Annotated in this window: 49 protein-coding genes and 1 tRNA gene (2 of these 50 only partly in view); 16 read left to right on the top strand and 34 right to left on the bottom strand. The window is 65.0% G+C overall.

Annotated elements, in window-relative coordinates:
• From L21SP4_RS00535 to L21SP4_RS00465, 15 genes are all read right to left on the bottom strand, one after another.
• Positions 1–184, bottom strand: the start of a protein-coding gene (locus L21SP4_RS00535; RefSeq protein ID WP_052880831.1) for a YraN family protein. It extends 224 nt beyond the left edge of the window; only the first 184 of its 408 coding nucleotides appear in the window; it begins with the start codon at positions 182–184; its stop codon lies off the left edge, out of view.
• A gap of 70 nt (positions 185–254) precedes the next feature.
• The gene (locus L21SP4_RS00530) at positions 255–914 is read right to left on the bottom strand and encodes a ribonuclease HII (protein ID WP_052880830.1); all 660 of its coding nucleotides are present in this window, start codon (positions 912–914) and stop codon (positions 255–257) included.
• Between the two features lie 14 nt (positions 915–928).
• Positions 929–1,273, bottom strand: coding sequence for a 50S ribosomal protein L19 (gene rplS / locus L21SP4_RS00525; protein ID WP_052882917.1), 345 nt, complete (start codon positions 1,271–1,273; stop codon positions 929–931).
• Between the two features lie 98 nt (positions 1,274–1,371).
• On the bottom strand, positions 1,372–2,073 hold the full coding sequence (trmD, locus tag L21SP4_RS00520; RefSeq protein WP_052880829.1) for a tRNA (guanosine(37)-N1)-methyltransferase TrmD: 702 nt from the start codon (positions 2,071–2,073) through the stop codon (positions 1,372–1,374).
• Between the two features lie 117 nt (positions 2,074–2,190).
• Positions 2,191–2,421: a KH domain-containing protein gene (locus L21SP4_RS00515; RefSeq protein ID WP_052880828.1), complete on the bottom strand. Its 231-nt coding sequence runs from the start codon at positions 2,419–2,421 to the stop codon at positions 2,191–2,193.
• Positions 2,421–2,789, bottom strand: coding sequence for a 30S ribosomal protein S16 (gene rpsP / locus L21SP4_RS12205; RefSeq protein WP_074041312.1), 369 nt, complete (start codon positions 2,787–2,789; stop codon positions 2,421–2,423). The genes L21SP4_RS00515 and rpsP overlap by 1 nt, the downstream gene beginning before the upstream one ends.
• A 72-nt stretch (positions 2,790–2,861) precedes the next feature.
• On the bottom strand, positions 2,862–4,196 hold the full coding sequence (gene ffh, locus L21SP4_RS00505; protein WP_052880827.1) for a signal recognition particle protein: 1,335 nt from the start codon (positions 4,194–4,196) through the stop codon (positions 2,862–2,864).
• Between the two features lie 137 nt (positions 4,197–4,333).
• A complete protein-coding gene (locus tag L21SP4_RS00500) occupies positions 4,334–4,945 on the bottom strand; it encodes a hypothetical protein (protein ID WP_052880826.1) in 612 nt (203 codons plus the stop codon).
• A 44-nt stretch (positions 4,946–4,989) separates the two neighbouring features.
• Positions 4,990–8,268 carry a DUF4175 family protein gene (locus tag L21SP4_RS00495; protein WP_052880825.1) on the bottom strand — a complete coding sequence of 1,093 codons (3,279 nt, stop codon included), beginning with the start codon at positions 8,266–8,268 and terminating at the stop codon, positions 4,990–4,992.
• Entirely contained in the window at positions 8,261–9,319 is a 1,059-nt protein-coding gene (locus L21SP4_RS00490; protein WP_052880824.1) for a hypothetical protein, read from the bottom strand. The genes L21SP4_RS00495 and L21SP4_RS00490 overlap by 8 nt, the downstream gene beginning before the upstream one ends.
• Positions 9,320–9,335: 16 nt before the next feature.
• On the bottom strand, positions 9,336–11,522 hold the full coding sequence (locus L21SP4_RS00485) for a glutamine amidotransferase (protein ID WP_052880823.1): 2,187 nt from the start codon (positions 11,520–11,522) through the stop codon (positions 9,336–9,338).
• Entirely contained in the window at positions 11,519–13,570 is a 2,052-nt protein-coding gene (locus tag L21SP4_RS00480) for a BatA domain-containing protein (RefSeq protein WP_052880822.1), read from the bottom strand. Before L21SP4_RS00480 ends, L21SP4_RS00485 begins: the two co-directional genes overlap by 4 nt.
• Positions 13,567–14,487 carry a DUF58 domain-containing protein gene (locus tag L21SP4_RS00475; protein ID WP_160300596.1) on the bottom strand — a complete coding sequence of 307 codons (921 nt, stop codon included), beginning with the start codon at positions 14,485–14,487 and terminating at the stop codon, positions 13,567–13,569. Before L21SP4_RS00475 ends, L21SP4_RS00480 begins: the two co-directional genes overlap by 4 nt.
• 50 nt (positions 14,488–14,537) lie before the next feature.
• Complete coding sequence (locus tag L21SP4_RS00470) at positions 14,538–15,527, bottom strand: AAA family ATPase (protein WP_052880820.1); 990 nt, start codon at positions 15,525–15,527, stop codon at positions 14,538–14,540.
• 15 nt (positions 15,528–15,542) lie between these two features.
• Entirely contained in the window at positions 15,543–17,054 is a 1,512-nt protein-coding gene (locus tag L21SP4_RS00465; RefSeq protein WP_052880819.1) for a DUF4159 domain-containing protein, read from the bottom strand.
• 456 nt (positions 17,055–17,510) lie between these two features.
• On the opposite strand from L21SP4_RS00465, the gene L21SP4_RS00460 reads away from it, so the two are divergent.
• Complete coding sequence (locus tag L21SP4_RS00460; RefSeq protein ID WP_052880818.1) at positions 17,511–19,058, top strand: PAS domain S-box protein; 1,548 nt, start codon at positions 17,511–17,513, stop codon at positions 19,056–19,058.
• Positions 19,022–20,122: an ATP-binding protein gene (locus L21SP4_RS00455; protein WP_052880817.1), complete on the top strand. Its 1,101-nt coding sequence runs from the start codon at positions 19,022–19,024 to the stop codon at positions 20,120–20,122. The genes L21SP4_RS00460 and L21SP4_RS00455 overlap by 37 nt, the downstream gene beginning before the upstream one ends.
• A gap of 19 nt (positions 20,123–20,141) precedes the next feature.
• Here L21SP4_RS00455 and L21SP4_RS00450 read toward each other — a convergent pair whose 3' ends face one another.
• Positions 20,142–20,888, bottom strand: a complete 747-nt coding sequence (locus L21SP4_RS00450; RefSeq protein ID WP_052880816.1) for a polyprenol monophosphomannose synthase — start codon at positions 20,886–20,888, stop codon at positions 20,142–20,144.
• Complete coding sequence (locus tag L21SP4_RS00445) at positions 20,885–21,898, bottom strand: UDP-3-O-acyl-N-acetylglucosamine deacetylase (RefSeq protein ID WP_144413698.1); 1,014 nt, start codon at positions 21,896–21,898, stop codon at positions 20,885–20,887. Before L21SP4_RS00445 ends, L21SP4_RS00450 begins: the two co-directional genes overlap by 4 nt.
• A gap of 190 nt (positions 21,899–22,088) precedes the next feature.
• Here L21SP4_RS00445 and L21SP4_RS00440 point away from each other — a divergent pair, with 190 nt between their 5' ends.
• A complete protein-coding gene (locus tag L21SP4_RS00440) occupies positions 22,089–23,258 on the top strand; it encodes an MFS transporter (protein ID WP_052880814.1) in 1,170 nt (389 codons plus the stop codon).
• 160 nt (positions 23,259–23,418) lie between these two features.
• Here L21SP4_RS00440 and L21SP4_RS00435 read toward each other — a convergent pair whose 3' ends face one another.
• The 5 genes from L21SP4_RS00435 to L21SP4_RS00415 form a co-directional block, all read right to left on the bottom strand.
• Positions 23,419–24,051 (bottom strand): four helix bundle suffix domain-containing protein, encoded by a 633-nt coding sequence (locus tag L21SP4_RS00435; protein WP_417999901.1) that lies wholly within the window; start codon positions 24,049–24,051, stop codon positions 23,419–23,421.
• 64 nt (positions 24,052–24,115) lie between these two features.
• Positions 24,116–24,191 (bottom strand) — tRNA-Phe (locus L21SP4_RS00430).
• 65 nt (positions 24,192–24,256) lie between these two features.
• Positions 24,257–24,820, bottom strand: a complete 564-nt coding sequence (thpR, locus tag L21SP4_RS00425; protein WP_074041309.1) for an RNA 2',3'-cyclic phosphodiesterase — start codon at positions 24,818–24,820, stop codon at positions 24,257–24,259.
• Between the two features lie 33 nt (positions 24,821–24,853).
• Positions 24,854–25,597 carry a competence/damage-inducible protein A gene (locus tag L21SP4_RS00420; RefSeq protein WP_052880812.1) on the bottom strand — a complete coding sequence of 248 codons (744 nt, stop codon included), beginning with the start codon at positions 25,595–25,597 and terminating at the stop codon, positions 24,854–24,856.
• Complete coding sequence (locus L21SP4_RS00415) at positions 25,594–26,145, bottom strand: hypothetical protein (protein ID WP_144413697.1); 552 nt, start codon at positions 26,143–26,145, stop codon at positions 25,594–25,596. Before L21SP4_RS00415 ends, L21SP4_RS00420 begins: the two co-directional genes overlap by 4 nt.
• 163 nt (positions 26,146–26,308) lie before the next feature.
• Between L21SP4_RS00415 and L21SP4_RS00410 the strand changes: the two genes are divergently transcribed.
• The 8 genes from L21SP4_RS00410 (at position 26,309) to L21SP4_RS00375 (ending at position 33,862) form a co-directional block, all read left to right on the top strand.
• Positions 26,309–28,675, top strand: a complete 2,367-nt coding sequence (locus tag L21SP4_RS00410; RefSeq protein ID WP_052880810.1) for a tetratricopeptide repeat protein — start codon at positions 26,309–26,311, stop codon at positions 28,673–28,675.
• Positions 28,672–29,340 (top strand): hypothetical protein, encoded by a 669-nt coding sequence (locus L21SP4_RS00405; RefSeq protein WP_052880809.1) that lies wholly within the window; start codon positions 28,672–28,674, stop codon positions 29,338–29,340. The genes L21SP4_RS00410 and L21SP4_RS00405 overlap by 4 nt, the downstream gene beginning before the upstream one ends.
• Positions 29,337–30,020, top strand: a complete 684-nt coding sequence (locus L21SP4_RS00400) for a MotA/TolQ/ExbB proton channel family protein (protein WP_052880808.1) — start codon at positions 29,337–29,339, stop codon at positions 30,018–30,020. The genes L21SP4_RS00405 and L21SP4_RS00400 overlap by 4 nt, the downstream gene beginning before the upstream one ends.
• Complete coding sequence (locus L21SP4_RS00395; protein WP_052880807.1) at positions 30,007–30,432, top strand: ExbD/TolR family protein; 426 nt, start codon at positions 30,007–30,009, stop codon at positions 30,430–30,432. Before L21SP4_RS00400 ends, L21SP4_RS00395 begins: the two co-directional genes overlap by 14 nt.
• Before the next feature lie 20 nt (positions 30,433–30,452).
• Positions 30,453–30,881, top strand: a complete 429-nt coding sequence (locus L21SP4_RS00390; protein ID WP_052880806.1) for an ExbD/TolR family protein — start codon at positions 30,453–30,455, stop codon at positions 30,879–30,881.
• Positions 30,882–30,900: 19 nt separating this feature from the next.
• Positions 30,901–32,415: a prenyltransferase/squalene oxidase repeat-containing protein gene (locus L21SP4_RS00385; RefSeq protein WP_052880805.1), complete on the top strand. Its 1,515-nt coding sequence runs from the start codon at positions 30,901–30,903 to the stop codon at positions 32,413–32,415.
• Positions 32,416–32,519: 104 nt separating this feature from the next.
• Complete coding sequence (locus L21SP4_RS00380) at positions 32,520–32,780, top strand: hypothetical protein (protein ID WP_144413696.1); 261 nt, start codon at positions 32,520–32,522, stop codon at positions 32,778–32,780.
• A 143-nt stretch (positions 32,781–32,923) separates the two neighbouring features.
• A complete protein-coding gene (locus L21SP4_RS00375) occupies positions 32,924–33,862 on the top strand; it encodes a sulfatase family protein (protein ID WP_052880803.1) in 939 nt (312 codons plus the stop codon).
• A gap of 723 nt (positions 33,863–34,585) precedes the next feature.
• On the opposite strand, the gene ltrA is transcribed toward L21SP4_RS00375, so the two are convergent.
• The gene (gene ltrA / locus L21SP4_RS00370) at positions 34,586–35,917 is read right to left on the bottom strand and encodes a group II intron reverse transcriptase/maturase (protein WP_052880802.1); all 1,332 of its coding nucleotides are present in this window, start codon (positions 35,915–35,917) and stop codon (positions 34,586–34,588) included.
• A gap of 530 nt (positions 35,918–36,447) precedes the next feature.
• Between ltrA and L21SP4_RS00365 the strand changes: the two genes are divergently transcribed.
• Entirely contained in the window at positions 36,448–37,476 is a 1,029-nt protein-coding gene (locus tag L21SP4_RS00365; protein ID WP_052880801.1) for an IS110 family RNA-guided transposase, read from the top strand.
• Positions 37,477–38,137: 661 nt separating this feature from the next.
• On the opposite strand, the gene L21SP4_RS00360 is transcribed toward L21SP4_RS00365, so the two are convergent.
• Positions 38,138–39,613, bottom strand: a complete 1,476-nt coding sequence (locus L21SP4_RS00360) for a cellulase family glycosylhydrolase (protein ID WP_082116404.1) — start codon at positions 39,611–39,613, stop codon at positions 38,138–38,140.
• A gap of 210 nt (positions 39,614–39,823) precedes the next feature.
• Between L21SP4_RS00360 and pgmB the strand changes: the two genes are divergently transcribed.
• Positions 39,824–42,733 (top strand): beta-phosphoglucomutase, encoded by a 2,910-nt coding sequence (gene pgmB, locus L21SP4_RS00355; protein WP_052880799.1) that lies wholly within the window; start codon positions 39,824–39,826, stop codon positions 42,731–42,733.
• Positions 42,734–42,921: 188 nt separating this feature from the next.
• Positions 42,922–43,605: an HAD family hydrolase gene (locus L21SP4_RS00350; protein WP_052880798.1), complete on the top strand. Its 684-nt coding sequence runs from the start codon at positions 42,922–42,924 to the stop codon at positions 43,603–43,605.
• Positions 43,606–43,924: 319 nt separating this feature from the next.
• Here L21SP4_RS00350 and L21SP4_RS00345 read toward each other — a convergent pair whose 3' ends face one another.
• Entirely contained in the window at positions 43,925–45,541 is a 1,617-nt protein-coding gene (locus tag L21SP4_RS00345) for a CTP synthase (RefSeq protein WP_052880797.1), read from the bottom strand.
• Positions 45,542–45,944: 403 nt separating this feature from the next.
• Between L21SP4_RS00345 and L21SP4_RS00340 the strand changes: the two genes are divergently transcribed.
• Positions 45,945–46,976: a sodium:calcium antiporter gene (locus L21SP4_RS00340; RefSeq protein WP_201774645.1), complete on the top strand. Its 1,032-nt coding sequence runs from the start codon at positions 45,945–45,947 to the stop codon at positions 46,974–46,976.
• Positions 46,977–47,007: 31 nt separating this feature from the next.
• Here the strand turns inward: L21SP4_RS00340 and L21SP4_RS00335 are convergent, their stop codons facing one another.
• The 9 genes from L21SP4_RS00335 to L21SP4_RS00295 form a co-directional block, all read right to left on the bottom strand.
• Positions 47,008–49,431: an AAA family ATPase gene (locus L21SP4_RS00335; RefSeq protein ID WP_052880796.1), complete on the bottom strand. Its 2,424-nt coding sequence runs from the start codon at positions 49,429–49,431 to the stop codon at positions 47,008–47,010.
• Positions 49,432–49,505: 74 nt separating this feature from the next.
• The gene (gene ribF / locus L21SP4_RS00330) at positions 49,506–50,429 is read right to left on the bottom strand and encodes a riboflavin biosynthesis protein RibF (RefSeq protein WP_052880795.1); all 924 of its coding nucleotides are present in this window, start codon (positions 50,427–50,429) and stop codon (positions 49,506–49,508) included.
• Positions 50,423–51,184, bottom strand: a complete 762-nt coding sequence (gene truB, locus L21SP4_RS00325; RefSeq protein WP_052880794.1) for a tRNA pseudouridine(55) synthase TruB — start codon at positions 51,182–51,184, stop codon at positions 50,423–50,425. Before truB ends, ribF begins: the two co-directional genes overlap by 7 nt.
• Complete coding sequence (rbfA, locus tag L21SP4_RS00320; RefSeq protein WP_082116403.1) at positions 51,181–51,597, bottom strand: 30S ribosome-binding factor RbfA; 417 nt, start codon at positions 51,595–51,597, stop codon at positions 51,181–51,183. The genes truB and rbfA overlap by 4 nt, the downstream gene beginning before the upstream one ends.
• A 35-nt stretch (positions 51,598–51,632) precedes the next feature.
• On the bottom strand, positions 51,633–53,777 hold the full coding sequence (gene infB / locus L21SP4_RS00315; RefSeq protein WP_052880792.1) for a translation initiation factor IF-2: 2,145 nt from the start codon (positions 53,775–53,777) through the stop codon (positions 51,633–51,635).
• Positions 53,778–53,781: 4 nt separating this feature from the next.
• On the bottom strand, positions 53,782–55,059 hold the full coding sequence (nusA, locus tag L21SP4_RS00310) for a transcription termination factor NusA (RefSeq protein WP_052880791.1): 1,278 nt from the start codon (positions 55,057–55,059) through the stop codon (positions 53,782–53,784).
• 241 nt (positions 55,060–55,300) lie between these two features.
• Complete coding sequence (locus L21SP4_RS13030) at positions 55,301–56,038, bottom strand: energy transducer TonB (RefSeq protein WP_052880790.1); 738 nt, start codon at positions 56,036–56,038, stop codon at positions 55,301–55,303.
• Entirely contained in the window at positions 56,035–56,451 is a 417-nt protein-coding gene (locus L21SP4_RS00300) for an ExbD/TolR family protein (RefSeq protein WP_074041302.1), read from the bottom strand. Before L21SP4_RS00300 ends, L21SP4_RS13030 begins: the two co-directional genes overlap by 4 nt.
• 12 nt (positions 56,452–56,463) lie before the next feature.
• Positions 56,464–57,207: a MotA/TolQ/ExbB proton channel family protein gene (locus tag L21SP4_RS00295; protein ID WP_052880789.1), complete on the bottom strand. Its 744-nt coding sequence runs from the start codon at positions 57,205–57,207 to the stop codon at positions 56,464–56,466.
• Positions 57,208–57,378: 171 nt separating this feature from the next.
• Between L21SP4_RS00295 and L21SP4_RS00290 the strand changes: the two genes are divergently transcribed.
• Positions 57,379–57,671 carry the 5' end (the start) of a sulfotransferase family protein gene (locus L21SP4_RS00290; RefSeq protein WP_052880788.1) on the top strand. Its footprint extends 502 nt past the window's final position, so 293 of the gene's 795 nt are visible here — the first part of the coding sequence; the start codon lies at positions 57,379–57,381; its stop codon lies off the right edge, out of view.

Here is a 57,671-nt window from a genome sequence, read left to right as displayed (position 1 = left end):
GGGTTTTGACCTCGACGAACACCAGCGTCTCGCCGTCGCGGGCGACGATATCGAGTTCGCCGCGCCGTCCGGCGCGCACGCGCCGCCCGCATATCCGGTATCCGCGCCGGCGCAGCCATTTCGCCGCGCGACGCTCGCCCCAGCGACCGGTGCGAAGATGCTCCGGTTCGCGGCGCGCGAACACCGTGCGCAGACGGTGGAGTCCGCGTTCGAGTTGAAAGAGCGGGTTCAGGGGGTTCTTCCGGGCTGGAGGATTAATCCCCCGGTTCGAATCCGAGCTGTCGTTCGCTGACCGGCCGGAACGATCTCCGGTGGCAGGGCGAGGGCCCGAGCCGTGCGAGGGCTTCAAGGTGCGCCGCCGTCCCGTAGCCCTTGTGCGCCGCAAACCCGTATCCCGGATACTGCGCGTCCAGCTCCGTCATCATGCGGTCGCGGGTGACCTTGGCGATCACGCTGGCGGCGGAGATCGAGAGGCTGAGGCGGTCCCCTTTGACAATGGACCGGGAGGGAACGGCCAGTCCGCGGACCTCGTTTCCGTCCACCAGTGCGAAATCACCCGGCGGCCGCAGGTCGAGGACCGCGCGCGCCATCGCGAGATGGGTTGCGCGGAGGATATTCATCGTGTCGATTTCCTCCGGCGTGGCGGATCCGACGCCGATGGATGCGGCCTTCATCGCCCGCAGGGTGGCGTAGAAATCGTTGCGGCGGCCTTCCGACAGGGCCTTGGAATCGGTCAGGCCCTCGAGGACGGGACGGGAATGGTTGCACAGAAACGCGGGGGTAAAACACACCGCCGCCGCGACGACGGGTCCCGCCAGCGGCCCGCGGCCGGCTTCGTCGATTCCGGCCACGCGCCCGTAGCCTGCGGTCCATGCCTCCCGTTCGAACTGAATCAGATCGTAGAACGAGGGCATGGATCGACCCGGATTCAGCGGCGTTCGCGGATGCGGGCTTTCTTACCGGAGAGTTCGCGCATATAGTAGAGCTTCGCGCGGCGTACCTTGCCCCGGCGTTTGATTTCTATTCTGGCGACCGAGGGACTGTGCAGGGGAAACGTACGTTCCACGCCCTCTCCGTAAGAGCGGCGCCGGACGGTGAACGTCTCCGTGGCCCCGGAACCCTTGCGTGCAATGACATCGCCGGTGAACACCTGGATGCGTTCCTTGCCGCCCTCGCTGACGCGAACATGTACGGCGACGCGGTCACCCACGGAAAACTCGGGCCGTCCGTCCGTCTTAATCTGTTCGCTGTCGATTTTCTGTAGAATATTCATGCTGTCGGTCTCCCGCCCTGCGGTTACGAAAGGACGCATGGTACTCCGGCGCGTCCCGCGGTCAAGGATCTTCCGGAATAAAAAAGGGCCTCAGACGCTCATTCCCGTCCGTCGCGGCGGAGCCGATCATACCGTTCCCACAGGTCGGGACGCCGCTCGCGCGTGCGCGCTTCCGCTTGTTCACGCCGCCAGCGCGCGATGCGGCCGTGGTCGCCCGAGCTGAGAACTTCGGGCACCTTCATGCCGCGGAATTCGGGGGGGCGGGTGTAGTGAGGATATTCGAGCAGGCCCTCCCCGAACGATTCCTCGTCGGTGGCGCCCTCCCCGCCCAGCACCCCCGGGATCAGGCGCACCACGGCATCGGCGATGACGGCGGCCGGAAGCACGCCGTTCGTGAGCACGTAGTCGCCGATCGAGAACTCCCGGTCCACCAGCGCCTCGCGCACGCGCTCGTCCACGCCTTCGTAGTGACCGCAGATAAAGACCAGGTGTGAATGTCCGGTCAGCTCTCCCGCGGCGGGCTGCGAGAACCGCTCGCCCTGGGGGGTGGTCAGGATCACGGTGGTATTGTCGCCGCGCAGCGACTCCACCGCCTCGAAGATCGGTTCCGGTTTCATGACCATGCCCGGCCCGCCGCCGTAGGGACGGTCGTCCGTCGTGCGGTGCGTGTCGTGGGTGAAGTCGCGCAGGTTGACCACCCGGAAATTCACCTGCCCCGATTCGGCCGCGCGCTTCATGATGCTCTCGCCGAGGATGGCGCCCACCATATCCGGGAAAATCGTGATGATATCGATATTCATGGCCGCGCCCCGGAACGGGGTTGTCGCTCCGTCTGCATTACGGGCGGGCGAGGGCGGAGGAGGAGCGGACGCAACCGGCCTTTCGCCGTCTGCCACCCCGCCTCCGGTCGCGCGGGCTTACTCGACCACTTCAAGCATCACGCGGCGTCCTTTTTTGGCCGCCAGCGTGCTCAGGAGCGTGCGCATCGCCCCGACGGTTTTTCCGTTGCGCCCGATAAGTTTGCCGATGTCTTCCTTGTTACAGCGGAGTTCGTAGATCACGGTCTTCTCGCCGTCGATCTCCGTCAGCGAGACATCGTCGGGGTGGTCGACCAGCGCCCGCGCAAGGTTCTCGATAAGGTCCTTCATCAGGTGTCGTCCTTATCGGGTTCGTCCGCCGCGTCGCCATCCCCGGCGGTTTCGGCCGGCGCGGCGTCACCGGCCGGCGCGGCTTCCTCCGCCACAGCCGGCGCCTCGTCCGCGGACGGGGCTGCCTGCGTCTTCCTGGCCTTACGGATCAGGCTTTTGGCCGTCTCCGACGCCTCCGCGCCCTGTTCGAGCCAGTAATCGACACGGTTCAGTTTGAGCTCGCAGCCTCCGTCCTCCCGCTTGGGATCGTACCAGCCGAGCACTTCGAGAAACCGGCCTTTCGTATAGTACCGGGAATCCGTCGCCACGAGGCGATAGAAGGGCTTCTTGTTGGTGCCCATCCTGCGAAGTCTGATTTTTACCGCCATTGGTTTTCCCCTTTACGCGTAGTGTTCCTGCATGGGTCGAATATTCGTTTCTGGCGCAGCCGCAAAAGGTTCTTATGTAGGGAAGTTCGGGATTCCGGGCAATCTTTTTCGCATCTTTTTCATCTGTCTGGTCATTTTACGGGTGCGGTCGAAGTTCTTCAACAGCTCGTTGACCTCGCTCATCCGAACGCCGCTGCCGCGCGCGATCCGGCGACGGCGGGAGGCGTTGATGATCGAGGGCTTGTGCCGCTCTTTCGGGGTCATGGAGCGAATGATCGCTTCCTGGCGTTTCATGTTGTCGCCCGCGCCGCCGAGCTGACTCTTGACCTGTTCCGGCAGTTCGCCCGCCCCCGGAAGCATCTTGAGGATGTTCTCCATCGGCCCCATCTTCTTCATCTGCTGCATCTGGTCGTGGAAGTCCTGCAGGTCGAAGGTGTTTTTCGCCAGCTTCTCCTGCATGCGCCGCGCGTCGTCCTCGTCGATGTTCTGCTGGGCCTTCTCCACCAGCGAAACCACGTCGCCCATGCCGAGGATGCGCGAGGCCATGCGTTCCGGGTAGAACGGTTCGAGGTCTTCCGGGCGCTCGCCCGTACCGGTCATCAGGATCGGACACCCGGTCATCGAATGGACCGAAAGCGCCGCGCCGCCGCGCGCGTCGCCGTCCAGCTTGGTAAGAATGAGCCCCGTCAGCCCCACGGCCTCGTGGAATCTGCGGGCCACTTCGACCGATTCCTGTCCGATCGCGGCGTCGAGCACGAGAACCGTGTCGGCGGGCTGCACCGCCTCCCGGATCTCCTCGAGTTCGTGTACGAGGTCTTCATCGATCTGAAACCGCCCGCCGGTGTCGTAGATCACGATATCGGCCTGCTGTTCCGAGGCCTCCCTGCGGGCGCGCGCCGCGACGTCCGGCACGGTATCTCCCTCGCGCGGCGCGACGCAGGCCGCGCCCTCCTGCTTCGCCAGTGTGGAGAGCTGTTCCACGGCGGCGGGTCTGCGGATATCGCAGGCGGCGAGCACCACCGATTTTCCGCTGCTCATCCAGTAGTGCGCGAGTTTGCCGGCCGTGGTGGTCTTTCCCGAGCCGTGGAGGCCCAGCAGCATTACGCCCGCCGGGCGGTCTTCAAGATTGAAGTCGGTATGCGCCCCGCCGAAGAGTTCGGTCATCTCCTCGTGCACGCGCTTCACGATCTGCTGGCCGGGCGTCACGCTCTCGAGCACATCCTGCCCGAGACAGCGGTCGCGGACCTGCTTCGTAAAGTCCTTGGCCACCCTGAAATGGACGTCCGCCTCGAGCAGCGCCATGCGCACCTCGCGAAGGGCGTCCTTCACGTTCTTCTCGTTCAGTTTCCCGTAACCGCGCAGGCTGCGGAAGACGTTCTGCAGGGAAGATGACAGCGATTCGAGCATGAGGTGCGGGAAATTAACGGATCATCGCCGCCGGGACAAGCGGGGAAGGTGGCGACCCGGTCCGATAAAATGTTTTTCCTGGCAACGGTGCAACAAACGCGCCCGGGATCGTGATTAATGAGAAACATCCCGTAGCGCTATTCAACTTCTTCGATCTCGACATTGTCGAACCAGTACTCGGCGGGCGGAAAGGTGGCGAAGAGCATGACCTTCATATCGATCAGATCTTTGCGGCACTTGGCGGGATGAAAGGTCTCTTCGAAGTGGTGCCATGACGTGTCTTTCACGCGACACCAGACCACGGTCTCGTAGAGCCGCCGCTTGCGACCGCGGAATTCACCGTAGGCCCGAACCCAGACCTTGCCCCCCTCGCCCGGACGCGTGGTGCGGTAGTCGAACGAAATCCTGTAGGTCCTGCCCGTATCGACGGGAACGGGGTCGGAGTAGAAGGAGAGCCCGTACGTGCGCGCGATGGGGTCGTCGACCGGCTTCGGGAAGATCCATTCGTCGAGCCCGGTCCGCTCCCACTGTGCGCACATCTCCTTTTCCGTCACCCGCGTATCGAGGCAGATCGCCTTCCCGTCACCGCCCTCCGGCGCTTCGGCCCAGCGTGCGCCGAGTCCGTCGGGTTTCTGCCAGTACTCCGGCCTTCCCCCCCGCCCGTGCTCGAAATCGCCGTTCGGGAGCAAAGCCTCCCCGACCGCCGCGGCCGCGACGGCCGCCGTAAGCATGCACACCCGTATTTTCATGGGCCCTCCTTCGCATCCCCCCGCTGCCGGGAGCGGGGGCAGTCTCATTCCGCGCCGGGTTCGTCCGCCCGCGTTCCCCCGGCAAGTACGCGGAAATACTCCGCGATCAGCGTCTCGTAACCGCGCGGAAGCGTCTCCCGATAACCGGAGAGGATCTCCTCGCGCATCCATTCGGGAAGATGTGTCTGTTCGCGCTGAAGCCCGGTCTCGGTGTTCAGCGATCGTTCTGCGCCGCGCAGGGAGTCCAGCGCGCGCGTGTGCGCCTGCCTCAGCGCCAGCCCCCGGCCGCGCTGCGCGGCGTCTTCCACCGCGCGCATGGCGCGGATCGACGATTCCAGGTCGCCGGAGGGCAGGTTATACCGCCGCAGCTTGAGCGCGAGCGCCTCCGCCTCCTGCCGGATCCGCGTCTGTTTGGAAATCAGGCGCGGAAGCTTGTCGGGCATGGTGTCCGGCGCCGGCCCCCGCAGACCTTCGGAGCCGTAGCCGGCGACTTTCCCGCCGCCCGTCGCGCCGCCGGGGTCCTCGGTCGACTGGTCGTCCACGCTCCCCTGCTCGAACGGACTCGGCGTCAGGCGCGTGGGCGTTTTGCGTCCGCCCTTGCCGACGGCGGTCTCCTCGACCATCTGGCCGTGACTGCGCCCGGTGCGTCCTTCCCCCGAGCGCCCGCCGATCTCGCTGGAGTTCGGGAGGAGGCTGCCGGTAATCCCCTTCGCGCCCATGCTGGAGATCGGGCCGTCCATGGCCGTCCAGCCCGCGCCCTTGTCGATCGACCCCGCCCACGCGCTGGAGATGTCCTCGATGTCTTCGGTCATCGATTCCTGGGTATCGAACAGCTCGCCGACGATATCCTCGAGTTCGGCGGGCAGTTCGGCGAGCGGGATGTCCGGCATCTCCGGCACGTCCTCCATGACCCATTTCATGTAATCGGGGGTATCCTGGAGCCACTTCTCCAGGTTGTGGACCAGTTCCTCGGCCTGCTCCGCGCCGGCCTGCTCGGTCGGCACGGCCAGCTCGATCTTCTTCTCGTACAGCTCGGCCGCGGCGAGTTTGACCTCGTGATAGATCTCGACCAGTTCCTGCGAGAGTGAGCTGTCGGCGAAGTCCTGCTCGGGAAGCTTGCTGAAATCGGTGAGCTTCTCATGGAAGAATTCCGCCCATTCGGCCTCCTCGCGCGCGAGCGCGCCGAGGATCTCCTCCTCTTCATCCGTCAGGTCTTCCGGGCCGCGGTCGGCTAGAGTGCGGGTCTGATCGATGATCCGTTCCTGGGCGTCGAGAAAATCGTCCAGGTCGTTCTTCAGGTCGCGCGCGGCGTCATCGAGCGCCATCGGCGCGAGAACCCCGTCTTCGGGACCTTCTTCCGACCGGACGAGGTCGCGGTCGGCGAGTTTACCGAGCAGGGCGATCAGTTCGGCGAGGATATACTGCTGGCGGTCTTCGATCCGCGCCGACCAGGTTCCGGCGGCCGCTATCCCCGATCCGGGCGGTTCGTCCAGCGCCTCCAGCACCCAGGCCATCTCGCCGTTGACGAGCGGACCGAGCCTGAGCGCATAGGCTTCGCCCTCTTTTTCCTGTTCGACGAAGAGTTCCAGCGCTTCCGCCCCCGAACTCCGCGCCGCCTGCTGCGGTCCGCGCACGGCCGCGCGATGCTCGTCGAGGTTGTCCTTTTCGACCGCTTCGTCCAGATGCAGCCGCAGGTTGCGGGTCAGCGCCAGTGATTTCTTCTGCGCGGCCAGCGTGTCGCGCAGCTTTTCGAATGCCGGCGCCAGCGGATCGTCCGGGTCGATCCGGTAGTCGTCCGGCGATTGGACCCGTACGACCACGGGTTTGGATACGGTCTCCTCTCCCGCGGGATTCCAGTCCCGCGCACGGGCCTCGAAGATATAGGCGCGGCCGAATTCAAACCGGCCGGGATCGAGGGTAACCGCCATCACCTCGCGCACCTCGCCCTCGCGCCCCGGCGGCCCGATATAGGTCCAGTCCTTCACCGTCGCCGTCGCATCCCCGTTTTCAGCGTCGCGTACCGTGACCGAGACCGAGCGCAGCCCGTAGTCATCCTCCGCCCGCACGGGCAGTTCCAGCTCCGCCCCGGGAGCGAGCAGCCGGTTGCGGTCGGAGGTATCGAACGCGGCCCGCGGCCGGCGGTCGCTCTCCGGTACGAATTCGCCTTCGGCGAGCACGATCGCGCGCTCCGTCCCTTCCTGCCGGGCCTCGATGCGGTAGAGCCCCCCGCCGCGCATGCCGGTTTCGATCGTCCATTCGCCTTCGTCCCGCTGCATGGCGTTGGTTTCGCCGCCGGCCATCCAGGATACCTCCCGCGCGGGGGGATCGCAGCGCAGGCCGACGCGGATTCCGGAGCCGGGCAGGGCGGTGATCGGCGCAGGCGGCCCGGGGATGCGGTACGGGTCGCGGCCGGTGTATCCGGGCGGCGAGATACCGGTCCACGACTCCGTGATCCGCGAGCGGCGGCGGACGCGGACGAGTACGGCGGGCGACCAGGTGCGTCCGGCGAAGACGCGGAATGAAAACGGCCGCGTCACGGAGGAGAAGGTATGGGTGAAGGTGTGGGTTGCGTCGGCAGACGCGGTCAGCATGACCTGTTCGCCGGCGTCCCGTTCCGGGGGCACGCGTTCCGTGCCCTCGCTCCAGACCGCGACGGGCGCGGAGCGCAGGCGACCGCCGGTCAGCCGGGCGGTGATCTCCAGCGGTTCGCCCTCGGGCACGGTCACCGTTCCGGAAGGGCGCACGTCGATCATCGCGGCCCCCGCCGGGGGACGGTCGGCCATGGGCCGCACATAGCGCGTGGCGGCGTTGAGCGCCTGCCGCGGATAGAGGGCCAGGTAGGCCGCCCAGCAGGCGAGCAGCAGCGCCCCCAGCCCGCCGCGGCGCCGGAGGCGGGCGCCGTCCCAGAGCTGCGCCAGGCGCAACGACGGCATCCGCCGCCTGCAGTCCCGGATCGTGCGCTTTGCGAAGGCGCGCTCCTGTTCGTCCATCGCGCGGTTTTCGAACTGAAGCGTATTGATCAGCACATTGTCCGGGATGCCGAAGACCCGCTCGAGGGCGACGGCGGTGTGTTCGCGCCCGTGGGGGCGCAGGCCGCGGAACAGGCGCGCCAGCAGGACCAGCGGTACGATGAATCCGGCCAGGGCGAGCGGAAGCCGCAGCCCGGCCGGAAGCCCGAGCAGGTGGTCCGCCCAGAGAAGCGCCAACCAGACGCCCAGCACGAGCGCCGCCCAGCCCGCGGAGCGGACGAGCACCGCGGCCCAGAAGATGCGCCGGGCGGCGCGGCGCACCAGACGATCGGGATGCGTGCCGGGATCACTCATTCGTGCCGTCCCCTCCTCCGCCGCCGGCCATCACCGCATGAAGCTCCGGCGAGAGGCGGACCTCGGGGCGTACGCCGCGCGTTTCGATTCCGCGGAAGAAGAACCCCCGGCCGGCGAGCATGATCCGGCCGTCTTCGCCGTCCTCCTTCCAGCGCCAGATTCCGACGCGCCAGGGGCGGTTCTTTTCGCGTTTGAGGGTGGTGGCGCCTTCGCGCGAGAGCAGGCAGAGCGCGTAGAGCGAATCTTCGCCGCCGCGGACCACTCCGAGCAGTTCGCGCCGGTCGAAGAAATCCTTCGCTTCCGCCAGCGCCGCGTTCATGCGCTCAAAGAGGGCCGGATCGCGGCGCTCCGGCCAGCCGACGGTCACCGTCCCGTCCCGGCGCACCGCGGCGAACAGCTTTTCTCCCGGCAGGGCGGTAACGCGCCAGGCATCGCCCTCGCGCCTGACCGGCAGGCGGGTCAGCGTGTCGCGCTGCAGCACCACCGGTTCCGCGCCCCGGAGCGGCTCCGGCAGCCGGAACGTGCGTTCCGCCGCTTCGGCAGCAACCTCCCGATCCGTGCGCACCGCGACGGGGTAGACCAGTTCGGCCAGCGTCTGACCCTCCTCGCCGCGCTGTTTGGCCGGCAGCACCACCTTTTCCGCGCCTTCGGGTCCGAGCACGTAAAGCGGGGTCGTGTACAGATGACCCTCGCGGCGCTGGCCTCCGGCGAGCAGCAGGTCGGCCTTGAGGTGACGGACCGGAAACGGCTCGCCCCAGCGCTCCTTCCGGGTCTGCCCCGCGGTGGGCATCATCCATTTGCGCTCCAGGCTCTCCCGTTCGGGTCTCAGTCGAATCCCGGCGATTTCGTCCGCAGGGATGCGGATGAGCTTTTTGCCGCGGTAGTGAAGTTTGACGTCCGCCGACGCGAACCGCACTTCGCCCGTGATCGCCGACCCGTCGGAGAACTCCACCACGCCCGCCTCAAGCGCGGCCGCGGAGAACAGCCCCGCCAGGAGAACGGCCGCGGTGGTCCGCAGCGGCGGAAGGCAAGGACTGGCTCTGTGGTTCATTGCACTCGTCTCCGGATCAGAACAGGTTTCTTCTGCGCCGGATGATCCATTCGATCACCAGCACCAGTAGAAAGGCGCCGACCGCATAGCGGCTCTCCATGAGCGGTTCCTCGATCGTCACGGTCCTGCGCCACATCCCGCGGGCGAATTTCTGCAGGAATTCATCCTGCCGCGACTCGTGTCCGTACGCCCCGCCGCCCTGCTGCGCGAGCCGCCGGAGAAAGGCCTCGTCGAGTTCCAGCCGCGCACCCTCGCCGACCTTCGGGAACACGGGCAGCCGCTTTTCGTACGTCTCCACGGTGCGCCCGTTTTCATTCGCGGTCAAGGTGAAGAGATAATGGCCGCGCCGGCGGAAACGCAGGCCGGCCCGCCACGTATCCTCCACCCCTTCGACCTCCCGGACGGAGACCTGTTCGAGTTCACCGTCGCGCTCAAGTACGGCGCTGAACTCGACGCGGCCGGACGACGATGCGCCGAGCGAGCGGATTTCGAGCTGCGCGCGGTCACCGGGTGCGTAGTGCTCACGGTCCCACCGATACGAAAAACGCGTGCCGCTCTCCTCCGCGCCCGCGAGCCAGCGTGCCGTCTGTCGCCAGAAGGTCCCGTAGGCCTCGCGGAGTGCCTCGTTCCTCCGCGACCACTTCCAGAAGGTGTTGGACTGAAAGGCGAGCACCTTGCCCCGCCCGAAGGCCTGCCACGCGACCAGCGGGATCCGGCCTTCGCCGGTCGACGCGTACAGGAGTGCCTCGGCGCCGGGTTTGAGCGTGCCGGCCGGACTGAGGCTTTCGACCGTCGCCGAAGTTTCCGCAAGCGCGTCGGCGAGCCCCCGCACGGCCGGATGCGAGCGGGTCTGCGGCGGAACGGTGACCGGAAACGCGCCGGTGAGCATTTCCGCATCGCCCGCGGCGATCCGCCAGGGCAGCAGGTCCTCGAGCGGGGTGCCGGGGTAGCCGCGCGCGCCGTACGATTCCGTTCCGGCCAGAAACACGGCCGTGCCGCCCTGTTCGACATAGGCGCGCAAGGCCTCGATCTGAGCCGGACTCCACTCGTCCGCCGGGAAGGCGCCGAGGATCACGGTGTCGTAACGGCGCAGGGCCTCGACGGATTCCGGGAAGCCTTTCTCCAGCGCGCCGGTCTCGTCGACGTCCTCGCCGACGACCGTGAAGCGCTCGCCGATGGTGCGGAACATCCCGGTGAACGCGATCCCGGGATCGCGGCCGAGTTCCCCGCGGACCATCTTGTAGGCCGTTCCGAGCCGGCGCGTGAAGTACAGCACCTGCGAAGACCGCGTGCGCACTTCGAGTGCGCCTTCGCGGGCGTTGTTCAGCGCGGAGATCTCGCCCTCGACCTCCGGCAGCACGGCCCGGTAGCGGTGGACGCCGCCGTCTCCGGCCTCGAGACGGAATCGCTCGCGAACGCTTCGTTCGCCGAGGTCGATGCTGCGTCTCTTCACGGCTTCCCACGACCCGTCGGGCGTCCGGCGCTCGAGACGCAGGGTGACGCGGCCGAGGCGGCGGGCGAAGGACAGCGAGCCGCTGGAGGCGGTCACATCGACGGTCGCTTCGAACCCGGTGCCCTCTTCGACGGTGCCGGGCAGGCGGAAGGCTTCGATGCGCACGTCGTTCCAGCGGCCGGTCACCGAACCGACCCCGAGCACGGAGAGCGGAACCGGCGGCAGCGCGGGATCCTCGATCACGGTATCGCCGCCGTCGGTGATCAGCAGCAGGGCCGCGCAGTCGGAGAGATCGCGTTTGCCGAGTTCGAGCAGGCATGCGCCGAGGTCGGTTCCGGCGTCTTCGTCCGGGCCGGCGGGATCGGGCAGGTCTTCATGGATACCCGTATCGAAGCTCTGCAGTTCCAGTCCGATGTCTGCGGGCAGCATGGCGCGGAGGCGTTCCGCGGTGGAGCGCGCGCGCCCGTAGCGCGACATCTCGCCGTCGGCCACCCGCATCGAACCGGACCGGTCGACCAGCACGAGCACGCGGTCGCTTCCCTCCTCGCGGCGCTCGCGCTGGATCACCGGTTCCAGCAGCGCGAGCACGAGAAAAGCGGCGGCGAGCACCTTGGGCAGGAACAGCGCGAAGGGGGCGCTCCCGCGCGGTCCGGCCTTGATGCGGAGGTAGAGCATCCACGCCGCCAGCGCCACGGCGAGCAGCACCACGCCGCACAGCAGGGGGTCGAGATGGGGGCGCCAGTCGATCATGGTTCCGCCCTCCCCGCGGCCCGCAACGGCGGGCGGTTCGCGAGCGCGCCTTCCGCGAACAGGACGGCGAGCGCGGCAAGGATGATCCACGGGAACGGGTCGAACGCCTCGCGGAACCGGCCGACGGCGTCGACCAGCTCACGGGGGGCGGCCAGCGGCGCGACCCGGTAGCGCCAGCCTTCCATCGCCGGCACGACCGAATCGTCCATATAGTCCTGCGCCCCTTCCGCGCCGTCGCCCTGCACGCCCGCATACCAGGTTTCGGATCCCGCGGCCAGTTTATACACCCCGGCGCGGCAGAGGACCGGACGCTCCGCGGGCGGTCCGCGCCACTGCAGGGGCGGGCCTTCGACGGCGGTCACGCTGAGCGCTTCGTCCTCCGCCGCCGCCGGGGCGGGCGGCGGCTCGCCGGCCACCCACTGGAAGGCGGGCTCTTCGCCGTCGCCGCTTTCGAGCGCGAGGTGCTGGGCGAGGACGACGAACGGGCCTTTAAGCGGCAGCGTAGTCCACCCGGGATCGAAGGCCGCACCCGAGGCATAGATCATGCCGCGCCCGAACCGCCGGTACGCGAGCACGGGCGAACCGGTCTCGATCCGCAGCAGCGTCGTCCAGCCCTCGCCGCCGCGGACCGGCATCACCCGCATGACCCTCGCCTCCCCGAGCGAGACCTCGCCGTCCGCGCCCCGCAGGCCGTCGAAAATCGCCGCGGCCGGTTCGGCCGCATGCAGGCGCATCCCCTCCTCCCAGCTCACGGGAGCGTCGAGGGCGAGATCGAGCCGGCCGGGCCGTTCCGCGACGCCGGGCCCGGTAACGGCCGGCAGCAGCAGGAGCCGCCCGCCCCGTTCCACGGTTTCGCTCAGCGACGCGGAACGGCGGATGAACTCCGCGTACGTGGCGACGTGAAGCGCGGTGCGCTCCGCGCCGTCCGCTCCCTCATCCCCGCCGGACTCGAAGTGCGTTTCGATTCCGGTCAGCTCGCCGCCGGCCGGGGAGAGGGCATGCGGAAGGGCGCCGTAGGCCGTCCGTGTTCCGGCGAAACGGACCTGCTGGCGCGGGAGGGTGCGAAAGGCGAGGCCCGCGTGGTTATCCGCGCTGAAGGCGTCGCCCTCGATCCACATCCGGCGCGCGTGCAGCCCCGGGGCCTCGGCCCTCAGCGCGATGGGGGTGCGGGCCTCCGCCCCCGGCATCAGGGTGAGTTCACGGCTCGCGGCCTCCGTTCCGCCGCCGGCCGTATTGAGCAGGATGTCCGCCGCCGCTCCGCCGTTGTTGGCGAGGACGGCCTCGGCGTAGAATGTGCGTCCCGCGGGAATCCGCATCGGCGGCAGCCGCAGTTCGCGGAAGTGGACATTGGCGTCCCGGTCGCGGACGGGTCTGAGCTGATGGACCCGGACGGTGGTGCCTTCGCGGAGGCCCGGCGGGCTCGCAGGGCGCCCCCATTCGTTGCGCTGGAGATCGGTGAATACGTGCACGGCCGCCGCGGGCGCCTCCGACTCGTCCAGGATCCGGCGCGCAGTGGTCAGCGCCTGCGCCGGACGCCCGGCGCACTCCACCGCCTCGAGATCGTCGAGCGCATCCAGCAGGCTGCCGGTATCGGCCGTGAGTCCGTCCGGCCGTTTCGCGGCGGGATCCGCCACCAGCAGCACGAGGGCGGCCGTATCGCCGGGACGCTGCTCCCGCAGCAACGCGCGGGCCGCCTCTGCGGCGCGTTCGATGAGGGGCATGCCTTCCGCGTCTTCGCGGGTCATCGACGCCGAATTGTCGAGTACGAGCACGGTGGCGAGCCGCCCTCCGCCCCCGGCGCGCTGCCAACGCGGGCGGGCGAGGGCGAGCAGGAGGAGCAGGATCAGGAGCGTGCGCAGAAGCAGAATCAGCCATTCGCGGATCTTTTTGCGCGAACTCAGGCGGGGGTCGATCCGCCGGAAAAACATCAGCGTGGGAAACGGATGGGGCTTTTTGCGCAGGCGGAGCAGGAAGTGGAAGATGACCGGCAGCGCGGCCAGCGGCAGGAGCTGAAGGAAGAGCGGGTTGGCGAAAAAGATGCCGCTCATGGCTGGGTGGCCCTCCTCCGCAGCACGTCGAACACCGAGCGCGAGGTATCCGCGAAGACGTAGTCGGCCACCCCTTCCGTGCAGCCGCGCTGGAGGCGGTCGAGATAGCGTTCGACCTCCCGGGTGTAGGCTTCGCGGATCTCCTCGGTGTCCACCGTCAGCCGTTCGCCGCTCTCCATCTCCCGGAACTCGGCGTTGCCGTGTACGGGAAGCCGGAGTTCGCCGCCGTCGAGGACGTGGAATACCGTGATGTCATGGCCGAAGTGCTGGAGGTGGCGAAGGCCGCGCAAAATCGAATCCGGGTCCTCGAGCAGGTCGGACAGGACGATCACCAGGCCCTTGGGCGGCAGCCGCTCCGCCGCCTCGTGCATGATCGCTTCGATGCCGCTTTCGCCGGCGGGGTCGAGATCCTCGAGGTGAAGCAGCATCGGGCGGAGGCGCTCGAACGCGCCGACCGGTTCGAAGTAGCGGTTCACGCCGGAGTCGAAGGTCATCAGACCCGCGGAATCGCCCTGGTTGATCAGGACGTACATCAATCCGGCGGCGAGGTAGGAGGCGTATTCGAGCTTCGTGTAGTCGCCCCGCGCGCGGTATCCCATGCTGGCCGAGGTGTCGAGCAGGAAGCAGGCGCGCAGGTTGGTCTCTTCGATAAACCTCCGGATGACGTAGCGGTCGGACCGGGCGTAAACCGCCCAGTCGATCAGACGGATCGGATCGCCGCGCACGTACTCGCGGTACTCCGCAAATTCCACGGAAGACCCCAGGTGCGGCGACCGGTGCAGCCCCTGCAGCGTACCCATGACCGGCTTCCGGACCGACAGGCCCATCGTCTTGAGCCGTTCCGCATAGCTGGGGGGCAGGTATGTATAGGCCGCTTCAGGCATCGGGGCAGTGACGGGAAGGGGTTCAGGTTTCAAACTCAGGTTTCAGGTTTCAGGTTTCAGGTTTCAAACTCAGGTCTCCGGTCTCACCCGTACTCCGGTTCCTTGACCGCTTCGATCAGCTTGTCGACGATGTCGTCCACCTCCACGCCCTCGCTGGCGGCGGAGAAATTGCAGAACATACGGTGGCGGAGCACGGGGTGCGCGAAGCGGCGGACGTCGGCGCAGGAGACGCTGCCGCGGTTTTCGAAGAGGGCGTTGACTTTCGCCGCCAGCAGCAGGTTCTGTCCCGCCCGCGGTCCGGAGCCCCAGCGGACCCAGCGGCGGATAAATTCGGGGGCATCTTTTTCCTGCGGGCGTGTCGCCCGCGCGAGCCGCGCCGCGTAGAGGGCCACGTGATCGCTCACCGGGACCTCGCGGACGAGCCGCTGGACCTCGATCACTTCCCCGGCGTCGAGGACCGGCTGCGCTTCCTGCATGACGTCGCGGGTGGTGTCCATCAGGATTTTCTGTTCCTCCGCCTCCGCGGGGTAGTCGACATGGATGCAGAACATGAACCGGTCGAGCTGCGCCTCGGGCAGGGGGTAGGTCCCCTCCTGCTCGATCGGATTCTGCGTGGCCATGACCATGAACGGTTCGGGCAGCGAGTAGGTTTCGCCGGAGGCGGTCACGCGCCGCTCCTGCATCGCCTCGAGCAGCGCGGCCTGCGTCTTGGGCGGCGTGCGGTTAATCTCGTCGGCGAGCAGCAGATTGGTGAAGATGGGGCCGCGCTCGAACCGGAAGGCGCGTCGTCCGGAGGCGTCCTCCTCCAGCAGATCCGTGCCGGTGATGTCGGAGGGCATCAGATCCGGCGTGAACTGGATGCGGCGTCCCTGGAGCCGCAGGCTGTCGGAGAGCGTGCGCACCATGAGCGTCTTCGCCAGTCCCGGCACGCCGATCATCAGGCAGTGCCCGCGGGAAAACAGGGCCACGAGGATTTCATGCAGCACGGCACGCTGGCCGATGATGACGCGACCGACGCTGTCGAGGATTTTCTCGCGGGCTGCCGCCAGTTGTTCGATCGCTTTATCCGACATGGGTTCCGTTCCTTTCTAGTGCGTCATGGCGTACATCGCAATATTGACGCCGAGCTGCATGGCCGACTGCGGTTCGAGTGCTTTCGCGAGAGGGTGGTCGCCGCCCTGCCAGCCCGCCTCGATATCGTAGGGGCTGTAGATGACCCGCAGGTCGCCGTGCAGCCGGACGCCGTAAAGCTTCGGCGCCGCCTCGCGGTCGGGAGTCGCCGCCGGGGTGTAGCGCACCGAGCGCACCGGGAAGACGGCGTGGTAGACCGGATGACCGGCGGGGATCTCGACCAGTTCCGCGCCCGGCAGGACCTTCTGCAGCTCGCGGCGGACGGCGCGGTCGAAGGTCGAGAGTCCGAGCCCGTTGTTGATCAGCAGCGTGCCGGAGGAATTCAGGAATCCGCGCAGGCGCGCCGCCTCCGTATCGCTCCACCGGAAATCGTCCAGACCGGTCAGGTAGAGGAAGGTATAGCCGGAGAGATCGTCTTTTCCGGGGTCGACGGCGACCCGTTTCAGGCTGACGCGCATCGAGGTATCCCGTTCCAGCCGGCGCAGCAGGGCCGCCGCCCCGCCGGGATGGACGTTCCAGGCGCCCTCATGGCGGAGCTGGGCGAAGACGAACTGGTCGGTCGGGTCCTGCTCGTCGAGCGATCCGAACCACTCCGGCTCCGCCTCGCGGCGCGCGGTTTCGGCGTATCCGACGGCGTAGGCGATAAGGTTGATCCCGATCTGACTCGCAGAGGGCACGTCGTAGAACACGGCCTCGTCGATGAACGGGACGTGGTGATTGTCCCAGCCGCAGCCGAGTCCGTATCGGGAGATCAGCACGCCGATGCGCGAGCCAACGTACATGCCCTCAAGGTAGGGTTCGTTCGACTCCCGGTTGCGCGGGTAATGTACGTGCCGGACTTCCGCGAGCATGTGGTAGACCGGGTGGTCGTCCGGAATCTCGCGGACGGCGAGTTCGGGAAACGCCTTGAGCATCGCTTCGCGGAACGACTGATAGAAAAAGGGCGAACCGGCGATGTTATCGGCCACGATCATGCCGCCGCGCAGGACATACGCGCGCAACTTGCGGAGCTGATCCTCGTCGAACCGGATCGAACGCGAACCGCTGAACAGCAGCAGGGGCGTACGGGCGGGGTCGCCGTGAAACGCCGCGATCGGGGCTGTCTCGTAGCCGTAGCGAACCTGCAACGGCCCGCGCGCCTTGTGCAGGATCGACTGCACGTCGGAGGGACACTGGTTCCAGTCGGCGACCTCCATGCTCTTGCCGTCCTCGAACTGGAACGAGGCGGTCTCGCCCCACATGACCTTGGTGACGAGCGTGGGCGGGCTGGGCTGCCGCTTCCGTTCGGTGCGTCGGAGCGGGGTGGCGGGTAGCGGGAGCGGCGGCAGGGATTCGCCGCCGGAAATGCGCCGCGGCGCCGCCTTGGGCGGCTGGCCGAGCGGCTTGAGCCAGGCGTCCTCGTCCTGGGCCGCGCCGCAGACACAAACCGCCGCAAACAGGGGAAACAGAATCCGGCCAAGCGTCTTCATCAATCCACCTCCCGGTGAGAATCAATTTCTACCCTCACCTCGGCCATTATATCGTTATGCCTCGGCCGGGCAACAAAGGATGTGACAGGGAAAGAGGGGGAGGGTGAGCGGGAAAGCTGAGACCTGAAACCTGAGTAAGACGCCATCGTAATCGGGCTCGGCTACAGGTCGGAAAAGCATGATTCGTACGCGTACTCGGAGCGTCGCAGGCGCGATCCCACTCCCCCGATTCTATGATCCCTGTGTCCTACTCAGGTTTCAGGTCTCTGCTGCCCCACTCACTCTTTCTCTTACTCTTACTCTGACTCTGATTCTGACTCTGATTCAGATTCTTACTCTGACTCTGATTCTGCCCCCCAATCGATGCTTGTCGCGGGGGTGCAAAAAAATAGACTTCGATCGGAGCCAGCCGCGGAGGGGTACGGCGGGGGCGGCGCTTTCGGGGGGAGCGGATTCATGAGCCGCAACACGAAAATATTCCGCACGGCTGCTCTGCTGATAATCGCTTACTGGCTTCTGGAAACGGCCGTAGACGCGTATTTCTTTCGGGAGGGCGGTGTCTTGCTGTGGCTGTTTCCGCGCGAACCGCACGAGCTATGGGTACGGGGGTTATTCATCGCGGTGATGATCGTCTTCTCCGTCTATGCCGATCGTGCCGTTCGCGAGCGCAGGCATCACCTCACCCGCATACAGTTTCTCAACGGCGTGCTGCGGGGCATACGCGACATCAACCAGATCATCACGCACAAACTCGACCGGGACACGCTGATCCAGCAGTCGTGCGATATTCTCACGGGAGAGTCGGGTTACGCGGGCGCGTGGATCGTGCTGACGGATGAAGAGGGAGGGCTTCTCACCGCGGCCCAGGCGGGAATCCATCCGGAGGCGTTTCGCGCTTTCTGCGAGGAGATCCGTCAGGGCACCCCGCCGTGTGTCGAGGAGGCCGCGCGTCGGGACGGCCCCGTGGTCAAGGAAGACCCGAGCAGGGAATGTTCCGGTTGTCCCGTACGCGAATATCACCGTGACCGCAGCGGCATCTGCATGCGGCTGCAGCGCGGCGACCGCCTCTACGGCTACATGGGAGCTTCCGTCCGCGGGCATTACGCCGGCGACCGCGAGGTACAGGCGCTGTTCGAGGAGGTCGCCAATGACTTCGCTTTCGCGCTGGAGCGTATGGAAGCGGACGAACAGCTGGAGCGGCAGGCGACCATTCTCGACGAGATCGGCGATCTGGTGACCCTTACCGACCTCGACGGCCGCATCCTGTATGTGAATGAAGCCCAGTCCCGCCTCTTCGGCGTGCCGCGCGAAGATCTCGTCGGCGGAACGGTTGAGGAGTACGGCGAGGACGAGGACCATATAAGCCAGCGGGAAATCGTTCGCAGCACGTGCGAAAACGGCGAATGGCGCGGCGAGGTGGTAAATATCGGGGCAGACGGTCACAAGGTGATTCTAGACTGTCATACCCAGCTGATCCGTGACCGGGAGGGGCGTCCGCAGTACCTGTGCGGCGTCGCGCGGGACATCACCGAACACCGGCGGGCGGAAGAGGAGCAGTCCCGCCTCTACTCCGCGGTCGAGCAGTCTGTCGAAGGCGTGCTCATGACGGATCCCGAGGGGAACATCGAGTACGTGAACCCCGCGTTCGTGTCGATGACCGGATACAGGCGCGAGGAGGTGCTGGGCCGGACGCCCGCTATCCTCAAGAGCGGGCGGCAGGATGAGGCCTTTTACAGAGACCTGTGGAACACGATCCGTTCGGGCGGCACGTGGAAGGGACGAATGATCAACCGGCGCGAGGACGGTACGGAGTTCACGGAGGACGCGACGATTTCCCCGGTGCGGAACATGCGGGGCGAGGTGAAGCATTACGTGAAGGTGGCGCGCGATATCACGGCGGAACTGGAAGTTCAGCACCAGCTCCAGCAGGCCCAGAAGATGGAGGCGTTCGGCCGGCTGGCGGAGGCGTGGCCCACGACTTCAACAATATCCTGCAGTCGATGATGGGCTACGCACAGCTCGCCGCGCAGGACGCGGCGGATCGCCCCGAACTGCACGAGGCGTTGAACGAGAGCTCGCACGGCGGCGAGCGGGCCGCGGCGCTAACGCGTCAGCTTCTCGCCTTCACGCGGCACCAGCGCATGGAGCCGAAAAATGTGAACCCCGACGAGCTGATCCGCTCCTTTTCCCGGATGCTGAACCTGGCGCTGGGCGAGCACATCGAGTACCGGTTTAAAGGCGCCGGCAGGGATGCGACGGTACGGGTCGATCCCTCGCAGATCGAACAGGTCCTGATGAATCTGTGTGTAAATGCCCGCGACGCCATGCCCGCGGGCGGGCGGCTGATGATCGAAACGGAAAACATGACGATCGACGGGCATTACTGCCGGGACCATACGGATGTCCGGCCGGGGCGCTATGTACGTATCAGCGTGACGGACACGGGCTGCGGGATGGATCGCGAGACGCTGGACCGCGTGTTCGAACCGTTTTTCACCACCAAGGAGGTGGGCAAGGGAACCGGGCTGGGCCTTTCCACGGTCTACGGAATCGTCAGCCAGCACGAAGGGGCCATCCATGTCTACAGCGAGCCGGGCCTGGGCACCACGTTCAGGATTTATTTCCCGGTCGTGGACGGCGAAGCCGAAAGGGGTTCGGGAAGGGAGATCGAGACATCGCGCGGCGGGACGGAAACGCTGCTGCTGGCCGAGGACGATGCGGGCGTTCGTGACTGGGCCGGAAACATTCTGCTTTCCGCGGGGTACCGGGTGATCACGGCGCGGGACGGCGAAGAGGCCCTGGCGGTCATTGCGGAGAAAGCATCGCAGATCCGGGCGGCGGTACTGGACGTGGTGATGCCGAGGCACGACGGCGCGGAGGTGGCGGACGCGCTGCGGAGGGCCGCCGCGCCGGATACGCCGATATTGTTCGTAAGCGGATACAGTGCCGACCTGATTACGGATAAAAGGAAGCACGACGCGCATGCCGCATTTCTCTCCAAGCCGTGCTCCTCCGCCGCACTGCTGCGAAAGGTGCGCGAACTGCTGGACGGCGCGGAAGAGGTGTGATCCCCGAGAGCGGCTGGGCTCAGGCGCGGGGCCGGCGCCGGAACCGGCTGTGGATTAGCAGGCGCCAGACCAGCAGGAAGGCCTCGCGGATGATCGCGGTGCTCATTTTCGATTCACCGGACCGGCGTTCGACGAAGGTGATCGGGACCTCCGTGACGCGAAAGCCGTCCATCCAGGCGCGGTAGGTCAGTTCAATCTGGAACCCGTAGCCGTTCGACTCGATACGATCGAGGTCGAAATGCTTCAGCAGCCGGCGGCGGAAACATTTGAAGCCCCCCGTGGGATCCGTGAAGGGCATGCCGGTGACGAGCTTGGTGTAGACGCCGGCGCTGCGGCTCAGGATCAGCCGGTTGAGCGGCCAGTTGATGATCCGGATGCCGCCGACGTAGCGGGAGCCGAGCGCGAGATCGGCGTCCTCCACCCCGCGCCGGAGTTCACCCAGTTCCTCCGGCGAATGCGAGAAATCGGCGTCCATTTCGAATACGAATTCATACGCCCGTTCCAGCGCCCATTTGAAGCCGGCGATGTAGGCGCGCCCTAGGCCGTTTTTGTCCGCGCGGTGGAGCACGTGTACGCGCTCGTCGTCGGCCGACATTTCATCCAGCAGCTCCCCGGTCCCGTCCGGCGAGCTGTCGTCGACGAAGAGAAGGTGCGCATCCGGGTAGTGGCGGAAGACCTCGGCCGCCAGCGGGCGGACGTTCTGGCGCTCGTTGAACGTCGGCACGACAATGACCGAGTCTTCAAGGGAGATGCCGAGGTCGTTCATGCGCCGCCCCCCGGGGTATACGGTGTCAGCAGATCCTGCAGGTAGAGGCGGGTGATCAGGGCCACGTCCAGGCGGTGGCCGGCCTTATAGGAGGTTACGTCGCCGACGAACAGGCCGTCCTCGATAAGCGAGAAAGCGGCCAGCAGGTCGAGGACGCCCCGGTGCCACGCCGCCTCGAGCGACTTGCCCTCGTGGACCAGGCGCGGTTCGTTGACGTAGCGGTTGCGTCCCGCGATCAGGATGTTTTCGCGGGTGTAGCCCAGGTTGCGGATGTTGGCAAAAATTTTACCGATACTCCGGCAGTACAGCATCCTGGCGAAGGTGGTGTTCGTGCGTGCCACGGCCCCGTGACGCACGTGGGGGCCGGTTACGGGAAACCGTATACGCTGATCGCCGATGGCATTGGGGAAGGCGAGGGCGCAATCGGCGTTGAACGCGGGCACCGAGCCCGTGCAGGGGGCGACATGGAGAAACTGGCCGTGACTTCCGACCACCGTTACCGGTTCTTTCACCGTCACGAAATTCCGCGGACGCGACTGTTCGCGGCGGCCTCCGGCGTCGAGGGCCTCGACGATATTCATACTGCCCTGGTTGAACAGCGGGGGGTCCCCGGAATCGATGCGGATCATCAGGTTGTCCACGCCCAGGCCGTAGCGCAGGGCAATGATGTGTTCAACCATGCGCACGTAATTGCTCGGCGGGCCGCTGCGCAGCACGATGTTGCTGACGATGGCGCCCGTCGTCCAGACGTTCCGGACCGAGACCCGCAGCGGCAGTGCGTCGGGGATATCGCTGCGGTTGAGCCACCAGCCCGGACCGTCCGTGGGTTCCAGGCGGACGGTGGTCGTGCCTTTGTGCGAAAACGTGCCCGGGCCGGAGAGGGTGACGGGTTCGTCGAGGGTGCACTGCGGGCCGGGGGCTGCCACCGGTTCATCCGAGCCGAGGTCGAGATCCACGGGTATCCGCACGAAACGTTCCGCGGACTCCCGCAGCAGCGCCCTGTCGCCCATCAATACTTTTCCGAACTCCAAAGAGGTCACGCGATGCCCCCGGCCAGCTTCCGATATGGAGGCCCATCAAACACGATCCCGCCGCCGTCTGTCCATCGCAATTGCCGGCCCTCCGAACCATTATGCTGGATTTGGCCGCGGAGGTCTGGTTGACTCCGCCGCAATATCAACCTTTCGGGAGGTGGACGGCATGGCGAAGAAATACCTGGTGCTGGTCGGATCGCTTATCATTCAGGCATGTCTCGGCGGGGTCTATGCGTGGAGCACGTTCGTGCCTCCGCTCATCGCGGATTACGGTCTTTCGCCGGTGCAGACGCAACTCATTTTCGGAACGACGATTATCGTGTTCACGGTGGCGATGATCTTCGCGGGCCGGGCACAGAGCCGGACGGGGCCGCGTCCGGTCGCCGCCGCCGGGGGCCTCATGTTCGGGGCCGGCTATGCCTACGCGGCGTTCTCCGGCGGAGGGTTCGCGCACATCCTCCTGGGCATCGGCGTCCTCAGCGGAATCGGTATCGGAATGGGGTATGTCTGCCCGCTCGCGACGTGCGTGAAGTGGTTCCCCGAGCACAAGGGGCTGGTGACGGGCGTTTCGGTGGCGGCGTTCGGCTGCGGGGCGATCGTGCTCTCCTCGATGGCGGAACACATTCTCGCGCGGGGGATCGACGTGCTGGCGGTTTTCGGCTGGATCGCGGCGCTCTACACGGTGCTGATCATCGCCGGCGCGATGCTGCTCGACGTGCCGGAATCGACCGGCGGGGCCGAGCAGCAAGCCATCCCGGCCGGGGTCTTCCGGAGCCGTCCGTTCTGGACGCTCTGCGCGGGGATGTTCTGCGGGACGTTTGCGGGCCTGATGGTGATCGGAAACCTGAAACCCATCGGCCTCTCGATCGGTATCGATCCGCTTCAGGCCACCATGGCGATCGGCGCATTCGCCATCGGCAACGGCCTCGGTCGGATTGTCTGGGGCTGGGTGCTCGACCGCGCCGGCGTGGTCGCGATTCCGCTCTCCCTGGCCGTACTCACGGTCGCGGTGATCGCGCTCAACCTGGTGCCGGGCATGAACGCCGGATTTGTCGCTGCCGCGTTCTGCATCGGTTTCGGATTCGGTTCCTGTTTCGTGGTGTACGCCGCACACCTCGGAACGCTGTACGGCCCCGAGGCCGTGGCCCGGGTCTACCCCTTGGTCTTCCTCGCCTACGGCTTTTCGGGGATTGCGGGACCGACCGCGGGCGGGATGCTCTTCGAACTGACGGGCCGTTACTTCGTTTCCATCGGCACCGCCGCGGCCGTCTCGTGCGCCGGCGCTGTCGTGCTCGCGATCTACGCCGCGGGACAGCGCAAAAAGAAAAGTGCCTGATGCCCAACGCTCGCTGCACCGTCAATGTGCTCTACCGGGCGTCAACCGGAATCGGTTGACGCCGCCTGAGCCCACGGTGTCGATCACGGACGTACAGGTCCTGTGTTGACCAGCCCCTGCTGTCGGCGAATGTATCTGCTATGCGGAAGCCCATGAATGGCTACGTGTTCCTTCTTCGTGTGCGGGTTCTGTAAAGGCGCTCGGTGAACCCGCCGTCCTCTTCGAAAGCCCTGGCCTGCGCCTTCATCCGGCGGTCCAGAAGGCTGGTGCTCACCGCAATCAGGGCAAGCGCGCCGTTCGCGGCGATTTCAGGGAAAGCGGACTCTGTGGACATTGTGGACCCGGTGGACGCGGAACCGAGTGCGTGTCCGTCTTGTCCATGCGGTCCGCAATGTCCACTCTTCACGGCAACCGCCCAGGTTGCAACATCGTCCGCGCTTGCTGGCCGGGCGCCGATCAGCGCCACCCGGCGGGGATCGTTGCGATCCCGGATCGGGAGATTGTGCTGGCGCAGGTAGTCTTCGTAGTCCAGTCGGAGTTCTTCGAGGCTGGCCTTGGCGACACCGGTCAACTTGAGTTCCGTCTTTTTCGAGGTCGCCGAAGCCATGCTGCCTTCGGCACTATTCTGCCGCCCGCTGCGCGCGGCCTGTACCATCTGGTCGCGCGTCCGGCTGAACCGATCGATGTACTTCTCGCAGAACCGGACCGTCAGGTCATAGACAACCTCAGCCACCTGGAAACTCTTCAGGTTTCGGTATCCGCCGTGCTTTGGGATCAGGGGTTCAGTCATCAGGCACCTGCCTTGATCCGGAAGCATCCCCCTGGCGCGCCGGCCGAAGCTCCGCAGGAGCGAAGGCTGGTGGCGAGACCCGGAATCGAACCGGGGACACAAGGATTTTCAATCCTCTGCTCTACCAACTGAGCTATCTCGCCTCACGGAACCCGTTGAAAGAGAAGAGGCATTGTACGGATCGGCGGGGGGGTGTCAATACGCGGTTCTACAGAGCAATGCGCTTCAGGACCTCATAACGCGCTCCGGCGGGAGTCCGCGTGCTCTCCATCAGCTCCACGGCGTGAACGGGAATGACTTTGCCGGGGACCGTGATTTCGCTTTTCATCACATGTGCCGCCGCGGCGCGGTCACGCCCGCCCTTCACACGGCCGAGGGTGAGATGGGGATGAAACGGACGCGGTTCCAGTTCGAACCCCTGCGCGCGGCAGGCGTCGGCGACGACTTTCTGGAGCGCGCACAATCGTTCCGTATCGCGTATCCCCACCCAGAGTACGCGGGGGGAACGCTTCGGGCCGAACCAGCCCGGTTGGCCCAGGCGGCACTCGAAGGGCTCCAGCGGGTTGAGCGCCTCGGAAAGCGCCGCCTCGAGAGGCGCAATACACTCCTTCTCCGTGTCTCCCAGAAAGGCGAGCGTCAGATGGATGCCTTCCTCGCGGGTCCACTTCACCTTCGCGCGGCCCGCCAGATTCTCTTCGAGCGCCCGCTGCACCAGCGCCATACGCCGGCGCACTTCATCCGGTACGGGTGCGGCAATAAAAAGTCGATGCATCCTCCCCTCACTTAATTGTAATGGCGGGATGAATCAGGAAAGCAGCGTGCGGAACCGGCACGCCGTCGCTTCCAGCAGGCTTTCATCCCCCGGACCGCAACTGAGCAGAATTTCCACCCGCCCGTTTCCGGCGTAGAAGGCGGTTTGGATCTCCGGGGGCGGGAGGTTTTCACGTTCCAGCCGTTCGACGATCTCCGACTCGCCCAGTCCTTCGGTGTGGATGATCCTGACCGGGCGCGGGGACTTCCCGGCATAGCGCTCGCTCAGAAACGGGAGGATCGACTGGTCCAGCATCGCCGCGAATTCGCGGGACGGTCCCGGCAGCACGAAAAGTATGCGTTCCCCCTCCAGTTCGATACGCTGACCGGGGGCCATGCCGCGCGGGTTTTCGACCGCCGCCGCCCCGCGGAGCACGCGGGCCTGGCGGCGGGAAACCGTATTCATTGCGCGTCCGCGCTGCGCGTATTTGCGTCGCATCGATTCCAGTGCGCCCGGGTCTTCGAGGATGTCCCGGCCCAGCAGCGAGGCCAGAGCCTCGCAGGTCACATCGTCGGCGGTAGGTCCGAGGCCGCCGCTGACAAAAACCAGCGGCACGCGGGCCAGGGCATCTCCCACGGTTTCGGCGATGACGGCCGTCCCGTCGGGGATCGTGGTGTCGCGCTCGAGCCGCAGGCCGAGCGGAAGAAGCGCCGCACCCAGCGTCTGCGCATGCGTATTGACCGTACGACCGCTGAGCAGTTCGCTGCCGATACTCACCAGTTCCGCGGGGACGGTCATGCCGAGAGACCGAAACGCGCAGCGATGGTGTCGCAACACTGTTCGCACATGCCGTGCGAGACGCGCGGCACGCACGCGCAGTGGAACAGGCCCATCCGCCGGACGCCGTCTTCAAGCTCGGCCCATCCCTCCGGCGTCCTGATCTTCTTGCACCAGCCGCACACGTGCACGAGTTCGTCCTTCGCATGCGGGATGCTCGCGTCGAGCAGCGATATTTTCTTCCGGCTCCGCTCGCTGATCACGGAACTGGTAAAACGCACCCCGCCGTGCTCGCCGGCTTCCATACGCATCCACATCTCGCGGATCAGGTCCGGCGCGTCGCAGCGGAACGGAAACTCCAGCGGAGCTTCACTCTGACACGCCCTCTCGATCAGGGCCTGGTATACGGCCTGCGTGCCCTCGTGACGGATGAAGTCCATAAGCGGTTTTCCGACCATGCGCTCGGATCGGCACTGCGGCGCATCGTTGCTTCCCGCGAACCGGTCCCAGTCTCCACACGCCGACACGAGCACGCCGTCCGCGTCGGTCTCGTAAATACATGCCCTCATACCAGCCTTCGCGTTCATAAAGTAATCATACCGGCCCGGCGGCATTCCGGCCAGAAAATAGTCGCCGCCCCGCGGCGGCCATGAATACGATTGTATGTAAACCGTTCATTATTAACCACATGCTAACTTTACATCCCGCGGGGTTGCGGTAGGTTCGCAACGCATGAAGGCCGCATTTCACCCCTCCCGATCCCGTTATCCCCTGCTGCTCGTCCGCGGTGCGTGCCGGGCGGCGTGGCTGCTGATCGCCCTGGCGTCGCCGGCCGCGGAGGAGACCGCCCTTTTGAGCGCAGCGCGCGAGCGCGGTGCGAGGGGCGATCTGCAGGGTGCCGCGGAGGCGTACCGCCGGGTGGTCGAGACCGCATCGTCCCGCCCCGCGCTGTGTAGAACCGCGCGAACGGAGCTGGCCGAAGTGCTGCTCGACCGTGCCGAAGCCCTCGACACGGAAGACGCCGACGCTCTGCTGGAGGAGGCGCGGACCCTGTGCCGCCGCGTCCAGCTCGGCGGCGGAGATCGGTGGTATGCGAGATCCCTGGTGACCTGGGCCCGCATTATGCTGTTGCGCGATCAAACCGGCGAGGCGGTCGAGACGCTTCTTCAGCATCGACCGCTGTTCCGCCGCCTCGAAGCGGCGCTCGATTCGTCGGGGGCGTCACCGGAGCGGCACCCGTCCGCGGGCGCGTGGACGATTCAGGGCCGGAGCCACGAGAAGGAGGCTGCTGTATGCCGGAGTACACAGGAGACCGCAGAGCGGCTCTGCCGCGCCCTGCGCGCGTATCTGACCGCCTGCGCCGGCTATCCCGGGAGCGTATGGGCGGACGAGGCCCGCCGCGGCGCGGAACGGGTGCGCGGGCGGTTGACCGCGATGGGCCGGGAGGTCTCCGTATCGCTGGGCGCCTATACGGAGAATCTGGCCGAAGCCGCGTATGCGCGCTCCGACCGCGCCTTCCTGCGCGAGTCGTACGATACGGCGGACCGTCACTATGAAAAGGCGCTCGTCCGCTGGCCGGAGGCCGCGGAGGTCCCGGCCGCACTCGGGAACTTCGCCGTCTGTCGCGTTCATAAGGATCGTCCGAACGACGCCCGCGCGGCCATCCGCTACCTCGCCGAGCGGTTCGGGCGGCGACCCGAAACCCCGCGCATTCTCCTGCGAACCGCCGTGCGCTGCCGGAAACTCGGGGCGTTCGAACCCGCCATCGCCGCCTGCCGGCAGTTCGCCGCGGAGTTTCCCGAACATCCGCAGCACCCCGCCGCCCTGTTGACCCTCGGCACGCTGCATCACGAGGCGGGGAGCTGGCCCGCGGCCGCCCGCGTCTGGGGCCGGCTGTGCCGCACCCACCCCGACTGCGACGAGGCCGGACACGCGCTTCGCGCCCTCGCGTGGGAGTCCGTGCGCCGACGGGATCATCAGGCGTCGGCTGAGTGGCTCGGCGTCCTGGCCCGCCGGGCGACGAATGACGCGGAGCGGCTCCGCGCGCGGCTGGCGCGGGGAGAAGCGCGGTCCGCGGCCGGACAACACGCCGCGGCCGCGGAGTCGTTCGCGGCGGCTGGACAGCTTGCGCGGCGCATCGGGAGCCCCGATGCGGGGAAAGCCGCGCTTCGACAGGCGGCGGCGCTCGTGCTCGCAGACGAGAAACCCGAGGCCGTGAAGGTGCTTCTGGACGCGGCGCGCGATGATCGCGGTACGCCGGAGGCCTCCACGGCGCTGCGGCGGGCGGGATGTATCCTGCTGGATTCCGGCGAGGCCGGGCAGGCCCTGGAGGTCTTCGACCGGCTGCTCGCCTCCCGTCCCGATTCGACCGCGGCGCGCCGCGCCCGCGTGCCCGCGCTCAGGGCCGCACTGGAGACAGGCTCCGAAGAAACCCTCCGCCCCATGGTCGAAAAGCTGGCCGGCGATGCGAAAAACATGGAAGCGGCGGAGGGGCTCGAGGCGGCGCGGATGCTCGCGGACCACGGCCGCCACGAGTGCGCCGTAAAACTGTTTCGCGCAGTGCGTACCGGGACCGGCGACGCCGACCGCCGCGCCGCGGCCCTGTACGGGGAGGGAGAGGCCCTGCTCGAGGCGGGTCGATTCGGCGCGGCGGCCGCGCGGCTCGGCGAACTGCTCGCGGAGTATCCCCGCTTTCACGCCTATGCCCGGGCGCGGTTCCTGCAGGGGCGGGCCTGTTCGGCTTCGGGCGACCGGGCGGCGGCGGAAACCGCCTATCTCGAACTCCTCTCGCGCGTGCGCGATGCGGGGTGGACGGTCCGCGCCTCGTTTCACCTGGCGGAGGTCCAGTCGCAGCCCGGCGAAAGGCTCGCCTCGTACCAGCGGGTCGTGCTGCTCGGCGATCCGGCCGATCCCGAACAGCGCCCCTGGATCGGCCGCGCTCTGCTGGAGAGCGCGAGGCTCATGCTCGAACTGAAACGCTATGACGCGGCCGCCGGGCAGGCGCGGCGATACCTTGAAATCGGCGAGTCGCCCTCGGACCGCGAGACCGCCGCTTCCCTCCTGCGCGAGGCGGAAGCGGCCGTGGAGACCGCATCATGAAAAGAGGCCGCGCCGTACTGGTGGTGCTCGTCGCCGCATGTGCCGTGTGCGCGGAGGACGAGGCGTACGTCCTGACCCGCGGAGGGCGCCGGCTCACGGGCCTCGACGTCCGGTGCGACGACACAGGGGCCGTCACGCTGATCAAAGAGGGCGGCCAGAAGCTGGTCTTTCCGCGCGGCCGTTATCGTTCCGCCTGTGCCCCGCGACCGGCCGCCCTGGACGAGGCGCTGGCGGCGCTCGAGGACGGACGGCACGCGGAAGCCGAACGCGCGCTGCGGGAGATATCGGATCGGTATTGCGGGTTGAAGTGGGACCTGGAGGCCCTGCGCGCCCTGGTGCGGGTCGGCCGCCGGCGGGACCGGCACGCGGACGCCGCGCGGGCGCTCGAAACCCTGTTTACGCGCAGTCCGCGGGCGGCGTCCGACGACACCCTGCGCGCCGCGTACCTCGACGCGCTGGAACATTCCGCGGAGGACGCCAGGATCGAACAGGAGATCGAACATCAGATCCGCCGTGCCGGACGGCGGCGGGCGGCGGCGGCGTACAGGAAGCGTGCTGCGCGGAGATACGCGCAGGGCGAGACCGCGCGGGCCCGCACGGACCGGCGCATCGTGGAACTCTTCTTCGGAGAACCGGAGCAGGTAAAAACGGGAGTACATGAATGATCACTTTTCTTGCCGCGGCCGGGACCTCTTCCTTCTTTCGCGTCGTCGCCGACGGCGGCGCGCTGGGTATCGTGCTCTGGACTGTGCTGGCCCTGTTGTCGCTGGCGGCCTGTTCGCTGGTGGTTGACTCGCTGATCCGCGTGCGCCGTGCGCGGCTGCTGCCCGCCGGTCTGTTAGCGCTGATCGAGGAGGCGGCGCGGGAGCGGGACCTGCAGAAGGTTCGTGCGCGCTGCGAAGCGGAACCGGGGCCGCTTTCGGCCATCCTGCTCGCCGGTATCGAGCGTTCCTCGGAGGGGATTGAAGCCATGCGCGAGTCGGCGGCCGCGGCGGCGGAAATGGAGCGGGAAAAGCTGCTGCAGCGGGTTCACTTTCTGAGCGTCGTGGGCAACCTCACCCCCATGTGCGGTCTGCTCGGAACCGTGCAGGGCATGATCCTCGCCTTCGCCACGCTCGGGACCGAAGCCGGCGCGGCCAAAAATGCCATGCTGGCCCTCAACATCTCGCAGGCGCTCTACACCACCGCCGCGGGACTGCTGATCGCCGTCCCCGCCCTGGGATGTTTTCACGTCTTCCGCAACCGCGCCTCGAAAATACTCCTGGCGCTGGAATCGGCGAGCCTGGATCTCGCCGGCCGCCTGGGCGGCGGGTGCGGGGAGGGCCGCGAAGATGAGACGCCCTGAAGCCGCGGCGGCGAACGTCAACCTGACGCCGATGATCGACGTCGTATTCCAGATGATCATCTTTTTCGTCTGTACGGTGCAGCTCGACCGCGAGGCGCTGAGCGAATTCATCGAACTCGCGAAGGCGCCGAACGCGCCGGAACTGAGCGCGGAAAAGGATCCGCGTACCATCACCATCGAGGTCGACCGCGAGGGCAAGGTGTTCATCGCGCGCACCCGGCTCGGCCCGGAGAGGCTCGCGCGCGTGCTGCGCAAGGCCTCGCTGGAACACGGAGGCGAACACGCCCCTGTGCCCGCCCGCATACGGGCCGACGGTCGCGCGGAACATGCGGCGGTGCAGGCCGTGATGGACGCCTGCGCCGCGGCGGGCATGGGTGAATTGAGTTTTATTGCCCTGCATGAGGAACGCTGAACCCCGGGTGGAGAACGGGCATGTACGGACGCAAAAGGCGAAGCCGGGACGACGACGGGGAGCTGTCGCTCACGCCCATGATCGATGTGGTCTTTCAGCTCCTGATCTATTTTCTGGTCACCTTCAGCGAGCCCGAACGGCTCGCCGGTCTGGCCGTCTCCCGGAAGACTAAGGCGGAGGCCCCCCCGCCGCACGCGAGTGCGGCACCGGTGATCCGGGTGGCCGTGCTTTCCGGCGACGGCCGCTTCGCGATCAATCGGCGCGAGGTGGATGAAGCGTCATTGAAGACGATCCTCGCGAGCCTGGCGCGCTGCAGCACCAACCAGCGCGTTCACGTCGAGAGCGACCCGCGCGCCCCGCACCGGGCTCTGGTCTCCGTGCTGGATCACTGCGCGGCCTGCGGGCTCAGAAAGCTCGCGGTGGTGCGGTCCCGGCAGAACCCGCATTGACGATATCCCCGAGGCGGCTGTGGTTGAATACTCGCGGCATGAAAAACTCAAGCGGCTCGGATCCCGGTTCGGCGGGCCGGCGGGCTCGCTGCTCGTCCATGCGATCATCGTCCTCGCCCTGACACGATGGATCGTGCACGAGATCCCTGAGCCCGCGGGGCCCGGGGTCACGGTCGAAACGGTCGAGGACGCCCCGCCGGCGATCGATCCGCCCCCGCCCGAACCGGCCGTCGGGGAGGATGCGCCGCCGTCCCCGCCCGTCGTCAGCGCGCCGAAGATGAAGATGCCCGCTCCCGATCTCGAATCCCTGCCCGCGGAGGTATCCGCGCCTTCGCCCCCTGTTCCCTCCGCGTCCATAACGCGCGAAGTCCTGGAGGAGAGCGTTCCCGCGCCGACCCGCTTTTCCGGGAGGACGGAGGAGCGGCGCAAGAAGCTGCTTCATCGCCACGTTCCGGAGCATGCGTTGAGCATTGAGCGCGCGCTGACCCGCGCCCTGGACTGGCTTCGGGACCGTCAGAATGCCGACGGCTCCTGGGGTCCGGTTTCCGGCGCCAAGACGCGCACCCAGGAGCGCTGCCGTCTCACGGGGCTGGTGCTGATGACCTATCTCGCGCACGGCGAGACCGGTTCGTCGCGGGAATACGGGCACGCAGTCCGCGATGCTATGATGTACCTGCTGGAGGCCCAGGACGGATCCGGTCACTTCTGTCCGGTGGTGCCCTTTTCGTCCCCCGGACACGCGGACGATCTCGGCGTGTACGGTCACGCCATCGCCACCTACGCGCTGTGCGAGGCCTACGGGCTGACCCGCGCGCCGGTCCTGCGGGATCCGCTGCGGAAGGCGCTGACGGTGATCGTCGAGGGGCAGCAGCGCGGGGGCGGGTGGGATCACCGCTACCAGAAAGCGGAGTGGAGCGATCTGTCCGTAGCGGGCTGGCAGGTCCAGGCCCTGTGCGCCGGCCGTGCGGCGGGCGTGCTCGTGCCGGGGCTTGAGGAGGCGCTCGAGCGGTTTCCCCGCGCCCTTGCAGCGCATCATGCCGGCGAGGGCGTGTTTCATTACCGAATCGGCATCAAGACGCCGGTGAGCCATGACTACATGACCGGGGTCGCCGTCGTCTGCCTGCAGCTCATGGGCTCGGGCGGTCATGAACTCGCGCAGGCGGGACTCGGTCATCTGCGCCGATGCCGGATCAGCGAATGGGACGAGGGGTGGGAGAAGGTGGCTTCGCGGCGCAGTTTCAACATCGCCTATGAGTGGTATTACACCACCCAGGCCCTGTTTCACGCCGGAGGCGGCCCGTGGCGCGACTGGAACAAGCGGTTCGCTCCGATGCTGCTCGACGCCCAGGAGCGGGACGGCTGCTGGAAGCCGCCCTCCGGCGATCCCTCCGGCGAGGAGATCATCAGCGTCACCGCCTACTCCGCCCTCGCCCTCCAGGTCTACTACCGCATCCTCCCGTCCTTTCAACGTGAACCGTCCGCATGCGAGCACGCGTCCGCCTGGACCTCCGAGGTTGACGTCCATCTCGACTGATCGGGACGCGGGCGGGGACGGGGATGCGCGGGGGCGAAAAAGTTGATCGTCTTGCGGCGGGGTTGCCCGGATGTGTATGAATGGCCTCCTTGTCGGGGGGGGGGATGACGCATAGGCTCTACAGGATCGTCGCGGCTTTGCTGATTACGGCGGCCGGGGTTGCGGTTTCCGAAACACACGTGGCCGAGGGTATGGTGTCCGTGGCGGAGTACGGCGCGATCCCCAATGATCGAGGGGACGACTCGGCCGCTTTTCAGCGGGCGCTCGATGCCCTGCTCGCCGAAGGGGGCGGCCGTCTCGAGATCCCCGCCTCGACCGCGGCGTGCTCGAAGTGGGCAATGTGGGGCGGGAGGAGATCGCGCTGAAGGGTCGCCACCTCCTTGAACAGGAAGCGAAGTTTGTGCTTGGGGAGGGCGGAAATACCGAATTTAAGGGGAAAATCGATCAGTGTATCGTGGAGACCCTCGACCCGGAATCATCCGGCCCGGAAGAATAAGGAGACGCGCGCATGAAACGACGTGAATATCTGACGGCCGCCGCCTGTGCGGCGGCACTGCCGCTGGGTGCCGCGGAGGAGAAAAAGGCGCCGAACGTGATCCTGATCGTCACGGACGATATGGGCAATCAGTGCGGATGTTACGGCGACCCGCAGGCGCGGACGCCGAACATCGACCGCCTCGCGCGCGAGGGCACGCTCTTCGAGGTCGCCTACTGTGCCCAGCCCTCGTGCAGTCCCTCGCGCAGTGCGATGATCACCGGAATCTACCCGCATGCGAACGGCCAGGTCGGGCTGACCGTGAGCGGATACGCCGTACACGACGGAACGCCGTGCCTGGTCGACTGGCTTCGCGCCGCGGGATACGATCTTCGTTCGACCGGCAAGTTGCACATGAACCCGCACGGGTTCCCCGACTTCGATTTTGCGACGCCGGTCGGCAGCGACAACGCACGCATGGTCACGATCGCCGATCGTTACAGGCAGCAGGCGGGCGATAAACCCTTCTTCATCTGGTACGCCTACGTCGATCCGCACACCCCGTTTGAGGATCAGCGTAACGGTTTCCCGGCGCATCCGCGCGGGGCGGAGGATGTAACGGCGTGGGATTTCCTCGGCGGCATCGACGACCCGGCGCTGCGAAAAGAGGTCGCCGGCTACTACAACGAGGTCGAACGCGCGGACGCGGGCATCGGGCTTCTGCTCGAACGGCTCGAAACACGCGGCGTCCTCGACGAGACGATGATCATCGTCACCGGCGACCAGGGCCCCGGATTTATCCGCAGCAAACCGTATCTCTACGACGCCGGCATTCGCGTGCCGCTGGTCATCCGCTGGCCGAAAGGGGTGAAGGCCGGACAGCGCCGCGCGGAACCGGTCTCGGCGGTCGATATCGCTCCGACCATTCCTGACTTCAACATTGCCCGAAGACGCGCTCGAATCCCCCTGTGATCATTGAAGTGAGTTTTGAATCAGGGTGTCCCGGCGGAAAAAAGGGTTATTCGTGGATTTTTATGGAAGGGTTCCCGGGAAAGGTGGGATGCGGCAGATCGGAGGGGAGAGAGAACCATGAAGAACATGAAGGTTGGTTGAGGAGGGGGACATATACTCGTACTCGTACTCGTACGCGTACTCGGAGCGCCGAAGGCGCGATCCCATCCATCGATTCAAGGAATTCGAGTACGCGTGCGTTGTGACGCAAGCGGATTTCTAATCCAGCCGCTACGATTTCAGTAGTTCTACAAAAATCCGGTTCTTCGTAGATTTTTGTGGTGGAGCCGTTCGGGGAAGAGGCGGGATGGGGATTCACCACAACGGTCACAGATCATGCCGGGGTCGGGATGGGAGACGACAAACGTTCGTAGTAGCGCCGTAAGCGCCCGAAGGGCCAAGGCGCGTGAAGATAACGGCCCTGGCCCCGCTGCGCGGACCTGCGGGCCTACTACGAACGTAAGAGAGAACGCACCATTTCTTTGCCTGTGCTCTTCTCATTCATCTTTGCGATCTCTGCGCCTTGGCGAGAGACCTTTCTTGTGTTTTCGGCCAGTAGAGTAGAGAGGGAGCCACGGGATGAGAGGCTTAGAGCCAATGACCGCTGACTGCCCTCCCCCTCGTCGAACCGGACATGCGGATTTCCCGCATCCGGCTCTCGCGGAAGGCATTTGTTGGATGGTTTCACAGGTAGATCAGTCCCATGTTCTTGAAATGCGCGTAGTAGCTCATACCTTCAGGGGGCCAGTAGCCGCGCTGACTGCGTCGTTTCGCATGTCGCGTGAGACGCTGTCGCACGTATCCATTGACGTGGCGGAATGCCACACGCGGATAACCCAGCGAGAAGTAGTTTGCCCATCCTCGCATTTGCATGTTGAGTTCGTCGATCACCGTCGGCAGAGGTTTGAAGCATTGTTCCGGTCCGGTCATCTCCCGAAGCCGATCACGTTCCCGTTGGAGCGCTTTCCGCGACGGTGTCAGGTTCCAGTACCGGCACGGGCGTCCGCCGAGGTCCCGGTCATAGCGGAAGCTATATCCGAGAAAGTCCAGCGTCTGCCCCGGTTCCCGAGCATCGAGTATCCGGGTCTTGTCCCGGTTGATCTTCAGCCCGAGCCACCCTTCTATCTTGGCTTCGATGAACGCTTCGAGTTGCGGACCGATATACCGGGCGAGGACCACGAAGTCATCGGCGTACCTCACCAGTTTGGCCTTCGCCCACCGTGCCGGTCCGTCTTTGCGGTAAAACACCGCATCGAACCAGTGCAGATAGATGTTGGCCAGAAGCGGCGAAATGACCCCGCCTTGCGGCGTGCCCTTGTCGTTGCGCTTCACGGTCGGCGGTTTGCCTTTCTCCGTTTCCTCTACCGGCGCTTTCAGCCACATTCGGATCAGCTTCAGCACGGACCGGTCGGTGACACGCATCTGCACACAAGCGATGAGCTTGTCGTGTGGAATACTGTCGAAATAGCCGGCCAGATCCGCATCATACACCGCACACCGCCCTTGCCGGAGCTCCTGCCCAATCGCCTTCAACGCATCATGCGCCGAGCGCTCAGGCCGGAACCCATGGGAGCAGTCCTTGAAGTCAGCTTCAAAGATCGGTTCCAATATCAGAACCGTAGCGGTCTGCACGACCCGATCCCGCACCGAGGGTATTCCCAAGGGACGGAGTTTCCCGTTCACCTTCTGGATGTAGACCCGCCGCACTTTTCCAGCACGGTAGGTTCGATCCTTCAGGCTGCGTTCAATATCCGCCAAGAAGGCTTCGACTCCTCCTTGACTCTGTTCGATGTCCTCGATGGTCACACCATCGGGGCCTTCTTTTCCGCCGTTAGCGCGTACATGTTTCCATGCCGCCAGCAGAGTGTCGGCCCGGCCAATGTGGCCATAGAGACTGTAGAAGCGAAACCGCTTCTCCTGTTTGGCCTTCTGACTCAGCTTCTGTCTCAGCGCGGCGAGTTTCGGCGGCAAGAGTCTGTCGTCAATGCGATAGTACTCCGTCGCTTCTTCTGTCATAGGTTTCACCAATCAGTCCCCCGCGCTTCTTACTCAGCTCGTCTTCCGCCGAGGCCCCTTCGCTCCACGGGCATTACCCCGCTTCATCACTACTACGAGCCTCTCCGACCCCCGCACATGACCACCCCCAAGGTTATTGATTCCCCCACGGGCTTGTCGGCTTGCCCGACATCACGACGGGTCTCCCAAGTTCCTGGCTGTTCTTTCCGCGCGCGCCATCTCTTGTTACCCCGGAGGGCCTTGCCGGTGCATATGACCGTTCCTTCCCGACAAGTGCTGGCTTCATCATATCCGATAGGCTGGCCGCCCTCGACTTGTGTAACGAGGCTGAATCAAGTTCGCTTTCGCTACGGCTCGCGCGTTCGCCTTCCCAGGCTTCGACGCCGGGGTTACCCCCGATCACCGCTGGGTCGGCTACATGTGCAACGATCAATTCACACGACTGATAACCATATAGAGGTTCTTTGAAATAGACGCTGGTCGAATGCAACGTACTCTTTGTTTAAGCAAAAACGAAAGGAGTACCGGATATGCAAACGACCAGCGCAAAGGAATTGTACGCAGGAGCCGACCTGCATGGAAACAATGTTTTTCTCTCGATTTGCGACCGGGAAGGCACGGAAGTCTTCCGGCGGCGGGTACGAACCACGCTCGATGCAGTCAATGAGGCGATGGATCCCTACTGGCCGCAGGTTCAGGCGATGGGGATTGAGTCCACGTTCAACTGGTACTGGCTGGTGGACGGCTTGCGTGAGCAGAACCGGGACGTGCGATTGGGGAATCCGGCGAAGATGAAACAGTACAAGGGGTTGAAACATGCCGATGACGCATCGGATGCTCGTTGGCTGGCCGAACTGCTCCGATTGGATATTTTCCCGGAGAGCTACATTTATCCGAAGGAGGTTCGTTCGATTCGCGACGCGCTTCGACGCCGACAGCTGTTTGTCAGGCGGCGCACCCAGGTTATGCTCAGCCTGCAAAGCCTGCTGGAGCGTTACGGATTCAAGGCGCCGGGATCGCGTGCTCTTCAGCAGTGGACGCAGGCGGATGCCGAGGCGACGGGCCTTGATCCGTTCGTACAGCTTCAACTCCGCACGTTGCTTGAGGCGGTCCAGTGCAGTGAGCGGCTGGCCGGACAGATCGAATCAGCGGTGCTGGGGTTTATTGAGCCCAACCCATCGTTTGAACAGGTTCAGACCGTGCCGGGCATCGGGAAGGCGCTTGGGATGACCATCGTGCTTGAAAGCGGCAACTTCGCCCGCTTCCCGAACGCGGGATGCTACGCCTCCTACTGCCGCGCCGTCAAAAGTGAGCGAAGTTCCAACAGCAGGAAGAAAGGTGAGAACAATAAGCGCAACGGCAATCCGTTTCTCGCATGGGCTTTCGTTGAAGCCGCGAGCTTCGCTCCGCGCTTTTATCCGGAGATTCAATCCTGGTATGACCGGAAGAAGAAAAAGCGCAACGCGATTGTGGCGAAGAAGGCCTTGGCGGCAAAATTGTCCAAAGCCGTTTGGCATGTCATGAACGGGGAGGAATATGTAATGGGAATGTTGTTTTAAAACCCGATGCTGCCGGGAACCGGCTAGGGGTCTGCTTAAATCAGCGGACTGATTGGAACCGGCGGCATCGCTTCAGCTTTTGCGGTCTGTCCTGTCGTCAGCCTTCAAGGGTCTGGAAGTCTGCGTGCAGATGAACCACGGTGACTGAATAGGCAACGAGCGGGAACAAACGGTTTTCTGGCTCCAATACGAGAACGGGTGGCGGCCATGGATCTGGAAAAGATTCGCCCTCACCTAAAAACCAGATGGGTGACTGAAACAACCGCAAACGAAAACCACGGTACGGAACGCAACGGTTGAGGCGACGGTTGAATCCGATCAAAACAAGGCATGAAGGGAAGCCGCTTGATCAGCGGCACGAAGGGGACTTTTGTGTTTGACCGGAACCTCTAATGGGTGACTCCTTTCATTCAGTTAGAAACAGCCAAGCTTTGCTTGGCGCACCGGATTACACCGATGACACGGATGAAATCTCGAAATCCGAATCGAAGTCGAAATCGGGATTCAGAGAGAACATAATTCGTACGCGTACTCGGAGCGCCGAAGGCGCGATCCCATCCATCGATTCAAGGAATTCGAGTACGAGTACCGCTTCGCTGAGTACGAGTACGATATTCCCCCGGGTGTCCCCATGTTGAACTCAGGAGTCTGACCCCGCCCCTCAGTCTCTCCACCCGGGCACCACCCGCAGGGTCGCCACGGGTTCGTGATCGGGCCAGCGCTTTACGATCAGCCGCTGCTGCTTGCGATTCCAGCGAAACAACCAGCGGTTGTAGCGTTCCGGGTTGCTTACCACGCTGAAACCGCGCGGTTTCTTCGGGTTCCAGGCGAGTTCCAGGTCGCGATAGCGAATGCGGAACCCGTCGGGGTAGTGCCGGTCGGCGGGAATAAAGATCTCGGAAGGCCCCCTCGCCGCGCCGGGAGAGAACTCCATCTCGAAGACGCGGGTCGCGAAATCAAAGTGAAACGCCCCGACTTTGCCCGCCACGAAAAGCGGACGGGGGCGGGCCATGACATCCAGAATGTATTCGCGCTCCGGCCCCAGGGCCTGCGAATCGCCCTTGAAAATCGCCCATGTGCGCCGATGGCGCTGATGCGCGCTGGCGTTGTAGACACGGCTTCCGCACCACCACGCCTTGACATGCCCGATCACATTCCGGTCCAAAAGTTCCACGGTGCGCATGAGGTTGAGCTTGTAGTCGATCTGCGCCTGAAGATTGGTGTCGGTGCGCTCTTTCGTCGCCGGACCGTATTCTCCGATAAACAGCGGCGTGCCGGCCACGGCGGCGTCCTCCAGATAACGATTTACAGCCTTTTCCGGCTCCGTACCATAGTAGTGTGGCGCGTAGGCCGTCTGGTCGCGCCTGGGCGAAATGGTGACCCGGTGGCAGGGAAACCCGCTCTCGATGTGCTCGGGAATCGTCACGTGCATCGGCTGGAAGAAGGCCCACTTATCCGGACTGATCTCGCGCAGACGGTCGATCACCCGCCGGTACAGCGGCATGAAATACTCCCGCTCGAAACGCTCCGGCCCGCCCAGCTCGGGCGCGACCTCCCACACCTTGCGGCGCGAACCCCCGCCCGCCGCGAGCGGCTCGTTGAGCAGGTCGTATCCATAGACGGCGCAGTTGTCGGCGTAACGTTCGAACACCCGCATCCAGGCCCCGAGATAGGCCTCCTGAGTGTCATCCCTGTCGAGAAAGAGTTGGGCCCAATGCTCTTCTGTAAGTTTGCCATAGGCGACATCGGTCAGATCGTAGAGCGTCATCTTGAAGATCGTCTTCATCCCGGCCTCCCGCCCGAGGCGGACCAGCCGGTCAACCTTCTCCAGGTACTCCGGATCCCATTCCGTCCCCGGCCACCCGCCCAGGCGGGGACACAGCAGACGAACGACCTGGACGTTGAGCCCCATCGGACGCATGCGCTCGTAGGCTTCGCGCGGAAAATGAAGATCCCCGCGCGAATCCTCGGTGTTCATCACCACCCCGTTCATGATAAAGTGGCGGTTGTGCTCGTCCAGGAACCAGGGCCGTCCCGGGAGTTCCCCGGCGGTTTCGGAGCCGCCGGATGCGGCCAGTCCGCAGAAAAGGAAAATGACTGCAAACATTGCTGCAAAAAACCGTAGCGTCACGTTCATTGCTTGTTCTCCTCGCACCGGATTCCACCGCCCCGTATCGCACCCATCCCCGGCGGCCTTTATTGTGGCAGCCGCGGACGACGAAAGCAACTGCGATGTTCGCAGGGCATTTCCCTTGCCCGTCTTTATATGAACGGATAAAAAGGCCGCTCGCGATTTAACCTGAACTATTCATCAATTTACGAATCACGCGACTGAAAGGAAGCAGCGATGGCACATCAGATACGGGCGGTTTTATTCGATCTCGACGGCGTGGTGGTGTTCACGGACAAGTATCACTATCTCGGCTGGAAGAAGCTCGCCGACGAAAAGGGGTGGGCATTCGACGAGGAGATCAATCACCGCTGTCGCGGCGTGCCGCGCCTGGCCTCGCTGCAGGTCATCCTCGACCACAACCATGTGGAGCTGCCGCAGGAGGAGAAGGAGCGGCTGGCCGACGTAAAGAACGAGTATTACAGGGAGCTGCTCAAGGAGATCAACGAGGAGGATCTCTATCCCGGCGCCCTTGATCTGCTCCGGCGCCTCAGGGCCGAGGGCACGCGCACGGCCTGCTGCTCTTCGAGTAAAAATGCGCAGACGGTGCTCGATGCGCTCGGGATCGGCGAGTATTTCGACGCGGTCGTCACCGGACACGACATCGAAAACCCCAAGCCGGCCCCCGACATTTTTCTGCTGGGGGCCGAACGCGTGAACATGCATCCCTATCATTGCCTCGTGTTCGAGGATGCCGAATCGGGGGTCGAGGCCGCCCGCGCCGCGGGCATGAAGTGCGTCGGCGTCGGCCCGCGGGAACGGCTGCCCTCGGCCGGCGAGACCGTGGAGGATTACGCGCGGATCGATGTGCAGGCCCTCCTCGATGCGGGCCGCGTCCGGTCCGTGCCCGCCGAACCGTGGAGTCTGACCGAGGACGAAGTGCGGCCCGACCGCTGCCCCTACTGGGAGACGGCCCTCGCGCTGACCAACGGTGTCTTCGGCGTGCGCGGAACCTTCGAAGAGAGCGAACCGGGCTACGACGCCTACCCGGCGACCCTCGTCAACGGGCTGTGCGGCTACGAGCCGTACCACCACATCTGGAAGATGCCCGGATTCCCCGAATACCGGCACGCGATCCTCAACATGTGCGACTGGGTCAACATCGATCTCGAAGTCGACGGCGAACGATTCAGCATCGCCTCCTCGACGGTTCGCGACCATTGCCGCCGGCTCGATCTGAAGCGCGGCATCGTCGAGCGCTCCTTTATCTGGACCACGACGGCCGGCACGGAAGTGGAAGTTCACACGGAACGGCTGGTGTCGATGGTCCGCCGCCAGATCGGCGCCCTGCGGTATTCCGTAAAGGCCCCGCAGGGCACGCGGCTTTCACTGACCTCACGCACCCGCCTGCTCGTGCCGAGCCGGGTGATGGGCGGTGAACAGGTCCGCGTCCGTGAAACCGGCGAAGAAGACGGCATCGAGGTCGCCGTGCAGGAGCTCGTCACCTCGGACGACGCCGCAGCCGTGGCACAGGCCCACTCGCCGGAGGGGGAAAGAAGCCTCGAGGGAAGCGATTTTGTATTTCGCTATACGGCGGAGACGGGGGCGACGCTCGACAAGATCTTCGGCGTGTGGTCCACCATGGACGGCCCGGAGGATGACATCAAACCGCGCGCCGTGGAGGAGGTCGCCTCGGCACGAAAGGCGGGCTACGAAGAACTGCGGCGGGAACAGGAGTCATTCTGGGCCCGGTTCTGGAGGGACGCGGACCTGGAGATCGACGGCCCCGTGCAGGACCAGCAGGCGGTCCGCTTCAATCTCTTCCACCTCCGCCAGGGCAACCCGGAGCGGGGCAACCGCAGCATCAGCGCCAACGGGCTCTCGGGCGACCAGTATTCCGGGCACGTGTTCTGGGACACCGAAATGTACATGGTGCCGGCCTTCGTCTACACCCAGCCGGAGAGCGTACGGCCGCTGCTCGAGTACCGCTACAGCATTCTCGACAAGGCCCGCGAACGCGCCCGCGAGATGGAAGGCAAAGGCGCGCTTTTTTCATGGAACTCGGTCAAGGGCGAAGAGTGCGGACACGTATTCGAAGCCGCCACGGCCCAGTATCACCTGGTCGCCGATATCGCCTGCGCCATCGGACTGTACGACCGGATGACCGGCGACGACGCGTTCCTGTTCGAAAAGGGAGCGGAAATCCTTTTTGAAGTCTCACGATTCATGGAGGACCGCGGTTGTTACGTGGATCATAAGGGCGGGCGGTTCTGTCTCAATGTCGTCTGCGGCCCGGACGAGTACGGCTGCGGGGTCAACAATAACGCCTATACGAACGTGATGACACGCTGGATGTTCGAATACGCCTGCGAGGTGTACGCCCGCATGGAGCGGGACGCGCCGCAGGCCCTCGAAGCTCTGCGCGCAAGGATCGGTCTGGATGAGGAGGAAGTCGGGCGCTGGCGCCGGGCGGCGGAAAGGATGTATGTGCCCTACGACGACGAACTCGGAATTACGCCGCAGGACGACTGTTTTCTTGAGCTGGATCCTGTGGATATGGACCTCGTACCGAAAAACACCGACATCCGGTCGCACCACCACCCGCTGAACCTCTGGCGCATGCAGGTCATCAAACAGGCGGATACGGTGATGCTGATGTTCACGCAGGGCCACCGGTTCAGCCGGGAACTCAAGGAACGCAACTACCGCTTCTACGAACCGCGCACCAATCACGGATCCTCCCTCTCCCCCTGCATGCACAATATCCTTGCCTGCGAGATCGGGGACATCGAGGACGCCTACGGCTTCTTCCGCCAGACGGCGCTGATGGACATCCACGATTTCAAAAACAATACCGCCGGCGGCGTGCACTCCGCCTGCCTCGGCGGCTGCTGGATGACCGTGGTCCACGGGTTCGGCGGGATGCGCGACTACCCCGGCGGACTCGAATTCAATCCCGTCCTCCCGGATGCATGGGAAGGCCTTGCATTCCCGGTCACCTGGAAAGGCCGCCGACTGAAGATAAATGTCTCCCGGAATGAAGCGGGCGTGACCCTGCTGGAAGGCGAGCCGATGTCGTTGAAGCTCTGCGGCGAGGACATGGAGCTGACCGCGGCAGGCGACCGCGTCGCGAAGCCGCTGGGTTGAGCCCCCGGTTCCCGCGCCGTCGCACCAGATATCGAGGCCGCTGAGCCGGCGCCCTGCGCAGATAGGTCCCCGGGCGGCATACATCGTCTCCGGCTTGCCGGACTCACACTATTGCACCGCACCGCAAAATGGGGGACACTTTCCCGCCCGGACCCTAACGCAGCCGGCAAACCGGAGGGAGACGGCTCATGCCGACGGGAATCGTGATGGACTTCGACGGAGTGATCGTGGACAGCGAGCCGCTGCACCACGCGGCTTTCTGCGAGGTGCTCGCACCGGAAGGCATTCCGGTCAGCTGGGAGGAGTACGCCGCGGATTACATCGGCTTCGACGACCGCGACGCACTGCGCACGTTTTTCCGCCGCGCGGGCCGGGACCTGGACGAATCCCGGATGCGGGAACTGATCCGCCTCAAGGCCGAGGCGTTCGAGCGCAAAGTGCACGAAGGCGACGTCCATCCCTGTCCCGGCGCCGTCGAACTGATCCGCGCCGTCCACGAACACGCGATGCCGCTGGCGCTGTGCAGCGGCGCACTGCGCCGCGACATCGATCCCATCCTCGCGCGGCTGGAGCTCACCGGCGCGTTCGAAGTGATGGTGACCGCCGACGATGTCGAGGTCAGCAAACCGGACCCGGAATCGTACCGCCGCGCGTGGGACGGCCTGCGGGCGCGTCATCCCCACGCGTGCGGCGAACCGGAGACGGGCGTGGCGATCGAGGACACGCCGACGGGGATCCGCTCGGCGAAAGGGAGCGGGCTGCGGGTGCTGGCCGTCCGTACGCCCTACGTGAATCCCGCCGACCTCTCGGCCGACTGGACCGTCGATACGCTGGAAGGCCTCACGCCCGCCGACCTCGAACGCCTGGCCTGAACCGCGGCTCCCGCGCCTGACCTCAACATTGCCTGAAAACCCCTGTACATATTGTGGTTTGTGGGATGCAGGAGTGGAATCAGAGTCAGAATCAGAATCAGAGTCAGAGTAAGAGTCAGAGTCAGGGTCAGAGTAAGAGGGAGTGGGATAGACCATGAAGGACATGAAGAGCATGAAGGTCGGTTGAGGCGGGAGGAATCAGAAAATCGAGTACGAGTACGAGTACGATATTATCCTGAGTGCCCCGACGGGGAACTCAGGAGGACACGCCGACGGGGATCCGCTCGGCGAAAGGAACGCCTGGCCTGAACCGCGGTCTCTACGCTTTTGTTGCGCGGCCGTATTCGATCGCGGCAGCGATGAAATCCCTGAAGAGCGGATGCGGGCGAATGGGCTGGGACTTGAACTCGGGGTGGGCCTGGGTCGCGACGAACCACGGGTGATCCTCCAGCTCGACCATCTCGACCAGATCAAGTTCCGTATTGATGCCGGACAGCGTGAGGCCGCCCTTCTCCAGACTCTCGCGGTAATCGTTGTTGACCTCATAGCGGTGGCGGTGACGCTCGGAAACCTTTTCACGACCGTACGCGGCATGGGTGCGGGTTCCCTTGGTAATGCGGCAGGGACAGGCGCCCAGCCGCATGGTCCCGCCCATGTTTTTGACCGATTTCTGCTCCTCCATCAGGCAGATGACCGGGTCGGGGGTCTCGTCCCCGAACTCGGTGGTGTGCGCCTCGGGAAGTCCGCAGACGTGGCGGGCGTATTCGATGACGGCGCACTGCAATCCGAGGCAGATGCCTAGAAACGGGATGCCGTTTTCCCGGGCGTAACGGACGGCCCGGATCTTGCCCTCCACGCCGCGCGAACCGAACCCGCCCGGGACGAGGATGCCGTCGAGACTGTCGAGGATCGTCAGGCTGTCTTCGTCCTCCTCGAAATCCTCGGCGGCGATTTTTACCAGATCGACGGCGTAACCCGCGGCGAACGCCCCGTGGTCGAGGGCCTCGTAGATCGATTTATAGGCATCCTGCAGCTCGGAATATTTGCCGGTAACCCCTATCCTCACGTGACCTTCCGGCTGCCGGATCACCTGGATGAGCCGCTCCCAGTCGGTGAGCCTCTTCGTAGGCCGCGCGACACGGAAATGATTGAGGATAATCTCGTCCAGGCCCTGCTCGGCGAGCATCAGCGGAACCTCGTAAATGGAGTGCTCGACGTCGCGTTCCATGAGCACGCACTCGCGGGGAACGTTGCAGAAAAGGGCGAGCTTGGTCATCACCTCTTCGTTGAGATCGACCTCGGTGCGGCATACGAGTACGTGCGGAATGATTCCGATCTCGCGCAGTTTCGCTACGCTCTGCTGGGTCGGCTTGGTCTTGACCTCCTGCGCGGCGTGAATGAATGGCACGTAGGTGAGGTGAAGAAAGAGGGAGTTTTCGCGGCCCACTTCGAGACCGAGCTGGCGCAACGCCTCGAGAAAGATCAGCCCCTCGATATCGCCGACCGTCCCGCCCAGTTCGACCAGCACGACGTCGGGCTCCTCTTCCTCCAGCGAACGGATCTGGCGTTTGATCTCGTTGGAGATGTGCGGAATCATCTGCACCGTGCCGCCGAGGAAATCCCCGCGCCGCTCCTTCTGCAGCACCTCCCAGTAGACGCGGCCGGCGGTGATGTTGCTCTTCTGCGAGGTGGGCTGTCCGGTGTAGCGCTCGTAATGGCCGAGGTCGAGATCGGTCTCCGCACCGTCTTCGGTCACATAGACCTCGCCGTGCTGGTACGGACTCATCGTCCCCGGATCGATATTGAGATACGGATCGACCTTTACCATGCGGATGCTCAATCCGCGATTAATGAGAAGGCGGCCGATGGAGGCCGCCGTAATGCCCTTGCCGAGACTGGATACCACCCCTCCCGTAATGAAAACGTATTTCGTCATGCATCCTTCCGGAGTTCAAAGATTTCGCTGCCGCACATTACGGGGCTCCAGTATAAGACTCCATCCGCCGGTGTCCAAATAAATCTCCGGAACGGCACATTCCCCGGCTTTTGGGTTCCGCGTAAATTTTGCGGTGAGCGACGGGTAATCCGCTGGCGTCACAACGTACGTGTACTCAGCGAAGCGATACTCGTACTCGATTTCCTTGAACAGGGGGGGGAGTGGGATCGCGCCTTCGGCGCTCCGTGTATGCGTACGTGTACGAGTACGAATTATGTTCAGCCCCTCAGCCAACCTTCATGCTCTTCGTGCCCTTCATGGTCAATCCCGATCCCGTTAGCGATTTCGCTCCGGACGAGGCTTCTGTACAATGCTCATAGTTGAACCCTACGGAGGTCCGGAGATGCTGAACGTTGCCCAGTGGCCGATGGAAGCGATCGTGCTGCTCTTCGCCGGCGCGGGCGCGGCGATCGCCGTCACGGGCACGCGCATATCCGGCACCGCCGACCGGCTGGCCGATGTGACGGGATGGGGAGAGGCGATATTCGGGGCGGTTTTGCTGGGCGGAAGCACGTCCCTTTCCGGCCTGGTGACGTCTGTGGCCGCGGCGGCCGGCGGGCACCCGGATCTCGCGATCAGCAACGCGATCGGCGGCATTGCGGTCCAGACCTTTTTCCTGGCCGTCGCGGATGCCGTCTACCGCGGGGTCAATCTTGAGCACGCCGCGGCCTCCCTGGAGAATCTTCTCCAGGGGGCGCTGCTGATTGTGCTACTGGCGCTTCCGCTGGTGTTCCGTTCCGCGCCGCAAAGTTCCATCGCCGGGGTGCACCCGGGCTCGATCATCCTGGCGGCCGCCTACCTGTTCGGAATGCGCGTCGTCATGCGCGGCCGACGCCAGCCGATGTGGCGCGCACGGCGTACCGAAGAGACACGGGAAGACCCGGGCGGGGCCGGGGCGACATCGCGCACGAAACGACGTCTCTGGATCGAGTTTTCCGTCTGCGCCGCCGTCCTGCTTCTGGCGGGCATGCTCATTATGCGCACCGGAGTGGAAATCTCAGAGCGGACCGGCCTCTCGGAAACGTTCGTCGGTGCCCTGCTGACCGCCGTCGTCACCTCGCTTCCCGAGCTGATCACGTCCGTGGCCGCCGTGCGACGCGGCGCACTCACCCTGGCGGTGGGCAATATCATCGGCGGCAACAGCTTCGACATGCTTTTCCTTGCCGGCGCCGACATGGCGTTCCGCCCCGGCGCGATCTATGCCGCGATGACGAGCCGCCACGCCCTGCTGATTTCGGTGACGATCCTGATGACCGGGGTGCTGCTGCTTGGACTCCTGCGCCGCGAGAAGCGCGGCATCGGCAATATCGGCTTCGAGAGCGTGCTGGTGCTGGTGATCTACGTTGCCGCCATGATCATGCTGGCGACGGGGTGAAGATATGGCGGTACCCGCCCCGGCTTCTCTCTCAGCCTTCGCCGCTTGCGAAGTTTTTTATCTTCTGTGCGAGTTCACGCAGCCGCGCATACACAGCGCCATTGACCGTATCTTTCGGCCATGATCCGTCCTCGTGCTTTTCGCCCGCCTCTTTTCCCGTAAGGATGGCGATGCCTTCATCGATCGTCGACACCGGATAGATGTGGAACTCGCCGCGTCCGACCGCTTCGACCACGTCCTCCCGCAACATCAGGTGTTTGACATTGCTTTCCGGGATCAGCACACCCTGACTGCCGGCCGGATCCTTTAACCGGCAGACATCGTAAAAGCCCTCGATCTTCTCGTTGACCCCGCCGATGGCCTGGATCCGCCCCCGCTGATTGACCGAACCCGTAACGGCGAGATCCTGGCGGAGGGGGAAGCCCGAAAGTTCAGACAGCAGCGCATAGAGTTCCGTCGAACTCGCGCTGTCGCCATCGATGCCTTCATACGACTGCTCGAACGTAATGCTTGCCGCCAGGGTAAGGGGCATGTCGTCCGCGTATTTTCCGCCCAGGTACCCGCTGAGGATCATCGCGCCCTTGTTGTGGATTTTCCCCCCGAGTTCAGTTTCGCGATCGATGCTGACCACACCGGATTTGCCGGGCCAGGCGCGGGCCGTGATGCGCGAGGGTTTCCCGAACATGTAGTCGCCCAGCATAATCACACCGAGGCCGTTGACCTGCCCCGGAGCGCGGCCTTCCGTATCGATCAGGATCGTCTCGTCCTCGATCAGTTCACGCAACCGCTCCTCGATGCGGTTTGAACGGTAGATCATCTCATCGACGGCCCGGCGCACGTCCTCACCGGACACCGTATCGCTCCCGTTACGGCCCGCCCAGTAACTGCTCTGGCGGATCAGGTCGACCACATCGCCGAACTTTGTGGCCACTTTCCGTTGATGACTGCACAGACGCGAGCCGCGCTCCACTACTTTCGCCACTCCGGAGGGATCGAAGTGACGCAGGTGTTCTTCCCGGCAGATGGTGGCGACGAAACGCGCATAACTCTCGCATGCCTGGTCGTCCCATTCCATATCGGTCGCGAAGTCGGCCTTGACCTTGAACAGCTCCTGGAAGTCGCGGTCGAGCTGGTACAGAAGCTGATAAATCATCGGATCGCCGACCATGATAACCTTGAGGTTCAGCGGTACGGGTTCGGGCTTCAGCGAGCGCGTCGTCATGGCGCTGAACTGCTCGCCCAGCGACTCGATATGAATCTCGCCGTTCTTGATGGCCTGCTTCAGCGACTGCCAGGCGAAGGGGCGCGTCAGGACGTCGATCGCCTCGACCATGAGATACCCTCCGTTCGCGCGGTGCAGCGCACCGGCCTTGATCATGCTGAAGTCGGTCACCAGCGCCCCGAACTGCGAGGTATGCTCGATACGCCCGATCAGGTTGGGATGGCTGGGGTTGAGCTCAAGCACCACGGGCGCGCCCTCGCGCGCGCTGTTGTCGACCAGGAGATTGATGCGGTATTCGCTGAAATCCGGCGTCTTCCCGCCGCCCTGCATCATCGCCTGCATCGCGCGCTGCTGCGGGTTCATCTGCTCCATCTGCTTGAGCTGTTTGAACGCGTCGACGTTCTTGAGAATATGGTCGCGCACCTCGTCGAGAAATTCGCTGATGTGCTCGAAATCGGCGTACTGTTCCTTGAGTTGGTCGATCCGGTGTCCGACCGCGGAACCGACCACCTGCCGGTCAAGTTCCCTGATCTTTTCTCTGGCCTGCTGCTGAAGCTTCTGCGCCTCACGCATCGTGTCGCGCAGCTTGCCCTGCAGCTCCTCCCTCGCAGACCTGATCTGCTCCTGCGTCTGCTCGTCGAGATTGCTGATCTGCTCCGGACTGAGCGTTTCTCCGTCTTTTACCGGCGACAGGACGATTCCCTGCGCGGACTGGACGATCCGGAAGTTGCGCTGTTGCGCCTCTTTTTCCAGTGCCTCAAAGAGCTGTTTGCGCTTCTGCTCGAACTCCTGCTGAAGCCGCTCCTGCTCCTTCCGGTACTCATCCTTCTCGAAAGCCTGGGGAACCTCGGAGCGGAGTTCGTGCACCAGCTCGTCCATGTCGTCCTTGAACTCCCGCCCGCGGCCCGCCGGCAGGCTGAGCGTCCGCGGTCGATCAGGATCCTCGAAATTATTGACGTACATCCAGTCGCCGGGCGGCTCCTGGCCGGACGCATCGTTCTCCAGGAACTTCCTGATCGTGGTCGTCTTGCCGGTGCCGACGGGACCCATCGCGAACATGTGATAGCCGGGACTTCTGATATCGATCCCGAACGACACGGAACGCAGCGCGCGCTCCTGGCCCACGACGCCCTCAAGCGGATCGAGATCGGCGGTGGTCTCGAATGAAAGGTGGGCTGTATCACATACGCGGCGAAGGTCTGCGGATTCGAGTTCGTGTTTATTCCGGGACATGGGAGTACTCCTTTTCTCGCTGAAAATAAGTGTCCCAGATTTGAGCGGACGTTTCAAAAACGATACCGGAGCGCTCAGCCCAGCACGGCGCGGATTTCGTCGAGATCCCGCGCGATACGCCGCTGGAGAGCCTGCGGGGACTCGAACCGTGCGTCGTCGCGAATCCTGCGGATAAGTTCGGTCTCCAGCTCCGTATCGTAAAGGTCGGGCCGGTCTTCGAGGAGGTGGACCTCCATCACCCGCCCGCCGTTACGATGGAACGTGCGCCGGCTGCCGAGGTAGACGGCGGCGGGCCGGAGGGTGTGCCCGAGGCACGCGCGACCGGCATAGATGCCGGGCGGCGGGCGGACGCCGTTGCGCGGCTCGACGTTTGCGGTGGGATAGCCGAGGCTGCGTCCGCGCCCGTCGCCCCGCACGACGCGTCCGGCGATGGCAAACGGGCGGCCCAGCATGGCCGCGGCCTCCTCCATGCGGCCCTCCCGGACCTCGCGCCGGATGCGTGTGCTGGAAATCCGCGTTCCTTCATGAAGCACGGGCTCGACGGCGATCACGCGGATCCCGCGGCTCGAGGCCTCCTCTCGCAGGCGGCCCACATCGCCGTCGGCACGCCGGCCGAAGGTCCAGTCGCTCCCGACCGCCAGGGACTCTAGAGCGGGCCACCGGGCGCATAGCCGATCGAGGAACTCTCCGGGTCCGAGCCGTGCGAAGGCGGGATCGAACTTCAGTTCGTCCACGCCGTCCACGCCCGTCTCGCGGAACAGACGCATCCGCGTGGAGGGGGCGTCGAGCAGCGGCGGGGCGGCGTTGGGATTGAGCACCCGGGCCGGATGCGGGGTAAACGTCAGCACGCGCGCCCGGCCGCCCGTCTCGCCGGCCCGCCGGCGCGCGGCGTCAATAACGGCGCGGTGTCCCAGGTGAACTCCGTCAAAGCATCCCGCCGCAAAGGTGAGCGGCCCGTTCCCGGGAGCGGAACTGAACGATGTCTCCCGGGTCAGCATCCTTCCTTCAGCCGTTCGGGGTCGAGCCGGTCGAGCGTGATCATGATGTCGCGGAGACTCTGACGGTCGTGCTGCAGCACCGTTTCCAGCGTGTGCGCGTCTTCCACGCGGAGCGAGCCGGAGGCCAGGCGCCGCAGGTCGTTCAGGCAGGCGCCGCATCCCAGCCCTTCGCCCATGTCATGCACCAGCGTCCGTACATAGGTGCCCTTGGAACACCGCAGCTCAAAGGATACGTGCGGGGGGTCGAACGATTTAAGTTCGAAGCGGTCGATCCGCAGGCTTCTCGCCTCGCGCTCCACCTCCTGTCCTTTCCGGGCCAGCTTGTAGAGGGGAACGCCGGACTGTTTTTTTGCAGAGACCATCGGGGGGATCTGCTCGATCTCGCCGATGAATTTCGCCGTCTCGTTCTCCAGCGCCTCGCGGGTAACGGTATCGTACGGCCGCTCCTCCAGGGTCTTGCCCTGCCGGTCATGGCTGTCGGTCGTCCGTCCCAGCAGCATGACGCCCTCGTATTCCTTGTCGGCGCCGGTCATGTACGGCGCCAGTTTGGTGCCGCGACCGATCAGCAGTACCAGCAGTCCCGTGGCCATCGGATCGAGCGTGCCCCCGTGACCTGCCTTACGAAGCCGGAAATGATTGCGGACCTTGGCGACCACGTCGTGGGAGGTCCAGTCCGCGGGCTTATCGACCAGCAGCAGGCCCTCGCACGGATCCGTGCGCGGCGGTCCTTTACGCGATCGTTCCCGGCGAGTCATGAGTTCCCCCTGTCTGAAGCGTCCGGCAGGTCGAACGGGTCCGGCTTTTCCGGCGGGCTGGACCCGCCGGACTCTTCCATTTCTTCCAGCAGTTTCAACACGCGGTCGCCCTCCTCCAGGGTGGGATCGGCCTCGAATTCGAAGCGCGGCGTATACTTCAGCCTGACGCGCTTCATGACGAGCCGCTGCAGCTCCCCGTGACGTTTGTTGAGGTAGTCCACGGCCTGCTGCCGCTTCTCCTCCCCCTGGATCACCGAGATATAGACCCGCGCCTGGCGCAGATCGGCACTGGTGTCCACACGGGTCACGGTGATCTCGCCCGGCTTAACGGGCGGATTATGGAGATGGTAGAGGTCTTCCGAGATCTGCCGTTTGAGCAGCTCGTTGACCCGGATCATGCGTTGCGAACCCATAGTATCCCGACCGCCGTTGCGACCGCGCCGGCGAATCAGAGTTCGGGCGCGATCCGTTCCACTTCGAAGGCCTCGATCATGTCGCCTTCCTGGAAGGAGTCCGGATTGTCGAGCTGGATCCCGCACTCCTGTCCGTGGCGTATTTCCGAGGCGTCGTTCTGGTAGTGCTTGAGCGAGACGATCCGGCCCTCGTAGACGACATCGCCGCCCCGCAGGACGCGGACACGGCTGCGGGCGGGAATGCGTCCCTCGGAAACCAGGCAGCCCGCCACGCGGGCGCGCTTGCCGATGGTGAAGATCTGGCGGATCTCGGCCCTGCCGAGGGCGCGCTCGCGCTGCTCGGGCTCGAGCATGCCCTTCATGGCGGCCTCGACCTGTTCGAGGAGTTCGTAGATGATGCTGTAGAGGCGCACCTCCACGCCCTCACGTTCCGCCGTGCCGCGGACCCCGCTCTCGACGCCCACGTGGAACCCGATGATGATGGCGTTCGATGCGCTCGCGAGCATGACGTCGTTACCGGTCACATTGCCCACACCGGTCAGGATGAATTTGATCTTCACCTTATCGCTCTTGATATTCTCAAGCGACTGGCAGACCGCCTCGAGCGAACCCTGCACATCGGCCTTGACCACCAGCGGGAGCTCTTTCGTCTCTTCGCCGCCGCCGAACAGGTCTTCGAGCGAGAGCTTCTTCTGCTGCTCGCCCGCGCCTGATCCCGCAGACTCTTCCTCCACCAGCTCGTCGGCGACTTTCTGCGCCTCGCGTTCGTTCTTATAGACGTCGAACATGTCCCCGGCTTCCGGAACGCCGTTGAGCCCGAGCACCTGCACGGCGCTGGCGGGACCGGCCTCCCCGATCGCCTGCCCCTGATCGTTGAACAGGGCCTTGACCTTGCCCGCCTGCGTTCCGCACAGGATGCCCTGTCCGGACTTGAGCGTGCCGTCTTTGATCAGCAGGTTCGCGACGGGTCCGCGCCCCGGTTCCAGCCGGGCCTCGATGACGAATCCTTCGGCCGGATTGGCGGGATGGGCGGTGAGTTCGAGAAGCTCGGATTCGAGCGCCAGCCTTTCGAGGAGCTGGTCCATGCCCTCGCCCGTCGCGGCGCTGACCTCGACACAGCCGATCTCGCCGCCCCACTCCTCGGGCATCAGTTCATGCTGCTGGAGCTGCTGGCGGACGCGGTCGGGGCTGGCGCCGGGCAGGTCCGTCTTGTTGATCGCAACCACAATACAGACGCCCGCGGCCCGGGCGTGCTGGATCGCCTCGATCGTCTGCGGCATCACGCCGTCGTCCGCCGCCACCACCAGCACGGCGATATCGGTGAGATTGGCTCCGCGCGCCCGCATCGAAGTGAACGCGGCATGACCCGGCGTGTCGAGAAAGGTGATCGGATGCGTTTTGCCCTCGTGCTCGACTTCCACCGAATAAGCGCCGATATGCTGCGTAATCCCGCCCGATTCGCCCTCGACCACGCGGGCGCTGCGGATGCGGTCCAGCAGTGAAGTCTTGCCGTGATCCACGTGTCCGAGAAAGGTCACCACCGGCGGACGGGGCAGGGCCTCGCCGACGTCCGCCCCTTTCTTCTTTTCCCGGCCCTCCCTGGTCTTCTTCGGCTTTCCGGCGGGCGTCTCTTCCGCGCGTTTTTTGCCCGGTTTTTCACGGATAACCGTAAACCCGCGCTTTTCGGCGATTTCCCGCGCCACCTTCGCGTCGATGCCCTGCGTGATCGACGCGAAGATGTTCATCTTCATCAGTTCGGCGATAAGTACGTTAGGACGCACCCCGAGCCGCTCGGCGAAGTCGCGCACCTTGATGGGGCCGGTGAGCAGGATCTGGTCGGGTTTCAGGGACTCCTCTTCAGCCGGCGCGGACTCCGCGGCGGCCGAAGACTCTTCCGGTCCGGCCTCCGAAGCTTCTCCGGACGGTTGTTCCCCCTCATCCGGCTCCGCGGCGACGTCTTCAGCTTCGGCGGGGGCCTCCGTTTCCGCCTGCGCCTCCTGCGTATCCTCCGTCTCTTCCGCCTCTTCCGGAAGCATGCCGAGATCGTCGAGCGCGAGATCCTTCTGCTCGTCCGTCAGTTCATCGTCGGCCGTCTTGCCCTCGATGCCCAGATCGGAGAGGATCTCCAGCATCTCTTCCGCCGACACCTCGGCTTGTCTGGCCAGTTCGCTTACTTTCATAAAACTATTCGAGTTCGCCGTGTTCTTTTTCGTGGGCGGCCGCGACGGCGTGCCACACCTCTTCGGCTTCCCCGGCCGTGATCCCTTCCACTTCTTCCGCGATGTCCCCGATTTCCGCCATCAAAATGCCTTCCTGCGACAGGAAGCCGGCGGAGACCAGCTTTTCGGCGCGTTCGAAGCCGATGCCTTCGATCGCGGCCAGGCTTTCGACCGCTTCCTGGATCTTGCGCTCGAAGTCCTTCTCCTCTTCGCTCTCCTTGCGCTCGATATCGACACGCCATCCCGTGAGCTTGGCCGTGAGCCGCGCGTTCTGTCCGCGCTTCCCGATCGCGAGCGAAAGCTGATCCGGATCCACCAACACCCGGACCGTCCGCGTCTCCTCGTCGATCTCAATCGAACTGAGCTTGGCCGGGGCCAGAGAATTGGCGACCAGCTTCTTAATATCATCGCTCCAGCGGACGATGTCAATTTTCTCGCCGGACAGCTCGCGCACTATGTTTTTCACGCGCATCCCGCGGATACCGACGCAGGCTCCGACGGGGTCGATATGCTCGTCGTGGCAGAGCACCGCCACCTTGCTCCGGTAGCCCGCTTCGCGCGCGATCCCCATGATCTCCACCGTCCCGTCGGCGATCTCGGAGACTTCGAGTTCAAAGAGCCGCCGGACGAAATCGGGGTGATTGCGCGAAAGCTCGATCCGGGGGCCGCTCGCCTCGTTGGTGACCTGGGCGATGTGGGCGCGGATCCGCTCCCCCACCTCGTATTCCTCGATGGGGATGCGCTGCCGGCCGGGCATGACGGCTTCGGCGTTCTCGATCTCGATGAACACGTCGCTCTTCTCGAAACGACGGACCACGCCCGTCACGATGTCGCCGACCCGGTCCTTGAACAATTCGTAGATGCGGTCCTTCTCGGCCTGGCGCAGCTTCTGCATGATGGTCTGGCGCGCGGTCTGCGCCGCGATGCGGCCGAGCTTGCGCGTCGGCACGGTCACCTCGACCGTCTCGCCGATCCGCGCGGCGGGATTGATCTTCCGCGCGTCGTCGAGCGCGATCTGGCGGTCGGTAACGGCCGGCGGAGAAACGACCTGTTTTTGCGCGAAGGCCTTCATGTCCAGTGTTTTGCGATCGATCTCGATCCGGAACTCCTCTTCTTCGGATTCGGAGTCCTTGCGCGCCGCGTTCTCCATCGCGGACTCGATCGCCTGCAGCACGATCTCGCGGTCCACACCGCGTTCCCGCTGCAGGTAATCCACCATAGACTGCAGTTGTTCGTTCAACATCCACCTCCCTGACGAAGACGTGCTCCGTCCCGGAAACAAAAAAGTGGGCCGACACCCACTTTCCCGACAAAGCCAAGCTGAACCTCAAGACGTTAGTCAGATAGACCGGGGGAGTCAAGGGCGAAGAGCATTTGGACTTACCCTCATATTCTTCATGGCCCTTCCCCATCCCGAATCCGGCCTCGATGCGGTCTCAGGGTTCAGGTCTCAAGACAAGGACTCCCGCCCATGCTTTCTTCCCTCACTCCAGCTTAAACTCGATGGTGAAGTCGATCACACCCGAGCCGCGCACGGAGGCGGGGACCGGGGGGAAGCTGGATACGGAGCGCGCGGCGGCTATGACGCTGGCATCGACCACGCCGCTGCCGGAACTCCCGACCAGCTCGCGCGAGACGATCGTCCCGTCGCGCCGCACGCGGAACCGCACCTCCGCGACCCCGGCATTGCGCGCCGCCGCCCCGCCGGGCTGATTCCACGCACGCCTCATGATCAGGCCCACGCGGTTGAAGTAGCTCGCGGGCACCTCGGTCTGTCCGCGGGTCGCCGCGCCGGTCACCGCCTTGCTCAGTTTTTTTTCGAGGTCGTCGGCATCGATGCGGGGGCGCGGCTGCGTAAGGGGGGGATCCTTCCGCACCCGTCTGGCGCTCTTGCGGATCTCTTCCGGCGACTTCGGCCGCCACTTCGGCTTTTCCGGCTCCGGTTCGGGCTGCGGCTCCGGAGCGGGCGTTTTTTCCGGTTGCGGCTGCGGCTGCGGTTCGGGTTGCGGCTCCGGTTCGGGGCGGCGGTCGGCCGGGAGCTCCTCCACCTCCCGGGGGCGGGGAAGGATAGCCGGATCGGCCTCGAGCTGCACGACGGCGGTCATGCCCTGCGCGCCGGGGTCCGGCCTGCGCGGACAACCCCGGATCAGGTGAGCGGTCAGCAGGGCCATCACTACGGCGAGATGCGCCAGTACGACCCACCTGACCACGTTCGACTTCACTCCCCGGCCTCCCTGCCCTTGAGCACGAGGGCGGTGCGGCTCACTCCGTTACGGCGGAGGAGCGTGAGGACCTCCGTTACGGCACCGTAGGGAAGCTCGCGGTCGGCGCGCAGGTAGACGGTGGTGTCCGGCTCTTCCGCACCGAGCTGCGCCATTTCCGCGGCCAGTTCGGCGCGTCCGACCGGCACCTCGTCCAGATAGAGCCGCCGCTGGCCGTCGATGCTGATCGACCGGCTGCGCGGCTCGTCCATGTCCTCCGCGCGGCCCTGCGGAAGGTTGATCGGGATGCCCTCCTCGATCAGCGGAAACGTGATCATGAAGGTGATCAGCAGGATGAAGGTCAGGTCCATCAGCGGGGTCATATTGATTTCGCTGATTTCCTTCAGGGAGACCAGGCTGGTTTTACGAGCCACGAACGGGTCCTCCTAGGATGTCAGCGTCCGCTGTACGGAGCCGGTGAATTCCTGGGCGAAATTATCCATCTGAACGGACAGGCGCCGGATACGGGTGGTCAGCATATTGTAGCCCACGGCGGACGGGAGGGCGACGAGGAGGCCGACCACGGTGGTGAGCAGGGCGCCGGCGACGCCGGGGGCCACGGCGGAGAGCGACGCGGATCCGGCGGTGGCCATTCCGCCGAAGGCGTCCATCACGCCCCAGACCGTACCGAGCAAGCCGAGAAAGGGGCAGGCGCTGACGGCGGTGGCGACGGTGCCCATATTGTTCTCAAGTACGAGGACGCGGTCGGCGACGGTGCGCTCGGCGGCGGCCCGCACCCCTTCGCACTGCCGCGGGGTCAGGTGGCGCTTTTCGGAGACCTCCAGCCCGCCCATGAACAGGTCGTCGGGATTGACCCCCTGCGCCCGAAGTTCGGTTCCGACCGCCTTGCACCCGGCTTCGTAGACATACTGCAGCGGGCTTTCAGGATAGCGGCGGCGCTTCATGTAGAGACCGAGGGGGTGCGCCTCACTCCGGAATTCCTTCAGAAAACGTTCGGAGGCCAGCCTCGCTCTCCCCAGCTCCAGAAACTTCGAGATCATCACCGTCCAGACGCCGATCGAGCTCAGAAAGAGGACCGCGACGATCACCTGCCCGGGCAGCGTACTCTCGCGAAAAGCGAAAAAGACGTCTGCGACCGGCGGAACGGGGATTAACGATTCCATCATCATGCCACTTCAGCTCCCGGGGGTTGGTGTCCGAACGGACTGCCGCTGCCGTGCGGCCACCATAATCCGAAGCGCCCCTTCTTTTCAATGCGGCGCATAAAGGATGCGGGCTTTTTGTGTTCGTCAAGGCCGGGTCGGCATGGTTATCTCTCTGGTTTCAACGGGAGGAGGACCATGAGGCTTCCGCACGTGCGAAAAAAAATGGAGATCGACGACCGCGCCCGCGCGCGCGAACCCGCGACGCGGCGCGAGCGCTCGGTGGTGGTCGTGCTCTCGACCATGCGTTCGGGCTCCACGCTCCTGAAGGCCCTGCTCGCGACGGCCCCGGACGTTTCGGACCTTCCGGAGGTCGACTTCCAGCGCTTCCGGCATCGCAGACACCTCGCCGACATCCGCGATATGAGCGGGGCGCCGGTCGTGGTGCTGAAACGCCCCGCCTGGTTTCATGAGGTTCTGAGCTATCCCAA

This window comes from Kiritimatiella glycovorans (assembly GCF_001017655.1).
Lineage (GTDB): Bacteria > Verrucomicrobiota > Kiritimatiellia > Kiritimatiellales > Kiritimatiellaceae > Kiritimatiella > Kiritimatiella glycovorans.
Note: the sequence above shows the minus strand (reverse complement) of the source record. Positions and strands in the feature narration are given on the sequence as shown.

Excerpts from the sequence above, each read along its gene's own strand:
- ribF (WP_052880795.1), bottom strand. The coding sequence starts at position 50,429 with ATGCTGACCCGGGAGACATCGTTCAGTTCCGCTCCCGGGAACGGGCCG.
- L21SP4_RS00295 (WP_052880789.1), bottom strand. The coding sequence starts at position 57,207 with ATGATGATGGAATCGTTAATCCCCGTTCCGCCGGTCGCAGACGTCTTT.
- L21SP4_RS00350 (WP_052880798.1), top strand. The coding sequence starts at position 42,922 with ATGCCGACGGGAATCGTGATGGACTTCGACGGAGTGATCGTGGACAGC.
- L21SP4_RS00450 (WP_052880816.1), bottom strand. The coding sequence starts at position 20,888 with ATGAACGACCTCGGCATCTCCCTTGAAGACTCGGTCATTGTCGTGCCG.
- L21SP4_RS00480 (WP_052880822.1), bottom strand. The coding sequence starts at position 13,570 with ATGAGCGGCATCTTTTTCGCCAACCCGCTCTTCCTTCAGCTCCTGCCG.
- thpR (WP_074041309.1), bottom strand. The coding sequence starts at position 24,820 with ATGCATCGACTTTTTATTGCCGCACCCGTACCGGATGAAGTGCGCCGG.
- rbfA (WP_082116403.1), bottom strand. The coding sequence starts at position 51,597 with ATGGGTTCGCAACGCATGATCCGGGTCAACGAGCTGCTCAAACGGCAG.
- L21SP4_RS00420 (WP_052880812.1), bottom strand. The coding sequence starts at position 25,597 with ATGACCGTCCCCGCGGAACTGGTGAGTATCGGCAGCGAACTGCTCAGC.
- L21SP4_RS00340 (WP_201774645.1), top strand. The coding sequence starts at position 45,945 with ATGCTGAACGTTGCCCAGTGGCCGATGGAAGCGATCGTGCTGCTCTTC.
- nusA (WP_052880791.1), bottom strand. The coding sequence starts at position 55,059 with ATGTTGAACGAACAACTGCAGTCTATGGTGGATTACCTGCAGCGGGAA.
- L21SP4_RS00345 (WP_052880797.1), bottom strand. The coding sequence starts at position 45,541 with ATGACGAAATACGTTTTCATTACGGGAGGGGTGGTATCCAGTCTCGGC.
- L21SP4_RS00530 (WP_052880830.1), bottom strand. The coding sequence starts at position 914 with ATGCCCTCGTTCTACGATCTGATTCAGTTCGAACGGGAGGCATGGACC.
- rpsP (WP_074041312.1), bottom strand. The coding sequence starts at position 2,789 with ATGGCGGTAAAAATCAGACTTCGCAGGATGGGCACCAACAAGAAGCCC.
- L21SP4_RS00400 (WP_052880808.1), top strand. The coding sequence starts at position 29,337 with ATGATCACTTTTCTTGCCGCGGCCGGGACCTCTTCCTTCTTTCGCGTC.
- L21SP4_RS00445 (WP_144413698.1), bottom strand. The coding sequence starts at position 21,898 with ATGGGCGACAGGGCGCTGCTGCGGGAGTCCGCGGAACGTTTCGTGCGG.
- L21SP4_RS00405 (WP_052880809.1), top strand. The coding sequence starts at position 28,672 with ATGAAAAGAGGCCGCGCCGTACTGGTGGTGCTCGTCGCCGCATGTGCC.
- L21SP4_RS00515 (WP_052880828.1), bottom strand. The coding sequence starts at position 2,421 with ATGAAGGACCTTATCGAGAACCTTGCGCGGGCGCTGGTCGACCACCCC.
- trmD (WP_052880829.1), bottom strand. The coding sequence starts at position 2,073 with ATGAATATCGATATCATCACGATTTTCCCGGATATGGTGGGCGCCATC.
- L21SP4_RS00495 (WP_052880825.1), bottom strand. The coding sequence starts at position 8,268 with ATGAGTGATCCCGGCACGCATCCCGATCGTCTGGTGCGCCGCGCCGCC.
- L21SP4_RS00380 (WP_144413696.1), top strand. The coding sequence starts at position 32,520 with ATGACGCATAGGCTCTACAGGATCGTCGCGGCTTTGCTGATTACGGCG.
- infB (WP_052880792.1), bottom strand. The coding sequence starts at position 53,777 with ATGAAAGTAAGCGAACTGGCCAGACAAGCCGAGGTGTCGGCGGAAGAG.
- L21SP4_RS00490 (WP_052880824.1), bottom strand. The coding sequence starts at position 9,319 with ATGAACCACAGAGCCAGTCCTTGCCTTCCGCCGCTGCGGACCACCGCG.
- rplS (WP_052882917.1), bottom strand. The coding sequence starts at position 1,273 with ATGAATATTCTACAGAAAATCGACAGCGAACAGATTAAGACGGACGGA.
- L21SP4_RS00440 (WP_052880814.1), top strand. The coding sequence starts at position 22,089 with ATGGCGAAGAAATACCTGGTGCTGGTCGGATCGCTTATCATTCAGGCA.
- L21SP4_RS00375 (WP_052880803.1), top strand. The coding sequence starts at position 32,924 with ATGAAACGACGTGAATATCTGACGGCCGCCGCCTGTGCGGCGGCACTG.
- L21SP4_RS00395 (WP_052880807.1), top strand. The coding sequence starts at position 30,007 with ATGAGACGCCCTGAAGCCGCGGCGGCGAACGTCAACCTGACGCCGATG.
- L21SP4_RS00335 (WP_052880796.1), bottom strand. The coding sequence starts at position 49,431 with ATGTCCCGGAATAAACACGAACTCGAATCCGCAGACCTTCGCCGCGTA.
- L21SP4_RS00360 (WP_082116404.1), bottom strand. The coding sequence starts at position 39,613 with ATGAACGTGACGCTACGGTTTTTTGCAGCAATGTTTGCAGTCATTTTC.
- pgmB (WP_052880799.1), top strand. The coding sequence starts at position 39,824 with ATGGCACATCAGATACGGGCGGTTTTATTCGATCTCGACGGCGTGGTG.
- L21SP4_RS00500 (WP_052880826.1), bottom strand. The coding sequence starts at position 4,945 with ATGAAAATACGGGTGTGCATGCTTACGGCGGCCGTCGCGGCCGCGGCG.
- L21SP4_RS00460 (WP_052880818.1), top strand. The coding sequence starts at position 17,511 with ATGAGCCGCAACACGAAAATATTCCGCACGGCTGCTCTGCTGATAATC.
- L21SP4_RS00485 (WP_052880823.1), bottom strand. The coding sequence starts at position 11,522 with ATGATCGACTGGCGCCCCCATCTCGACCCCCTGCTGTGCGGCGTGGTG.
- ffh (WP_052880827.1), bottom strand. The coding sequence starts at position 4,196 with ATGCTCGAATCGCTGTCATCTTCCCTGCAGAACGTCTTCCGCAGCCTG.
- L21SP4_RS00415 (WP_144413697.1), bottom strand. The coding sequence starts at position 26,145 with ATGAGGGCATGTATTTACGAGACCGACGCGGACGGCGTGCTCGTGTCG.
- L21SP4_RS00470 (WP_052880820.1), bottom strand. The coding sequence starts at position 15,527 with ATGTCGGATAAAGCGATCGAACAACTGGCGGCAGCCCGCGAGAAAATC.
- L21SP4_RS00465 (WP_052880819.1), bottom strand. The coding sequence starts at position 17,054 with ATGAAGACGCTTGGCCGGATTCTGTTTCCCCTGTTTGCGGCGGTTTGT.
- truB (WP_052880794.1), bottom strand. The coding sequence starts at position 51,184 with ATGACTCGCCGGGAACGATCGCGTAAAGGACCGCCGCGCACGGATCCG.
- L21SP4_RS00390 (WP_052880806.1), top strand. The coding sequence starts at position 30,453 with ATGTACGGACGCAAAAGGCGAAGCCGGGACGACGACGGGGAGCTGTCG.
- ltrA (WP_052880802.1), bottom strand. The coding sequence starts at position 35,917 with ATGACAGAAGAAGCGACGGAGTACTATCGCATTGACGACAGACTCTTG.
- L21SP4_RS00410 (WP_052880810.1), top strand. The coding sequence starts at position 26,309 with ATGAAGGCCGCATTTCACCCCTCCCGATCCCGTTATCCCCTGCTGCTC.
- L21SP4_RS00365 (WP_052880801.1), top strand. The coding sequence starts at position 36,448 with ATGCAAACGACCAGCGCAAAGGAATTGTACGCAGGAGCCGACCTGCAT.